The following is a 44711-nucleotide window of genomic DNA, read 5'->3' as shown; positions in this document are numbered from 1 at the left end:
GTCTGGACTTCAATCGTATAAAATCCCGACCCGACTTCGACGAGATATGTCACTACGGTGCTATTGCGTCATGAAACTGTCCGAACCATTGCAATATAAAAACCCAAAAAATGGGGGGAGATCATGGCCATTAGCGTATTTGATTTATTTCGTCGGGGGATTGGGCCATCAAGCTCACACACGGTAGGCCCCATGCGTGCTGCTCGTGATTTCGCGCTGTCACTGGGAGAAGCGCCTGTCACACGCATTAACGTTACCCTACGCGGTTCGCTTTCCGCCACGGGAAAAGGCCATGGCACCGACCGCGCTGTGGTGATGGGGTTGCTGGGCGAAGCGCCGGAAACGCTCGACCCCGACGGCATTGCCGCGCGCTTGCAAGCGCTTGAGAGCGGCGCACCCCTTGATCTCCCTAACGGTCAGGCGGTGGCGTTCTCGATGCATGAGCATATTGCCTGGGACGATACGTGTTTGGCGTTTCACCCCAATGCGTTACAGCTTGTGGCATCCAACGGCGAGCAGGAAGTGGCGCGCAATACCTACTATTCGCTGGGGGTGGGTTCTATATTGATCAGGCTCAAGCTGACGCGGGAGACATCGGGGAGGACGCTTCATTGCTTCGCTACCCGTTTGATACCGCCGCCGAGCTTCTTGGCCAGTGTCAGGCGCACGGCTTGAGTATCAGCCAATTGATGCTTGAAAACGAAAAAGCCTGGCGTGATGACGCGTCTATACACCGTGAGTTACTCACTATTTGGGATGTGATGCGCGAAAGCATCGATAACGGCCTACACGCTCGAGGCCATTTGCCCGGTGGGCTGAACGTCCGCCGCCGGGCGTATGAGCTGCATCAGCGGCTTTTTTATCCGGCTGAGAACGAGCGCTTAATCATCTCGACCTTTTCAGCCATGGACTGGGTCAACCTCTTTGCTCTGGCCGTGAATGAAGAAAACGCGGCTGGCCGACGCGTGGTCACGGCGCCCACCAATGGCGCGGCGGGGATCGTGCCAGCGGTGCTGGCGTACTACTTAAAGTTTGAGCCTGATGCTACCGATAGCGAGGTGGTGAATTTCCTGCTGACGGCGGGGGCGGTGGGTATTCTGTGCAAAAAGAATGCCTCGATCTCCGGCGCTGAAGTGGGCTGCCAGGGCGAGGTGGGGTCTGCCTGTGCGATGGCCGCGGCGGGGCTAGCCGAAGTGCTTGGCGGTACGCCCGCACAGGTAGAGAACGCTGCTGAGATTGGGTTGGAGCACAACTTAGGCCTCACCTGCGACCCGGTAGGTGGGCTTGTGCAGGTGCCGTGCATTGAGCGTAATGCGATTGCCTCGGTCAAGGCGATCAACGCCGCGCGCATGGGGCTTAACGGTGACGGCGAGCACTTTGTCTCGCTGGATAAGGTGATTCGCACCATGCGCGATACCGGTCGCGATATGCAGGATAAGTACAAAGAGACGTCAAAAGGGGGGCTTGCAGTGAATGCGATTGAATGCTGATGTATCAGTTTTGTACGCATTTGGTTTATCCCACCGGCCCGACTGGCCTACACTAGCGCTTGCTATTCCCTGAACGACTTGGAGACGATAATGAAATCACGTGCTGCCGTTGCACTAGAAGCGGGTAAGCCGCTCGAACTTACCGAGATCGAGGTGGAAGGCCCGAAAGCGGGAGAAGTTCTGGTCAAAATGGCAGCCACCAGTGTCTGTCATACTGATGCTTATACGCTCTCTGGTGCTGACCCAGAAGGCAATTTTCCTGCTGTGTTAGGCCATGAAGGCGCCGGTGTGGTGCAGGAAGTGGGTGAAGGTGTGGCCAGTGTCAAACCGGGCGATCATGTGATTCCGCTGTACACCGCCGAGTGTGGCAAGTGTAAGTTCTGTCTATCGGGCAAAACCAACCTATGTGGCGCCGTGCGTGCGACCCAAGGCAAGGGGGTGATGCCGGATGGGACCTCACGCTTTACCCTTGATGGCAAAAAGCTGCATCACTACATGGGGACTTCGACGTTTAGCGAGTACACCGTGCTGCCGGAAGTCTCGCTCGCTGTTGTCTCCAAAGAGGCGCCGATGGACAAAATCTGCCTACTTGGTTGCGGTGTCACAACCGGTATTGGCGCGGTGCTAAATACCGCAAAAGTCGAGCCGGGGGCGACCGTCGCGGTCTTTGGCTTAGGCGCGATTGGCTTGGCGGTCATCCATGGGGCGATGATGGCGAAAGCCTCGCGCATTATCGCCATTGATGTGAACCCCGATAAATTCGCACTGGCCAAACAGTTTGGCGCCACTGACTTCGTTAACCCCAAGGATTACAGCGATCCGATCCAGCAAGTGATCGTGGACCTGACCGATGGAGGCGTTGATTACTCTTTCGAGTGTATTGGTAACGTCAACGTTATGCGCTCGGCACTTGAGTGTTGCCACAAAGGGTGGGGCGAGTCGATCATCATCGGCGTGGCCGGTGCAGGTGAGGAAATTTCCACTCGTCCTTTCCAGTTGGTGACCGGGCGCGTGTGGAAAGGCTCCGCCTTTGGCGGCGTAAAAGGGCGCACCGAGCTGCCCAGCTACGTTGAGCAGTATATGAACGGTGAAATCAATATCGACGATTTCATCACCCACGATATGCCGTTTGAGCACATCAACGAAGCCTTTGACCTGCTCCATGCGGGCAAGAGCATCCGCACTGTGCTGCATTACTAAAGTTTGCTTATTGATAAGGGCGCAAAGCGCGGCGGGATAGTCCCCGGCGCGCTTGCGTGTTTTAGCACTTTTTCGAGGTATCCGCTTTTTTAATCCCGTTACCAGGAGCCTGCCGATGAGCATGAGTGAAAGGTTAGAATTGGTCTCAGCCAACCGCAGTTTTGGCGGTTGGCATAAGCGCTATCGCCACTATTCGCGGGCGCTTGATTGCGACATGATTTTTGCCGTGTATTTACCCCCGCAAGCTGAAAACGAGCGCGTACCGCTACTCTGGTGGCTTTCTGGGTTAACCTGCAACGATGAAAATTTCATGCAAAAAGCCGGTGCGCATCGTATGGCGGCAGAGCTCGGCGTGGCGATTATTTGCCCCGACACCAGCCCACGCGGCACGGAGCTTCCCGGTGAGCATGAAAGCTATGACTTAGGTTCGGGTGCTGGTTTTTATGTTAATGCCACGCAGGCGCCATGGAAGTCGCACTACCGCATGTACGATTATATCGTTGAAGAGCTCCCTTCCGTGGTGCGTCAGCACTTCCCGGTTAACGGCCGCGAATCGATCAGCGGTCATTCGATGGGGGGGCATGGCGCGTTGATTCTGGCGTTGCGCCATCCTGGGCGTTTTCGCTCGGTGTCGGCGTTTTCCCCTATCGTCAATCCCATGGAAAGCCCTTGGGGCCAAAAAGCCTTTAGCGCCTATTTAGGCGACGATATCTCGCGTTGGCGCCAGTATGATGCTTGCGAATTGGTGGCCAATGGTGCGTCGCGCCAGCGGCTATTCATTGATCAGGGTGAGGACGATCAGTTCCTTAAAGAGCAGTTGAAGCCCGAGCGGTTAGAAGACGTGTGCGAAGCGCATGATCATCCGTTAACGTTGCGTCGCCAGCCAGGCTACGATCATAGCTACTTCTTTATTGGCTCGTTCATTGACGACCACCTGCGCTACCACGCCGAGCATTTGTACAAACGCTGAGTGGATGCTCAATGGCACCGGATGAGAACAGGCGAGGAAACCCATGGTGAAACGCGCGCTGCGCCGATTGGCAAGTAGGTTATGGCGCTGGCTATGGCGTGGCGCGGTGGCGTTTGTGCTCCTGACGGTAGTACTGGTGCTGCTTTTTCGCGTGGTACCGCCACCAGGGTCGATGGTAATGGTTGAGCGTAAAGTACAAAGCTGGCTTACGCGCGAACCGATTCAGCTTAAACGTGAGTGGCGTGATTGGGATGACATGGCTTCTGTGGCTAAGCTTGCGGTGATTGCGGCAGAAGATCAGCGTTTTCCCGATCACTACGGTTTTGATCTGATAGAACTTAGACGTGCAGTGGAAGATAGGCTAGCAGGGGAGGCATTACGCGGCGCAAGCACGCTCAGCCAGCAAACGGCAAAAAATGTGTTTCTTTGGAGTGGGCGTAGCTGGGTGCGCAAGGGGTTGGAGTTTTGGTTTACGCTGCTGATCGAACTTGCCTGGGATAAACAGCGTATTCTTGAGGTATACCTTAATGTGGCCGAATGGGATGTCGGTGTTTTCGGGCTGGAAGCGGCCGCTCAGCACTATTTTGGCGTTTCTGCCAGCAGGCTGAACGAGCGCCAAGCGAGCCTTTTAGCCGCGATTCTTCCAAGCCCGCTCAATCGCAGTGCGTCAGTACCGAGTGCCCAAGTAGAGCAACGCAGCCAGTGGATTCGCCAGCAAATGCGCAACTTAGGCGGCGCGCACTACCTTGAGCGTATTGCCAAGCCTTAACTCGCCAGTGACGTATTGCGACTAATCGTAAAGCGCGTCGTCAACCTTTACTAATGCTTCAAGGCTTGGGCGTGCAAAGTAAAAACCCTGCTGCACCGAAAGACCCAGCGCTAATAGGCAGCGCGACTCTTCTCGCGTCTCCACGCCTTCGGCGACGAGTGTGACGTCTAGCGCTTCGGCAAGCGTCACGACGCTTTTCAGGATAGCTTGTCGGCGCGTGTCGGTATCACACCCCATGACCAATGTGCGATCAATCTTTAGCGTATCGGGGCGAAGATCAGTGAGCAGATCAAGATTCGCGTAGCCATTGCCAAAATCATCCAGTGAGGTGGTGAATCCCATCGCGCGGTAGCTATCGATGATGTTGCGCATGTGCGCGCGATCTTTCACCCGTTCGGTTTCGGTAATCTCAAAATTAAGCCGCTCAATAGGAAAGCCGACCCGCTTTGAGGTTTCCAGCGTGGCCTGGATACACGCTTCGGGTTCGTATACCGCATTGGGTAAAAAGTTGATTGAGAGGCGTTCTTGCATATCGAGTTCACTGGCAAGCTCAATCGCTCTAATGCGGCATTCTTGGTCAAAGCGGTACATCAAGTCATCGGTAACTTGTGACAAAATGCTGCCGGCGGACTCTCCTTTCGAACCTCGCACCAGCGCTTCGTAATAAACAATACGCCGTTTAGATACATCGACAATTGGCTGAAATGCCATCGTAAATGAAAACGGCACGGGGCGATCGCAGCGGTTGCAATGACCGTTGACCCGCGCGCATTGATGATTCGTTGAGCTGTTCATATAAGCCTTAATTTACCCATAACATCATGCTTTGGTGCTATTTTGCGCTGTTTTGACGACTAATACCACGCCAAAAATCGCAATGGCCATCCCCAAAAGTCCTAACCAGGGTAGGCGTTCGTCGAAGAGCCACCACGCCTGTAGTGCGGTAACCGGTGGTACTAAGTAAAACAGGCTAGCAACTCGCGAGGCCTCACCCTTTTTAATCAGTGCCATGAGTAACAAAATAGCCGAAATAGACAAAATCAGCACGAGCCATCCAAGCGTCAACATAAAGGTGGTCGTCCAATCGACATTACGTGTCTCAAACAGTAAAGCGCCGCTACCGAGTAGCAGCGCGGCCGCCATGTACTGAATTGCCGTACCCGGTAAAAGCGGCATGCGCGTGCAGAATCGCTTTTGGTAGAGCGTGCCGATCGAAATTCCCAACAGTGCAGCGGTGACACTAAACAGCGCCCCAAGGCCAAAACCATCAAAAAGCGACTCTGATGGATCAAGCTTACTGCCCAGTACCAAACTGATCCCGACGAGCCCTAATACCAACCCTAACCATTGCCGTTTGGTCAGTGCTTCCCCCAACAGCGGGCCGGCGCAAGCAGCGGTTAAAAGCGGCTGAAGCCCAACCAAAAGCGATGCTAATCCCGCCGGCATACCCAAATAGATGCCGTAAAAAACACCACCTAAATACGTGCCGTGAACCAAGCATCCCGTTACGGCAATATGTCCCCAAAGCTTAGGAGAGGTGGGCCAGGGCACGCGCATAACCATGACTAACGGCACAAGGAGTAGCAACGTACAAATAAAGCGAATAAACAAGAACGTAAACGGTTCTGCATAAGGAAGGCCGAACTTTGCCCCGATAAAGCCTGTGCTCCACAGCAACACAAACAGCACGGGCATCGCGGCAAGCCCCAGTTCACTTGGTGTCGCATGACGCAGCGAGTCAGCCAAACGCGTTAGAGAAGTATTGCCCATAAGGCTTCCTTTTATTGCAAATATGGATAAGTCGCGTGTTGAGGTTTATTACAAACTGTTACTTAAAAACTTGAACCTGAGCCGAACACAGTCATCATAGAGGGACGTTCGCAACGCACCTGCATAGCAACGTGTTTTTCACAATCACTTTTTTTACGACCCATTTTTCAAAACCTATTTTTCACAACCTGTTTTTCACAACCAAAGAGGTATCTATGCAACGTTTGACGGCTCTATTTTCTGCAGCGCTTCTTGCCACTGGCTTAATGGCTACAACGGCTCATGCTCAGCAATCGCAAGACTCAGCACAAGATCCCATGGCAACACAACAAGCGCCAGCGCAGGACTTCTCTGATAACGAACTCCAGCAGTTTGCTGACGCCTCGAAAGAAATCGCCGTTATTTCTCAAGAGTACACCGAGCGTCTACAAGCTGCCGAAGGTGAGCAAGAGCAGCAAGAAGTGCGCTCTGAAGCCAACGACAAAATGATCGAAATCGTGGAAGATAGCGGCCTAGACGTCGATACCTTTAATGCGATTGGTCAAACAATTCAGCAAAATCCTGAAATGATGCAGCGTGTTCAGGAAATGGCTGAGCAGTCTTGATAAAGGCTGTCCTCTGATAGACTTTCAGTCTGTCAGATTTCGCTTAAATAGCGAATCCCGCCAGCGCTTTTAGCGCGATGAAAGGCCCGGCATTATTGAAAGTGCCGGGCTTTTTGCTGTACGCGCTTTACCTTTGTCAGTAGGCCTTCCAAACTAAATAGCATGATGATAATGGTCCATTTTTAAGGAGAGCGCATGGACGTGGAACTTCTGGAAATTCGCCAGCACATGAGCCAGTTTCCGCCGTTTGACGCGTTGTCAGACGAGCTACTTGATGCCATCGCGGAAACTATCGAAGTGCGCTACTTCAAAAACGGCAGTGACATTTTGCTTCTCAACGAGCAGGTTGATGAGCTGTGTTATATCCGCAGTGGTGCCGTCGAAGTGTATCGCCGTCAAGGCGAGCTCTATAACCGGTTGGGGGAAGGCGATATTTTTGGCCACTTCAGCTTGCTACGCAGCCACCGTGTGCGTTTTCCGGCTAAAGCCATTGAAGATACGCTAATTTACTTCATTCCTGAGGCGGTATTTCAGCGTTTGTGTGAAGAAGATGAGCACTTTGCGGATTTTGTGGAGTTAGAAAGGCCGCGGCTGGAGAGTGCTGCCGAAGAACAAAAAAAATCCAATGACATGATGGTCACGCGGATTCGCAAATTGCTATCGCGCTACCCCGTTATGGTGGAAATCACCACGACCGTGCAGAAGGCCGCTCAACAAATGAGTGAAGCCCAAGCATCGGCACTTCTCGTGCTTAAGCGAGGTGGCGACGATCCGCGCTACAGCTTTAAGGATAGCGAAGGTGAGACCTGGCAGATGTACGGCATCATGACCGACAGTGACTTTCGTACGGGCGTCGTGGCAAAGGGGCTTGATCCTTCTACGCCCATTGAGCAAGTGATTACGCCGCGGTTGATCACCGTGCAATCGGATGTGTCGATATACGAAGCGATGCTGATCATGCTGCGCAATAATGTCCACCACCTACCGGTGCTCTATCGCCAGCGCCCCGTCGGGGTGGTGCATCTATCGGATATTATTCGTTACGAAACTCACAGCGGCTTGTACTTGGTTAGCAATATTTTTAACCAATCGAGTGTGGATGGATTAGCGCGTTTAGCGCCTGATGTCCGAGCGGCTTTTGTGCGGATGGTAGAGGAAGGCGCTAATTCGCAGATGGTCGGCAGTGCGCTTTCCACTATCGGTCGAAGCTTCACGCGCCGCTTGTTAGAGCTTGCTGAGGAGTCGCTCGGACCACCGCCCGTGCCGTATTGCTACATGGTCAATGGGTCGATGGCACGAAATGAACAAACCATTGTGACCGATCAGGACAACGCGCTTGTGCTTTCGGACACTTTCGACCCTGAACAGCATGATGATTATTTCTACCAACTGGCAAAATTTGTCAGCGATGGCTTAGATGCGTGTGGTTATACCTATTGCAAAGGCGATGTGATGGCGACCAATACCAAGTGGCGTCAGCCCCTGAAAGTGTGGAAGCGCTATTTCCAGGATTGGATGACCAACCCCACCCCGGAAAAGCTGCTGCATAGCTCAATTTTCTTTGACCTCGACAGCGTTTACGGTGAGGACGTGTTTATTGAGGAGTTACAAGATCTCATTGCGACCCAAGCGCCCAAATCACCGCTATTTCTCGCTGCGCTAGGTCGTAATGCGCTCAATCGTACGCCGCCGCTCGGGGTGTTCCGTACCTTTGTGATGGAAAAAGATGGCAAACACAATAATTCCATCAACCTAAAGCGCCGCGGTACTGCCCCCATGGTTGATCTCATCCGTGTTCACGCGCTTGCGTGTGGCTCCAAAGCGCAAAATTCGTTTGAACGATTGCAGGCGATCAATAATACACAGCTGCTTGCCGGCGGGGTGAGCGATAAGTTGAGCTATGCGCTTGAGTTTTTATGCCTTTCGCGTATTCGTCACCAGATGATTGATCTGCAAGAGGAGCGCAGTCCAGATAATAATATTGAGCCTGAGAATGTGGAAAGTAATGAACGCCATGGCTTAAAAGACGCCTTTCAGGTGCTGAGTAACGCGCAGAAATTTCTCAAGTTCCGTTACCCAATGCCGTCTACCCAGCAGGGACGGCGCTAATGGTTGGCATTCGTCCGAGGAGAAAAATTACGCAGGCGGATTGGCACGCCTATATGAAAGCACGCGCGAAGGCGGCGAATGATCCTGAGCTAGCACGTTTTTTTAACACCCCGCTGCCTGCCGCTGACACGCCAATCGGCGAAGTGCCGATGGTGGCGCTGGACATGGAGACAACCGGGCTGGATGAACGCCGCCATGCCATTTTAAGTGTTGGGATGGTCCCGTTTACGCTGGATCGTATCACGTTATCTGAGCGCCGCTACTGGGTGGTGAAGCCGCCAAGCCTGCGGCCGCTTTCGGCGTCTTCAGTGACCTATCACCACATTACGCATTCAGAAATCGCTCACGCGCCAGATTTGGATGAGATATTAGCGCCAATATTGGAAATGCTAGCTGGGCGGCTGGTGGTGGTGCACTTTCGCAATATCGAAAGGCCATTTTTGGATGCCGCCGTCAAAGCGAGGCGCGGTGAAGGCGTGTTATTCCCGATGATTGATACGATGTCGCTTGAAGCACGTTTGCACCGTCAGTCGCTGCTGGCTCGTTTCAGGCGCTGGGTCGGGCAGCCGCCTGTTTCCATTCGCTTAAACGCAAGCAGGGAACGTTACGGTTTGCCTGCCTATTCAGGGCATCACGCGCTGATCGATGCCCTAGCCACTGCCGAGTTGCTGCAGGCGCAGGTGGCTAGCCATTACAGCCCCACAACCCCCGTGAGCGCGCTGTGGAGTTGATTGGGGTCGTCGGGTTTGGTTAAGTAGGTGAGTAAGTCAGTGGAAGTAAGTAAGAGAAGGTGAGTAAGAGAAAGTGGGCAAGCACAAACGAAAAAAGGCGGCCCGTAGGCCGCCTTTCTCGTTCGAGCCAGCGCCAAACGGCGCCGACATGGGCGTTGCCACTACTTGGCGCGTGGCTCGCTCATCAGCCCCTTGACAATGCCGTAGCAGCCCACCAGCAGCACAAGGGTGAAGGGCAGCCCGGTGGTGAGGGCTGCCGTCTGCAAGGCAGCGAGGCCGCCACCGAGCAGCAGCGCAATGGCCAGTGCCCCCTCGATCAGCGCCCAGAAGATACGCTGTGGTTTGGGTGCGTCTACCTTGCCGCCGGCGGTGATCGAGTCGATCACCAGTGAACCGGAGTCGGACGAGGTGATGAAGAACACAATCACTAGCGTGATCCCGACGAAGGAGGTGATGGCCGTTAATGGCAACTGCTCCAGCATGACGAAGAGCTGCAGTTCCAGGGTGGCATCCTGCACTGCGGTGACCCCTTTATTGACCACCTGGTCGATGGCCGTGGTGCCAAAGGCGGTCATCCACACCACCGAGGCTATGGTTGGCACCAGCAGCACCGAGATCAAGAACTCACGCACAGTACGGCCGCGACTAACGCGGGCAATGAACATGCCGACGAAGGGCGACCAGGCAATCCACCAGGCCCAGTAGAAGGCTGTCCAGCCCTGGCTGAAGTTGGCGTCCTCGCGTCCGAACGGCATGGAGAGCGCCGGTAAGTGGGTCACGTAGCCCACTAGGCTATCGACGATGCCAGTTGCGATCATCAGCGTTGGGCCGACGATGATCACGAACAGCAGCAGTAGCGCGGCGAGCACCATGTTGAGCTGGGACAGGCGCTGCACACCCTTGTCCACACCGAGCATGATCGAGCCCAGGGCGACGAGGGTGATACCCATGATCAGGAACACCAGAGTGGTCTCGCCGGCGGGGATGCCGAACAGATACTCAAGGCCCCCGGCTGCCTGAGTGGCGCCGATACCCAGCGAAGTGGTCAGGCCAAACAGAGTGGCAAACACCGCTAGGATGTCGATACAGTGACCTGGCCAGCCCCAAATACGCTCACCCAGAATCGGGTAGAAGATGGAGCGCATGGTGAGCGGCAGACCCTTGTTGAAAGCGAAAATCGCCAGCGACAGGCCAACAATGGCGTAGGCACCCCAGGGGTGAAAGCCCCAGTGGAAGATGGTGGCGGCCATACTTAGGTCGATGGCACCCGCCTGGTCTCCTGCGGCTGCACCTAACGGAGCCCAATCGGTGCGTATGCCATCCTCGCCCATGCTGATACCGCCCATGGCAGTGCCATAGTGGCCTAGCGGTTCAGAGACGCCATAAAACATCAGGCCGATGCCCATGCCGGCGGCGAACAGCATCGAGAACCAGCCCGCATAGCCGAAATCCGGCTTGGCATCAGCCCCGCCGATGCGCACCCTGCCTAGCGGGGTAAAGATCAGCACCAGCGCCAGGAGCGCGAAGACGTTGGCACCGAGCAGGAAAAACCATCCCAGATTAGTGGTCAGAAAGCTGAACATGCTGTTGAAAATCGGTTCCATCTGGTCTTGCAAAGCCAGTGTCAGGATTACGAACAGCAAGATGACGATCGAGGAAAACAAGAAGACCTTGCCATGAAGGTCCACGTCGATCCCCAATGGGGAGGCGGTAATGTTGTCCTGACCGATCACATAATCGGTATCAATTAAGTTTACGGCGCCTTCCGGCGCTGGAATACCCTCTGACGACTTTGTGTCGCCTTCAGGTTGTTGTGTGTTTTTTTCCACGAGATATCTCCGTAGCGCGATAAGTTTACATTGCTTTTTTGGCGCTTTTTGGCGCAAAGGTCAGTTCAAAAAGCGTGCGCCGTTAAACGCAAATTGCAAAATACGCGTTAATGCGGTCTTACCAGGAAAACAGAGGCATCTGTATGGGTGGCAATCTTGCCACCGTGGGCGGGCATGACGGCGTCTAGTTTCTTGGGCAAGTGGGTGGCCATAATAATGAGGTCGGCACCAAGCTCGTCAACCGCTTTCACCAAAATATCATCAAGATCCGCCACCGGGTCTGTTGAGCCATACACTTTAGCCGTCACGGGTTGCCCGTGAACGCCATGGCGTTTTTGTGCGAATGCGTCGAGTTTTTGCTCGTACTCATCCGGGGTGCGCGCAACACTGTTGGGGGTGTTGGAGGTGACGCCAACGTAGGTGATTTTGGCATCGTAGTGCTTGGCCATATCGGCAACAACATCGAGTGATGGCTCCAGCACGTCGATGTGTGCCAAATCAATTGGCACCATAATATGCTTAAACATGCAAAACTCCTTAGCTGTTTTAGGTGATAGTCCTTTCCCTAATGCGGCCGCACCAAACGTGCGGCCGCTTAACCTTAGGCTTAACCGATTTTACGACTCGCCGTTGATCCAGCCATTGACGATATCCTGGTTATCTTCAACCCACTGCTTGGCGTTTTCGTAGGGATCTGCACCTTCTTCCTGGTTCATGAGCATGACTTCACCCATTTGCTCAGGCGTCCACTCAAAGGCGTCCAAGATGGCGTAGGCGCGAGGCATGTCGTCGCCCAAACCTTCGCGAACTATAGTATGGATCTGCTCAGCGCCGCCATAGACATTTTTCGGGTCTTCAAGGTATTTCAGATCCCAGCGGGAAAATTTCCAGTGCGGTGTCCAGCCGGTGACAACCACGTTTTCTTCGTTTCGAATGGCGCTCGCCAGAGCTGCCGTCATGGTAGCACCGCTGCCGCTGCGCAGCTGCAAGTCAAGGTCATAGGTATCCACAACCTCTTCGGTGAGGCTCATCAAGCCAGCACCGGGGTCGATACCGATGATCTCGCCATTAAAGCTATCAGCGTGATCGTTAAGATCGGCAATAGAGTCAACGTCAGCGTAAGCCGGTACGACTAGCCCAAGTTTTGTGCCGTCGAGGTTAACGCCTAAGTCTTCAACATCGCCACCAAGGCGCTCCATGTAGTCGGCGTGCGTGGTGGGTAGCCAAGCCGCGACGATCGCGTCGGCATCACTCGAGGCGAGGGCTTGGAACATCGCCGCTGCAGAAAGCGATGTTAGGTCAACGTCATAGCCTTCCTGCTCAAGGACAGCTGCAATGACGTTAGTGGAAGCTACCTCGGATGACCACTCGACATAGGCCAGGTTAATGCTGTTGTGGTCGTCTGCCTGTGCAGCGCTGCCGACAGCGAGGCCAGCACTGGCCATTAGCGCCAGCGAAGCGAAACGAACGTGTTGATTGAGTGTGTGCTTTTTCATCTAGTGGTCCTTCTTTGGGTTGATCGTCATATGCGTTACGAACTGTTAAGAACTCATTTCAAGGACTCATGCCAAGAACTTATGCCAAGAGCTCATGCTAAGAACTAACGCTAGGTAAGTAATGTAAAGGCGCCTGATTGCGCATTGCCTTTCTAGCATGGTTGTAAAAAAGCCCCTGATCAAGGGGCTGTATCAACGGGTTTTTTACATCTGCGTGCTCACGATGGCGAAAACGCGAGAGAAGAGGAGCGCTATTACTTAGCACGTGTCCGGCGTAGTGATTGCGTCAAACGGTCTAGTAGCATGGCCAAAATGACCACGGCGATACCCGCCTCAAAGCCGTCACCTGGGCGCAAGCGCTGAATAGCGCGCCAGACTTCACTGCCCAAACCATCGGCGCCGATCATCGCGGCAATAACGACCATCGAGAGTGCCAACATGATCGTTTGGTTAACCCCTGCCATCACCGTTGGTAGTGACAGCGGCAACTGAACCTTGAAGAGTTTTTGGCTACGCGTAGAGCCATAAGCGTCAGCCGCTTCAATCAACTCTACCGGCACCTGGCGAATACCCAGGGCGGTGAAGCGGATAGCCGGCGGCATGGAAAAGATCACCGTCGCAAAAATCGCCGATACCGAGCCAATGCCGAAAAAGGGAATTGCCGGGATCAAGTAAACAAACGCGGGCATGGTCTGCATAAAATCGAGAATCGGCATGACCCCACGATAAAGTCGTTGGGAGAGCGCGGCCCCAATGCCGACCGGAATCGCAATCACGATGGCGACGAGTGTGGCGATCACCACTAGCGTCAGCGTTTCGATCATTGGGTTCCAGAGCCCAAGATTCCAAATTAGGGCCAGTCCCGCTACCGCGCCGATTGCGAGGCGATATGAGGAAGCGCGCCAGCATAAGAGAGCGATAAGCGCCATTAACGCCCATTCGGGTAGCCACATCAGGCCGTCGTTTAACGCCTCAATACCGGTTTGGGTAACACGAGAAATAGCCCGGGTGACGACCGAATATTCAGTGGTGAGCCAGTTTAGGCCGCCTTCAATCCAATCGCCCAGTGGGATACGTGTGATTTCCATTATTTCTCTCCTGCGCGTGCCAGTTCGTCTAAGACGGCGCCTTTCACCACAACGCCAAGTAGCCGCTGTTCTTCATCAACCACCGCAATGGGGAAGCTTTTATCGCTAAACATCGCGAACAGGTTTTGCAGCGGTTCGTCCGGCGTTACGCGGCGAAAATCTTGGGTTAAATAATTCGCGATACCCTCGGCGCCGTCCTCGATGGCTTTGCTGGCTGCATCGACTTCCAAAAGCCCCACTAGCTTACGGTTGGTTTCGGTTACGTAGATGGAGTCCATGCTGTTATCGCGCATTTTGCGCAATGCCGTGCGTGGGCCGTCACCTTCACGCGCGGTAGAAAGTACTTTGCGCATGGCATTTTCGGCGGTAAGAATGCGCGACATGTCGACGCCTTCGATAAAGCGCCGCACGTAGTCATCAGCAGGCTTGGTGAGAATTTCCTCGGGGGTGCCGATTTGCACAATCTCGCCGTCTTTCAACAGTACGATACGGTCGCCAATGTTCAGCGCTTCGTCCAAATCGTGGGTGATGAATACCGTGGTTTTCTTCGTTCTGGCCTGCAGCTGAATGAGCTCTTCTTGCATGTCTTTACGAATGAGCGGATCGAGTGCCGAAAAGGCTTCATCCATCAGCAACACGCTGGCATCGTTAGCCAACGCACGCGCAAGCCCTACACGCTGCTGCATACCGCCCGATAGCTGATCGGGGTACGCGTCTTCCCAGCCTTCAAGCCCCACTTGCGTGAGGGAGTCTTGGGCGATTTTTTGCCGTTCGGTTTTATCGACACCTCGGATTTCTAAACCAAACTCGGCGTTTTGCCGTACCGTCCGGTGGGGGAAAAGCGCAAAGTTCTGGAATACCATCGAAAAATGACGGCGGCGACAATCGAGTAGCTCTTTCTCGCTTAACGAGGGAATATTTTCGCCATCAATGATGATCTCGCCTTCGGTGGTATCAATCAGGCGGTTGAGGCAGCGGATCAACGTGGATTTACCGGAGCCAGATAGCCCCATGATCACTAAGAGCTCGCCTTCGTACACATCAAAGTCGATGTTTGAAAGGCCGAGGGTTAGGCCGGTTTTGTCGAAAATTTCCGGGCGCTTAAGGCCTTCGTTGCGAAGCTCCAGCCCCTTTTTAGGGTTCTTGCCAAAGACTTTGCTTAAGCCGCGCACCTGAATTTTGACGTTACGTGTCTCGTCCATCGGCTATGCCTTTAATAAGTAGAAAAGTAGCCATGCCTTGGTCGATGAGTGGCCATCAAGCCGCAAATAATCGACGCTAACCTTTGAGAAGGCTAGCGTCGTATTATTAATCAACCATAAGTAAAAAGGCATGAAGTTTTGAGAAAACTATTATCGGTGATTATACATAAAAAGTGACAAACTTCCACAAAGTGCCACGTTTGTGCTGCTACTAAAGGTAACGATGCACTCTGTAACTATGCAGCATGAGGGGGAGACGTTAGCGTTTACTCGGTTTGCGCTTTTAAACGGTAGAGCGCTCCTGGGCTTTCATCCGTTAGCAGGTAAATCGCGCCTTCAGGCGATTGGCGCACATCGCGAATTCGCCCCAGTTGCCCTTTAAGTAGGACGTCTGTTTGAGTCACTTCTTGGCCCGTTAGCGACAATCGGATCAACGTTTCACTGGCAAGGCCGCCAGCGAGCAAGTCTCCTCGCCAGGCGGCGAAGTCGCTGCTCGTCACTTCGGCGAGGCCGGACGGCGCAAAACGGCCGGTAAAAACATAAACAGGGTCGACCATACCGGGGAGAGAGTCCACGCCAATCGGCTCATTGGTGGCGTAATCGTTGCCGCGGCTCACCTTGGGCCAACCATAGTTTTCCCCTGCCTGTAGGTAGTTAAGCTCATCGCCGGTGCGCGGGCCGTGCTCGGAGACCCACGGCTCGCCGTTTTCACGCACTACCATGCCTTGAATGTTGCGATTGCCCAGGGTGTAAATCTCATCAAGCGTAGTGGCGTCATCAATAAATGGATTGTTGCTAGGTACCTTGCCAGTCGCGGTTAAGCGTAGCGTGGAGCCCGCGTGGTCGTCGCGCGCCTGGGCGCGGCTTGGGTCGCGGCCGCGATCCCCAATGCTCATCAGCAGCGTGTCATCGGGTAGCCAGGCAAGGCGAGAGCCGTAATGACGGCCGGGCGATGATGCACGGTCTTGCTCAAACACAAGCTCAACCTCGGTGAGGGACTCACTTTGCCACTTGCCCCGCGAGAGCGCCGTGCGGCTTTGATTGCCGTCGGGCTTGCTCCAGGTGAAATAGACCCAATCATGCTCACCGCCTGCGCTACCAAAACGTGGATGCAGTGACACGTCCAACAGGCCTCCCTGGCCTCGTGTGCTAACGCTGGGTAATCCGGGGAGGACTTGTCTATCGCCGTTTTTTTCGACAAGGAGCAAGTTGCCGCTGCGCTCGCTGACCAGATAGCGCCCATCGGGAAAAAATGCCACCGACCACGGGTGCTCAAGGTTGCCGGCGACGCGCTCGATGTGAAACGTCAAGTGGTCGCTTTCTATCGTGGCGATCGGGTCGTTGGCATACGCTTGGGTAGTCAGCAGTGTGGCGGCGATAATCAAGCATGGAGTGATTAACGTGCGGGACAACATGGCACTCTCCTGTCAGCGATGAGTGCCCTTTAGCCTAGTTCACATCAAAAACGCTAGCAGCACCGGCAAGTAGATAAGTGCCAGCAGCGTTGAGCAAAAGACAAGACTCGCCACGTAAGCGGGTTCGCGGCCCGATTTTTGCGCAAACAGGTAGTTGAACACCGCCACCGGCATGCTCATTTGCAACACCAAAATGCTCTGTGCCATCGGCGGAAGGCCAAGCGCTTGACCAATCAGCCAGGCGACGGTCGCGGCAAGGGGAATCCGCACGAGGCTGAAGCTGATACCCGAGCGGAGGCTTTTCACTTGAATGCTAGCAAGTGATACGCCGAGAGTAATGAGCATCAGCGGTACGGTAAAACCGGACATCAAATCTACGCTGTTGGCGAGCCATAGCGGAAGTGCCGTGTCGGTGAGCAACAACGCCATGGCGATCACAATGGCGTAAACCGTGGGGGTTTTGGCTAAGGCTTTGAGAGGATTGCCTCGGCTTGCGAGAACAGTGCCAAGAGTGAACTGAAAAAGGGAGACGGTCACCATCACGGTAATACCGTAGGCAAAACCCGCGCTGCCAAACGCGTAAAGCACCACGGGCAAGCCCATATTACCGGTGTTGGGATACATCATTGGCGCTAGCAACACGCGCCAATCATGGCGTAACAGCTTGGCGACGATAAAGGTTGCGGCGGCCATGCTAATAATCACCAAGGCAGTTGCCAACATCGTGCGCCCAAAGGTGCTGGCGTCGATTTCCGCACCGCTGAGGGAGGCCAATACAAGGGCAGGTGTGCCGATGTTAAACACCAGGCGAGTGACAAAATCGACCGGGTAAGGGTGGTCTAAACGCACCCAAGTAAAACCCAGCCCAGCACCCGCGAGAACAGGTGCCATGACGGCAAAAAGTTCGGCAAACATGGCGCCTCCCAGCGCGGGCAACAGCGGGCAAGAGATGACGAGGCGAGCTATTTTGCTGATGCCCTTGTGTTGATGCAACAGTGCTGATGCAACAGTGCTGATATAATGAGGTTGGCGTAACCGCTGAGGTGCTTGGGAGGTGAAGCGGTGGTATAACCGCTTTGCTTCAAGCGAGTCGGGCAGATCGTGGTGATATCGTTAAGCGCGCAAAAGGCGAGGAGGTAGAAAGTGAATGCAAGCAAAATTCTGCAGCAATTAATGCAGCAGGCCGGTGGTAGCCAAAAAACTGGCGGTGTCGATGTGCAAGGGATGCTCAGTGGCCTGTCAAAACAGTTTGGCGGCGGTAGCCAAGCGCCGAGTGGTCATCAAAATACAGGTGATCATCAAAAATCGAGCGGATCGAGTAGCGGCTTTGATATGAAAAGCCTGCTTGGCGGCGGCGCGATGGGGCTTTTGGTGGGCTCCAAGCGTGGGCGCAAACTCGGCGGCAAGGCGCTCAAATACGGCGCGATCGCCGGCGTCGGGGTGCTGGCGTGGAAAGCGTGGCAGAGCTCTCAACAAAACTCTCAACAAAGCTCTCAGCAGAAAAACGGCCCGCAGACGCAAGACGTAAACGAAGGCGATCGAGTGGAAGTGCTCAGCGGCGAGCTGCAGGAGCGGCGCAGCCTGGAGCTTTTGCAGGCGATGATCATGGCCGCCCGCGCTGATGGTCATATCGACGAACAGGAGCAAATGCTGATTACCCAGCAAATCGACGCGCTAGGCGCCGATCAAGAGATGCACCGCTGGGTCGAACAGCAGCTTCAAGCGCCGCTGAATGCCCAGGCGCTCGCGCGGGAGGCGGATTCACCCCAGGCGGCCCGCGAAATGTACTTGGTGAGTGTGGCGGTGATCGACGAACAAAACCCCATGGAGCGCGCCTGGTTGGATCAGCTGGCCAATGCCCTTCATCTACCGACTCATATGACCGCCGAACTTGAACGCCAAGCGCGAGACGCCGGCTAATGCTAGAGACGCTTAATCTTTGGTTTGCCCTGGGCTTTGGTGCCGGGCTTTCGCCTATCGCACCAGGCACGGTCGGGTCGTTGTTGGGAGTTCCCTTGGCGTGGTGGCTATTGGGGCGGCCCCTTGCGCAGCACGCGGGCGTTACCGCGCTTTTGTTAGTGCTTGCCGTGCCGGTGTGTCACTTTGCGTCCGCGCAGTTTGCCGGCAGCGATCACGGTGGCATTGTGCTCGATGAAATCGTTGCCTTCCCGCTTGCGGTTATGGGCTTGCGGGCACTGCGCCATCCGTTGGGCATGGCGCTGGCGTTTGCGGTGTACCGCTTCTTTGATGGCTTAAAACCCCCGCCGATTCACTATGCGGAGCTTGTCAGCGGCGGCTTTGGCATTGTGTTGGATGACACGGTGGCCGCCATTGCGACGTGGCTGGTAGTGGCGTTAGGGCTTTATCTGTGGCGGCGTTATTTATTCGTTTAGTGCCCGGTTTGAAAGATGCGGGTTAGAACGTTGGGCCGCCTGCTTCCTCGCCCCATATCTCTTCTAAGCGGCCATCGCGGCCGCAACTAAAGCGATAGAACTTGTAGCGAACAGGGTTTCGCTCGTAATAGTTTTGGTGATAATCCTCGGCCTCCCAGAAGGTATCCGCAGGGACGATCTCGGTGGCAATATCGCGCTCAAAGCGTGCCTCCATTTCCGCCTTGCTCGCTTCGGCCAGTTCGCGTTGTTCGTCATTGCGGTAGAAAATCGCCGAACGGTATTGGCTGCCTACATCGCAAAACTGCCGTCCTTCGGCGAACGGGTCGATATTGCGCCAAAAAATGTCTAACAGCTGCGCGTAGCTGATCTCTTCGGGGTCATACTCGATTTTCACCGCTTCGGCGTGATCGGTGTCGCCGCCAGTGATGTCTTCGTAGGTGGGGTTTTCTAATTCGCCACCAATATAGCCTGATATGGTGGCACTGACGCCAGGCTGGCGGTCGTAGGGTGGCTCCATGCACCAAAAACAGCCGCCGGCGAAAATGGCCTGGGCTGTTGAGCCAGTGTTGGCATCGGTGTCGGCAGCAAGAGAAAAACTCATGCTACCTGCTGCCGCGGCAACCATAAGCGTTAGGGGGCGAAAACCTGTCAAAAGCGACATAAACACTCCACGCGTTGTGTGAGTCCAATAAATAACTCATCTGTAGAAAATTTAACCGCCGACAGGTTCCCATTTTTTATTCTGTTTTCACATGGAGGTTGATTTTTGTAAAAGTTGTGCGGCGTTACGCTGGCACCATCGTGCGCCGTTCTGACTCTTCGAGCACGAAAGACCCAATCAGGCCTCTTATGCTCCGCCTGCTGGGTGTTCTCAGCGCTATGGGAAACGGTAGCGGCAAATTCACGTCAAACGCGATGGCCATACCTCGTCTAGGGTGTCAAGTGCTATGTGGAGTGCAGGCTCGTTTTCGCGCCCACGCAGCCAGATAAAACTGAGCGCGCAGGGAAGGCGCACATCGTCCGCTACCGCCAGCCCGCTTTCTTGGCGCTCGGTCATGGCAAGGGCATCGCGGGCGAGGCTTAGGCCGACGCCTGCGCGCACTAAATCGAGCATGCAGGCTTCTTGATCGACCTGGGCAACCCGGTTGGGTGTAGCGCCGCTTTCACGTAGCGCGTTGTCGAGTAGCCGGTGGTGAACCGAGACCGCCGGGGTGACGATCCACGGCAGCGCCGCCAGCACTTCCCAACGCGTATCGGTCAGCTGCGACTCCCAACCGGGCGGGGCCACGACGTGGTAGTGAAAGTGGGTAAGTTCGCGAAAGGCAAGTGCTGGATGCGATGCGCCTGGGCCTTCACCGGGCGGCGCGAGGTAAAACCCGACGTCGAGTTCGCCATGTTCAACGCGCGCCAGAACGCTGCCGCTCATGCCGTGGTGGAGCTCGGTCTCCAGTTGCGGTGCGCCTTGCATCAAGCGGCGCAAAAAGGCGCCCAAACGAATAAATTCCGGATCGACGATGGTGCCAATTTTCAACTGTCCGCGCACCGTTGTGTGTAGCTGGCTGGCCGTTTGCTCAAAGGCGTGGGCACTGGCCAGGGCTTTTTCGGCGGCTGGCAATAACGCGCGACCGTCGAGGGTTAACGTAAGCCCTTGGGGGCGGCGGTGGAAAAGCGTAAGCCCTAGGCGTTGCTGAAGTTGCTTCAACTTTAGGCTGATGGCGGGCTGTGTCAGGTGCAGCTGTGCGGCTGCTCGCGAGACACTGCCCGTCCGCGCGACCGCCACAAACGCCCGCAGCATCGCATACTCTTGCATGATGCCTCTCCCGCACGTGATCTTTCGCAAGTGATATTTAGAAACATTATACCCACGTTTAGAAAGACTCAATTGCTTCGTGCTTAAAGGGCGTTACCCTAGCACTACATACAGTCTGACTTTTATTCTTCTTATAAAGGGTGCCCCATGACCAGCACGGCGAATCCAAACACCGTCCCGCATTACATCAACGGCCAAACGGCGGTAGGTGAGTCCGGTAACGCGCAGTCGGTCTCTAACCCTGCCACCGGACAAGTCACCGGCCAAGTCGCGCTGGCCTCGCCCCAGGACGTCAATACGGCCGTCGAGAGCGCGCAAGCCGCGTTTCCCGCCTGGGCGGACACCCCGCCGATCCGCCGTGCGCGGGTCATGTTCCGCTTTTTGGAGCTTTTGAACGCGCACAAGGATGAGCTTGCCGAGGCCATCACCAAAGAGCACGGCAAGGTTTTTACCGATGCGCAGGGAGAGGTGGCGCGTGGTATTGATATCGTCGAATTTGCCTGCGGAATTCCGCAGCTTTTAAAAGGTGACTACACCGATCAGGTAGGAACGGGTATCGATAACTGGACCATGCGCCAACCCCTTGGTGTCGTCGCCGGTATTACGCCGTTTAATTTCCCTGTCATGGTGCCGATGTGGATGTTCCCGGTCGCCATCGCCACCGGCAATACCTTTATCTTAAAGCCCAGCCCGCTTGATCCAAGCGCCTCGCTGTTGATCGCCGATCTGCTCAAAAAAGCCGGGCTACCCGATGGCGTATTCAACGTGGTGCAGGGCGACAAAGTGAGCGTTGAAGCGCTGATCGATCACCCTGACGTGAAGGCGTTATCGTTTGTTGGCTCCACACCGATTGCCAACCTCATTTACGAGCGTGGTGCCAAGCACGGCAAGCGGGTGCAGGCGCTGGGCGGGGCGAAAAACCACATGGTGGTGATGCCGGATGCCAACCAAGATAAGGCCGTTGATGCACTGATCGGCGCGGCTTACGGTTCAGCCGGCGAGCGCTGTATGGCGATCAGCGTCGCGGTCCTTGTTGGTGATGTGGCGGATAAAATCGTGCCGCGTCTGGCAGAACGTGCCAAAGCGCTGAAAGTAAAAGACGGTATGCAGCTTGATGCGGAAATGGGGCCGATCGTGACCCGGGAAGCGCACGAGCGGATTACCGGCTATATCAACAAAGGCGAGGAAGAAGGCGCAGAGTTGGTGGTTGATGGCCGCACATTCGATGCCTCGCAAACCGGCGAAGGCTGTGGCGAGGGTTTCTGGATGGGCGGTACGCTGTTCGACCACGTGACCTCCAAGATGACCATCTATAAAGAAGAGATCTTTGGCCCAGTCCTCGTTTGCGTGCGTGTGCCCGATGTCGCGACCGCTATTCAGCTGATCAACGACCATGAGTTTGGCAACGGCGTTAGCTGCTTTACCGAAAGCGGCAACGTGGCCCGCGAGTTTGGCCGCCGTATTCAGGTGGGCATGGTGGGCATCAACGTGCCGATTCCGGTGCCGATGGCGTGGCACGGCTTTGGCGGCTGGAAGCGCTCGTTGTTCGGCGATACGCATGCTTACGGCGAAGAGGGCGTACGCTTTTATACCAAGCAGAAGTCCATCATGCAGCGCTGGTCAGACACGATCGATGCGGGCGCTGAGTTTGCCATGCCGACGCATAAATAAGGCTGGCCGGGAGAGCATGCCATGGCGGAACACACGTTTGACTACATTATAGTTGGGGCAGGCACCGCAGGGTGTCTGCTGGCCAACCGGCTAAGCGCCGACCCGGCTAACCGGGTGCTGCTGATCGAAGCGGGTGGGCCGGATTCCTACCACTGGATTCACATTCCAGTGGGGTATCTTTACTGCATCAACAACCAGCGCACTGACTGGCGCTTTCGCACCGAGCCGGATCAAGGCCTCAATGGCCGCTCGCTTATCTACCCGCGTGGTAAGACATTAGGCGGCTGCTCCAGCATCAATGGCATGCTCTATTTGCGCGGCCAGGCACGCGATTATGATCAGTGGGCGGAGATGACCGGCGACGACGCCTGGCGTTGGGAAAACTGCTTGCCTGACTTCATGAAGCACGAAGATCATTGTCGCTTAGATACCGGCGGCGACGCTGATGAGGAGCACCGGCGTTACCATGGGCATGGCGGCGAATGGCGTATCGAAAAGCAACGCTTGAGCTGGGAGGTGCTGGACGATTTTGCCGAAGCGGCGGTTCAAGCGGGGATTCCACGTACCAAGGATTTCAATCGTGGCGATAACGAGGGTGTCGATTACTTCGAAGTCAATCAGCGCAGCGGTTGGCGTTGGAATACGTCTAAAGCGTTTTTAAGGCCCGCAAAAAAGCGCTCGAATCTCACCATTTGGCACTCAACCCACGTCAATCGGCTGCTGTTTGAGCGCGAGGCCGACACGCCGCGTTGCATAGGGGCAGCGCTTGAGCGGGACGGTGAAACACTGACTGTTAAGGCAAATAAAGAGGTGGCGCTAAGCGCAGGCGCAGTCGGCTCACCGCAGATTTTGCAACTCTCCGGCATTGGCCCAAAGGCGCTTTTGAACGAACACAGTATCGATGTGGTGGCAGACCTGCCGGGAGTAGGCGAAAACCTTCAGGATCACCTGCAAATCCGCTCGGTATATAAGGTGAAGGGTGCCAAAACGCTCAATACCATGGCCAATTCGCTGATAGGTAAAGCCAAGATTGGGCTTGAGTACGTATTAAAACGCAGCGGCCCCATGAGCATGGCACCGTCGCAACTGTGTATTTTTACCCGCAGTTCAGAGGAATATAAGCACGCCAACATCGAATACCACGTTCAGCCGCTAAGCCTGGATGCCTTCGGTCAACCGCTGCATAACTTTCCGGCAATCACCGCGAGTGTTTGTAACTTAAATCCCACCAGTCGAGGCACGGTGCGCATCAAAAGTGGCGACCCCAAGGCACCGCCCGCGATTTCGCCTAATTACCTGAGCACACCGGAAGACCGTAAAGTGGCGGCGGATTCGCTACGCGTCACGCGAAAGATTGCCAAGCAGGACGCTTTTGCCAAATATCAGCCGGAAGAGTACAAACCGGGGTTTGAATACCAAACCGACGACGAACTGACCAAACTGGCCGGCGATATCGGCACGACTATCTTTCACCCGGTGGGAACGACAAAGATGGGGGGAGACGATGACCCGATGGCAGTAGTGGATTCAAAGCTTAACGTGCGCGGCGTAAAAAGCTTGCGCGTAGTGGATGCGGGCATCATGCCGACGATCACCAGTGGCAATACCAACTCGCCCACCCTGATGATCGCCGAGAAGGCGGCGGGTTGGATGTTGGAGATGTCATCGTCCTGACATATTTACAAAATAGTGTTGACGTGCGCTGCACTTAAGCGCAAGATAAGCGCAGTAGGTTAGCAAGTCGAACGATGTCAGCAGTATCAAAACGCTTAGCGTTGAGTCTGGTGAAAGTTTCTTGTTCTGCCCACTGCAACTCGGGTATTACCCGGCTTTAAATACGCTAAATCGAGGACTTCGATCATGGCAACTGGTACTGTAAAGTGGTTCAACGACACTAAAGGCTTCGGCTTCATTTCTCCTGACGACAATGGCGACGACCTGTTCGCACATTTCTCCGAGATTCAAGCTGACGGCTTCAAAACTCTGCAAGACGGCCAGAAGGTTTCCTTCGACGTCACCCAGGGTAAAAAAGGCCTTCAGGCTTCTAACATCAAAGTTCTATAATTAGACACTCTGATGTTCGCTGTTAGCACCTAATGCTAGCATGCTAAAAAACCCCGCCAAGCGCGGGGTTTTTTGTTTCTATGCAATCAGCTATGCAACCAAATTAGCCCTTTTTATCCTTATCTCGCTTCTCGCAAATCGTATATTTATTTTTTAAATTAATATGTTTATAAAAATAACTTTTTAGAATATCTGCGAGACAGCACAATATTTGATACCAGCACTAACTTGGTGGTGCATGGTTTGCTGGTCGAGCGCTATCCAGTTTTGCTATGGGGCTGTTTGATTTGGTCTGGGTGGGTATCCTTGTCGCCGTCGCCGGGCTTATCTATTTAATCTTTCTGGGGCCGCGTCTGCTACCTTTGCGGGATGGCATGGCAAAAGCATTTGCCCAACTCCGCGAGTTCACCATTGAAATGGAAGTCGACCCTGTGGGGGTGTTTGTTGACCACGCGGTAGAAGGAGTGAGTCTGCGCCATTTGCATGAACTATTTCTGGTCGAAATTGAGTGTGCCGGTAACGCGGTTAGTGTGGGGTGGCAGGGGAGCGGTTAAAAGCAGGGGATCGGTTAGTATTGGTAGGTACCTTCGAAGCAGCCGTTGAGATTTCCGGTGGTCATGGCGGCAGCGGAAAGCTTGGGCGTCAACCCGATGCCCTATGTGGTGACGGTGATGTTTGCTGCCTCCGCAAGCTTTCTAACTCCGATTGGGTATCAAACCAACTTAATGGTTCACGGCCCAGGTGGTTACCGTATTAGCGATTTTTTGCGCGTTGGCGGTGGCTTGAACCTACTTACCGGCGCGATTGCACTAACGCTTATTCCGCTGATTTGGCCTTTTTAAGCTGGCAATGTCTCGCTGTAAGCGTTGCTTTGCGCTAGGGTATCGCTTTTATTTGTAAGGACGATATTAATGAATGAATCAGGCGAACTGATTATTGAACCGAAAAGTGGCCAACCAGCAGATGCCTGCGTTTTTATTCTTCATGGTCTAGGGGCTGACGGTCATGATTTTGAACCGCTAGTGCCAGCACTCTCACTGCCCGAAAACGCGAACGTGCGTTTCATCATGCCTCATGCGCCGCGCTTACCCGTCACCGTCAATGGCGGCATGGTCATGCCTGCATGGTATGACATTCTTTCGATGGACTTAGGGCGCCGGGTGGATGAAGCACAGCTAAAAAAGTCTGCCGAGCACATTCAAGCGCTGATGGAAGAGCAGATTGATCAAGGCATCGATAGCCGTCGGATTATCATGGCCGGCTTTTCGCAGGGCGGCGCTGTTGCCTATCATGCGGCCCTTTCTTTTCCACAACCGCTAGGCGGACTTTTGGCGATGTCGACTTACTTTGCCACCGCGGACAGCATCGAGCTCGCCGAGGCGAATCGCGCTATTCCCATTGAGGTGCATCACGGCAATTTTGACCCCGTCGTGCCGGAAACACTTGGGCGCGCGGGGGTTGATAAGGTTAAAGCGCTTGGCTACCCGGTCAATTATCGCCAGTATGCCATGGCGCACGCGCTTTGCCCTCAGCAAGTGCAAGATATCGGTAAATGGTTAAGCGAACGCTTGGCACCGTAGGCCTCGCCCAAGGTCGTCTCGACAGCGTCGAAGTGGTCGGGCAAACTGCCTTAAGATTTTGTTTGCCTTAAGGAAATGCGATGAGTCACTCCCCCTTTGTTAACCTTCCTGATGCTCAGGGCTACTTTGGTCGCTTTGGCGGGCAGCATATCCCGCCTGAGCTTAAGGCGGTAATGGACGATATCGACGCTGCCTATGAGGAGATTCGCCATCGCGAGGACTTTCAGCAGGCGCTAGCTGAGCTTTTAGCCGACTACGTCGGTCGGCCCAGTCCGATTTTTCATGCCCGGCGCCTTTCTGCGCAGCTTGGCGGCGCGCAGATTCACCTTAAGCGTGAAGACTTGAACCACACCGGTGCCCACAAAATCAATCACTGCTTGGGCGAGGCGCTACTGGCCAAGTTCATGGGCAAGACCAAGGTGATTGCCGAGACCGGTGCTGGTCAGCACGGTGTGGCCCTGGCGACCGCCTGTGCGCTGGTAGGGATTCCTTGCGAGATCCATATGGGGCAAGTGGACATCGAGAAAGAACATCCCAATGTTACCAAGATGAAGATTCTTGGCTGTAAGCTCGTTCCCGTCACGCGAGGTACGGCAACGCTCAAGGATGCAGTGGACAGCGCCTTTGAAGAGTACCTTAAGGATCCGCAGCAGTTCATCTATGCCATTGGCTCGGTGGTGGGGCCGCACCCATTTCCCAAAATGGTGCGTGATTTTCAGTCGGTGATTGGGCGTGAGTCGCGCAGCCAGTTCCTTGAACGCCATGGCTGCCTTCCTGATCATGTCACTGCATGCGTAGGCGGTGGCTCCAACGCTATTGGTATGTTCACTGCTTTCCTGAATGACGAAAGCGTTCACCTGGTGGGCGTTGAGCCGGCGGGCGAAGGGCTCGACACCCAACGCCACTCCGCCACACTGACGCTGGGTAAGCCTGGTGAGATCCACGGCATGGCGTGCTACGTGCTAGAAGACGAGGCCGGAAATGCCATGCCCGTACATTCGATTGCCTCGGGGCTTGATTACCCCGGCGTAGGGCCGCAGCACAGTTATCTTAAGGACGTGGGGCGGGTCGACTACCAAAGTACGACCGACAGTGAATGCTTGGACGCTTTTCTCACACTTTCGCGGGTCGAAGGCATCATTCCTGCGCTGGAGAGTGCTCATGCCGTGGCATGGGCTGTGCGCGAGGCACCGAAACTGCCAAAAGATCAGCATATTCTGGTGAACCTATCCGGGCGAGGTGATAAAGACGCCGATTACGTTGCTAATTACCTCGGGCTGTAACGAAATCTACCAAGGCGGATGGTAAATAGGGGCTAGCCTCGCTATCCGTCTTCCGCTATCATAGCCGCGCTTTACGGGCCCATAGCTCAGTTGGTTAGAGCAGGGGACTCATAATCCCTTGGTCGTGTGTTCGAGTCACACTGGGCCCACCATCTTTCCCTTGGAATATCCCTTCTTTACCAATCTCACTGGTTTTTTTCTCGCCTTTTCCGCTTCATATCGCGGTGGTAACGCTCTCCTTTGCTTTTAGTATCACTTGCCTTAACAACGAGTGCGTCTTTTTAGGCGTGGTATGCATCCTTGTGTCAATCCTTGGGGCTCGTATCGCAAGCCGATTCGCACTAGAGTAAAACAATACTGACTAAAAGGTGTGCGATGATTGCTGAACATGAAATGCCGTATCTGAAGCGCTGTGTGGTGTTGGCAGAGGAGGCGCTGGATGCGGGTGACGAGCCATTTGGTAGCGTGTTGGTGAGCTGCGACGGTAAGGTGTTAGCGGAGGATCGTAATCGTATTGCGGATGGGGATGCGACTCGGCATCCTGAGTTTGCGTTGGCGCGTTGGGCGGCGCAAAACATGACGCTTCGGGCGCGTGCTGAAGCAACCGTTTATACTTCTGGTGAGCACTGCCCAATGTGTGCGGCGGCGCATGGTTGGGTAGGGCTTGGACGGATCGTCTATGTCAGTTCGTCCGCGCAGCTAAGCAAATGGTTAGAGGAGTTTGGAGTGGCGCCGCCGCCGGTGGCAACGCTGCCGATTGAGCAAGTGGTGCCGGGGCTTGTGGTGGAAGGGCCAGTGACAGTCCTGGTGGAGACGATGAAAGTGCTTCACCAGCGCTGCCATCAAGGGGCTGAATGAGCCTCCTAATCTAGCTGAGTCACCAGAACCGGCGCGACACCACGCTTAATCATGCCCAGTTGACGCGCGGCGCGTTTGGAAAGGTCAATAATCCGGCCTTGCACGTAAGGGCCGCGGTCGTTGATGATCACGTCGACTGCCTGTCCTGTGTCAGGTCGGGTGACCCGTACTTTCGTGCCGAAGGGTAAGCTTGGATGAGCCGCCGTTAAGGCTTGCTGGTTAAAGGGTTCGCCGCTAGCGGTGGTCGCGCCTTGAAAGTGGTCGCTGTAGTAAGAGGCTTTGCCTTTCTGGATGACATCATCTGCATAAGCGGTATTGAGACCACCGATTAGCAGAATGATAAAACACAGTAACGGGGTGAAGCGTAATGGGGTGAAGCATTGGAAATCTACCATGGAGATACCTCATGGTGTTTCTTGCGTTGAGCACATGTATCGATTAGATGCCATGCTGGACTGTAAATGATAACGGCTAGAAAAACGCTGGGCAAGAAATATCAATTTCGGCGATTTTAGCAGCAGAATTGCCTAAACTAAGTTTTCATCAATTGATGAGGCGAATGCCAAGGAGTTTTTCATGCATGAATTGGATCACTATATTTATCCGCACCGGGTACTGCATTGGTTAGTGGCTTTGGGCGTTTTACTTTCATTGGCAAGCGGACTGACGCTTGGCTTTTTGGGTTTTGAGCGCACGATGGCGCTAATGGGGCAAAATCTCACGAACGCGCTTTATACAGCACATAAAACACTGGGTATCGTGCTTCTGTTGTTGATGACATTGCGTATTGTGACGCGGCTAGCATTTGTTGTGCCGGATCACGACCCGCCCTTAAACGCCTTTGAGCGTATCGTCAGTACGAGCGTGCATCATCTGCTCTATTTAGCCCTAGTGGTAATGCCCATACTTGGCGCGTTGGCGACGGCGACGGGTGGATTTCCCGTGCAGTTTTTTCAGTGGACGCTGCCAAATGTGGTCGGTGAAAACAAAGCGCTTTCAGAGACGTTGTTTCTTTGGCATGAGCGCATTGGCTGGTTGCTTATCGTGCTGATTGCCCTTCACGTGAGCGGCGCGTTGTATCACTGGTGGATTAAGCGCGATAACGTGATGAAGCGCATGAGCTTGTTTGAGTGAACGGCAAGCTTACTGACGTAAAAAGTAAGCGGTTGTTTTCTCGATTACTTTCTCGATATCGCGTGCGCTAATATCGCGGTGAATCACTAGGCGCGTTTTGCCGTCAGCATAGAGCGGATCAAGTAAAATATCGTGTTCTTTAAGCCAGGCGGTTAAAGACGCGGCGTGGGCAGTGGGGAAGCGCACGAACACCATATTAGTCGCGATATAGGCAAGCTCGACACCAGGTAGGGTGCTCAGAGCGTTGGCGAGCTGTTCGGCGCGACGGTGGTCGTCGGCAAGCGAATCGACGTGGTGCTCTAAAGCGTATTGGCAGGCTGCCGCGATGATGCCCGATTGACGCATCCCGCCGCCCACTACTTTTCGCCAGCGACGTGCACGGTCAATCAATGCTTGAGAGCCGACCAAAACCGAACCAACGGGGGCACCAAGCCCTTTAGAAAAACACAGCGATACGCTATCAAAAGGCAGACAGAGGGTTTTTAGCGGCGTATTGCTGGCAACAGCGGCATTAAATAACCGGGCGCCGTCAAGGTGGGTAGCAAGGCCGTATTCGCGAGCGAGATCGGTTGCCTGGGTCACATAGCCGGCAGGCAGCACTTTGCCGCCAATGGTATTTTCTAGTGCCAGCAGACAAGTGCGGGCAAAATGGAAATCGTCAGCCTTTACGGCGGCACGTATTTTCTCCAGTGGTAGGCTGCCATCTGCGGCGTTCTCGATCGGCTGAGGCTGGATGCTGCCTAATACGGCAGCACCTCCGCCTTCATAACGATAAGTATGCGCGGATTGGCCAACGATGTACTCATCGCCACGTTCACAATGCGCCATCAATGCCACTAAATTACTTTGGGTGCCGCTAGGAAACAGTAGCGCAGCGTCTTTACCGGTTTTTTCGGCAATGCGTTGCTGAAACGTATTGACGGTTGGGTCATCGCCCCACACATCATCACCCACCGGTGCCGCACGCATCGCGGCATACATTTCTGCCGTGGGTCGCGTTACCGTATCACTGCGTAGATCAATCATTGCGGCTCCTAGCGGCTGCACCATGAACACAACAGCATACAACTAGAGCTCATGGTGCGAAAAGCGCTTCCCTAATGCTAGCGAATAAAGGCGGCGATCGCTTCGAAGGCGGTACGTTGTTGCTCTGCGCGCTTGGCCCAAACATCAAGAACGTCGATTGACATAGCGTAGTCTCCTCAAGAATTGGCATTTAACGGTGACGGGGTTTCACTTTTGCGTTATGCACACCCTGTGCTTAAAACGAGCGTAAGAGAGGGTGAGATCAAATATTAATCGCTTTGGGATGAGTCTGCTAGCACTAATCGGCTAGCACCAAAAGTTAGTAAAGTGCTTGCGGCGTGTAAGTGATAGTTTACGAAATGCTTGGATAGCGCTTACTTATTTGAATGAAAAGGTTTTTCACAAACAATAAAAAGCCGGACGTTTGCCCGGCTTAGTGACTTGCTTGCATCTAAAGTCGTAGGCTATTTATCGCAGTAAACGTTAAAAGCCTCGACAAAATCGCGCTGCCATTGCGCTTGGCGTAACCAAGCACGCAGTACTTCGCAATCGTACAGGGGATAATAAGTCATGGTTGGCATTCCTCCTTTGGGATTGCCTTACTAGTGTAGCTGATTTTTGTTGCAATGCAGCATGGTATTATTTCACTTACTCACCTCTTGCCATGCAAGCGTGTCATATAGGAATAAAAACGCCCTCAATGTTGAGGGCGTTACCTTGCGATTTACCTGTGGGTTCATTGGTCTCGCTGGTTTACTCGATTTGCGGTAGCAGTGACTCGATACTGCCTTTGGCATCACCGTAGAACATCCGGGTGTTTTCCTTGAAGAACAGCGGATTTTCGATGCCTGAGTAGCCAGTGCCTTGGCCGCGTTTGCATACGAACACCTGCTTGGCTTCCCACACTTTCAATACCGGCATGCCAGCGATGGGACTATTGGGGTCGTCTTCCGCCGCCGGGTTGACGATATCGTTGGAGCCGATAACGATGACCACATCGGTGGACGCTAAATCGTCGTTGATTTCGTCCATTTCCAGCACGATATCGTAGGGCACTTTGGCTTCGGCGAGGAGCACGTTCATGTGCCCGGGCAAACGACCCGCTACCGGGTGAATGCCAAAACGCACATTCTTGCCGGCGCTGCGCAGTTTGCGCGTTAGCTCGCTGACCGCATTTTGCGCTTGCGCTACTGCCATGCCGTAGCCCGGCACGATTACCACGCTGTCAGCATCGTTAAGCGCACTGGCGACGCCACCCGCGTCAATCGCGATTTGTTCGCCCTCTATTTCAGCGGCAGGCCCACTGGTGCCACCGAATCCGCCGAGGATGACGCTGACGAAGTTGCGGTTCATCGCCTTACACATGATGTAAGAGAGAATCGCCCCCGAGGAGCCGACCAGCGCACCGGTCACGATCAGCAAATCATTGGAGAGCGTGAAGCCGATGGCCGCCGCCGCCCAGCCTGAATAGCTGTTGAGCATTGACACCACTACCGGCATATCGGCGCCACCGATGCCCATGATCAAGTGCCAGCCGATGAAGAACGCAAGGGCTGCCAATATCAGCAGCGTCCAGAAGCCCGCGCCGTTGAGGTAAACAATGGCAAGAACCAGACTTAGCACCGCCGCGGCGGCATTCAGCATGTGCCCGCCGGGCAGCTGCTTGGCCTTACCGTCTACTTTGCCGGCTAGCTTGCCGAAGGCGACCACCGACCCGGTAAAGGTCAAGGCCCCGATGAAGATGGCAAACACGACCTCGATCTGCAGTACGGTCAGCTCGTCAGGTGCCTTGGTCGCCACAAGAGCGGCAAACGCTGAGAACTGCTCGGTGGCGCCTTCCACCGCTTGAACGGCCAACACTCGGCGACGTTCGAGGTCTGCGTTCCAGGCCACGAATACCGCAGCCAGGCCGACAAAGCTGTGCAGTGCGGCAACGAGTTGCGGCATTTCGGTCATGTCGACCTTTTTCGCCACATAAACACCAATGACTGAGCCGATCACGATCATTGGGATCATCAGCCAGTAAGCGCCAATTCCTGGGCCGAAGGCGGTGAAAAAGACCGCCACCGCCATGCCGACAATGCCGTACCACACTGCCCGTTTGGCTTTTTCCTGATTACTCAATCCCCCCAGGGAGAGGATGAAAAGTACACTTGCCGCGATCGCCGCGGCAGACACGAATCCTTGACTTAGCATGGGTTGTCTCCGCGGTTTAAGATTTCTGGAACATGGCAAGCATGCGACGGGTGACCAAGAAGCCACCGACAATATTGATGGTGGCAATGAGCACTGAAATGGCCGCCATTATTGTCACAATCGCACTACCCGAGCCGATCTGTAGCACCGCCCCTAGGATAATGATGCCCGAAATGGCATTGGTCACTGCCATCAAAGGGGTATGCAGCGAATGGCTGACGTTCCAGATCACCTGGAAGCCGACAAAGCAGGCGAGTACGAAGACAATGAAATGCTGCATAAAGGAGGCTGGCGCGATCTGCCCCAGCACCAGCATCAGTACCCCGCCCACGCCAAGTAACGTGGCCTGACGTTTGGTTTGCGCCTTAAAAGTGGCAAGCTCAGCGGCTTTTCGCTCTTCAGGCGTGGGTTCTTTCTCTTTGGGCTTGGGCTTCGCTGCCGCGATGGCCTTTACCTTGGGCGGCGGTGGCGGGAAGGTGATGTCGCCCTGATGCGTCACCGTGGCGCCGCGAATCACATCGTCTTCCATGTCGTGCACGATCTGGCCATCTTTTTCTGGCGTGAGATCCGTGAGCATGTGACGGATGTTATTGGCGTAAAGCAGAGAGGCCTGCGTTGCCATGCGTGAAGGGAAATCGGTGTAGCCGATAACGATCACGCCGTTATCGCTTACCACGCGCTCATCAGGCTTGGTTAAATCGCAGTTGCCACCTTTTTCCGCGGCCAAATCGATAATCACCGAACCCGGCTTCATCGCCTCGACCATATCTTCAAGCCACAGCTTGGGCGCGGGTTTGCCCGGAATTAGGGCGGTGGTAATGACGATATCGACATCGGGGGCTTGCTCGCGAAAGCACGCAAGCTGCTTTTCGCGAAACTCAGGGCTAGACGGGGCGGCGTAACCACCGGTTTCCGCGCCGTCTTGGTTCTCGTCAAAATCGAGAAACAGAAATTCAGCGCCCATGGATTCAATTTGTTCCGCCACTTCAGGGCGTACATCAAAGGCGCGTACCACCGCACCAAGGCTGGTGGCCGTACCGATGGCGGCAAGCCCGGCAACACCGGCGCCGATAACGAGCACTTTTGCCGGGGGGACTTTACCGGCAGCCGTGACTTGACCGGTAAAGAAGCGCCCGAAATTGTTACCGGCTTCAATCACCGAACGGTAACCGGCGATGTTGGCCATGGAAGAGAGCGCGTCCATTTTCTGAGCGCGGGAAATACGCGGCACCATGTCCATCGCCACCACTGTGGCGCCTTGGGCCTTGCACTTCTCTAAAAGCGCCTCGTTCTGGGCCGGCCAGAAAAAGCTGATTAACGTCTGGCCTTCGCGCAAATGCTGCGTTTCGTCATCGCTAGGCTCGCGGACTTTGATTACCGTATCGACGGCTTGCCAAAGTGACTCGGCGCCTTCAACAACACTGACGCCGGCGTCACGATAGGCATGGTCATCAAAGCCTGCCAGAGCCCCGGCCCCGGCTTCGATAAAGCAGTCATGCCCGAGTTTTTGCAATTGGAGCGCGCTTTCCGGGGTCAGCGCAACACGCGCTTCGCCCTTGGCAAGCTCTTTGGGTGCACCAATCTTCACGTTGGATCTCCCTAATTAGTGGTTATTGATGTTGCGTTAATGTCTTATTAGCTATACCTGAGTCTTGGGCTGTACACAACGGGAAAAATACGCATTCAACCGCCGAGAACCCACGCAGCGGCGCCTTATTGATAGCCTTTGGCTTGCAAATGGAACAGCGTGGCGTAGCGCCCATTTTGCGCCAAAAGCGCCTCGTGAGTGCCGTGTTCGATGATGTGGCCCTGGTCAATCACTACAATATCCTCGGCGCTTCTTACTGTTGAGAAGCGATGAGAGATCAAGATGGTCATTTTGTCGCGGCTATGTTCGCGAAAGCGGGCAAAGACCTCGGCTTCGGCGGCAGCGTCCATGGCGGCGGTGGGTTCATCGAGCACAAGAATATCGGCGTTTTCGCGCATATAGGCGCGAGAGAGGGCGATTTTTTGCCACTGGCCACCGGAAAGCTCCTGCCCGTTTTTGAACCAGCGCCCGAGTTGGGTACGGTAACCTTTTGGCATACGGTGAATAAAATCGTCGGCCATACCTTGGTGGGCCGCAGATTGCCAGCGCTGCTCGTCGTCAAAAGCATGCATGTCGCCAACGCCTAGATTTTCTCCCACTTGCAGTTGGTAGCGAACAAAGTCTTGGAAAATTACGCCGATTCGCTGGCGAAGGGTCTCGGCATCCCAGTCACGAAGGTCGCTGCCGTCGAGCAAAATACGCCCTTGCGTCGGTTGGTAAAGCCGCGTTAAAAGCTTGATCAAAGTGGTTTTACCTGAGCCGTTTTCTCCCACCAGGGCCAGGCTTTGCCCTGGCTTAAGGTGCAGCGAAATGTTGTGCAGAACCTCTTCTCCACCAGGGTAGGCGAAACTTACGCCTTCAAAGCGTAAGCCGTCACCGGGCACTTCGCCTTGCGTTAACGTGCCGTGTTCTACGTCGGTGGGCTGTTCCAGGTATTCGTATAAATTCGACAGGTAAAGGTTGTCTTCGTACATGCCGCTGATGGCGGTAAGGCTTGCCGACAGCGCGGCTTGTCCTTGCTTGAAGACCATCAAATACATGGTCATCTGCCCCAACGTTAGCGCCCCGGTGATGGTTTCCACCACCACCCAGCCGTAGGCGGCGTAAAAGGTGAGCGTGCCGAGTAGCCCAAGAATAAAGCCCCAGCTTTCACGGCGCAGCGTGAGCAGGCGCTCTTCGCTAAATAGGCGCGTAAAAATATCGCGGTACCGCTGCAAAAAAAGCGACTCTAAGCCGAATAGTTTGACCTCTTTGATGCTGTCCTCGCGGGCGAGCACGGTTTCGAGGTACATCTGCATGCGTGTTTGCGGTGAGCGCCAACGAAATAACCGAAACGCGTCGCCAGAAAATTTGGCTTCAGAGATAAACACCGGCAGCGCGCCCGCGACGAGAATCAGCAGCGCCCAGGGCGAAAATTGCACCAAGAGCACGCCAAAGCTCGTCAGTGAAATGGCATTTTGTAACAGACTAAAAGTTTTGTTCACCAACCCCAGCGGGCGCGTGGACGCTTCTCGGCGCGCGCGGGTGAGCTTGTCGTAAAGTTCAGAATCTTCAAACTGACCAAGCGAGAGCGTGCCGGCCTTTTCCAGAATCATGACGTTGACTTTCTGCCCCAGTAGCGCGCGCAGCAGCGACTGCTGCGCCGAGAGGCCGCGCTGGGCCAGTGCAATCAGCGCGATGATGCCGCCTTCCAGTGCGACCCAGCCAAGCACCGGTGTAATCGTGTCCCATAAATCGGGCTCTTCTGCGGTCCGGTAAGTCTCCATCGCGCTCACCACGCCGTCGACGATCAACTGCCCGACCCACGTCGCCACGGCAGGGAGTACGCCCGCCACCAGGGTACACAGTGCTAAGCCCAGCATCATCGCGGGGGAGGTTTGCCATACGAGCGAAAGCGCCCGGCGGCTATAGCGGAATACGCCGAAAAAACTGCTTAGCGGATTGGCGGGGGGTGGATAAGGAGCGGTAGGGGACATAAAAAGAAGACAGTGGCCTAGAAGTCGAGAAAGAAAGCGCTATCATGCGCGACTTGAATGCGAACTGCCAGGCGTAAGCCCGGGCGAGAGGGGCGTTAAGCTGGGCGCACGTATGTAGTAAATGGGTTCACGGTTAAAAATTTTTATCACAACGAGGCCTTTATGGAGCACGGGGATCACTCAGCGAACGCCGATCATTCGGTTGACAGAGACAGTGAGGTAAAAGCGCAAACGCTGTGTTGGGTGCGCGATTTTATCGTGGCGCATACCATTTGCCCGTTTGCCCAGCGTGAAGTCGAACGCGAGAGTGTGCGCATAGAGGTCGTGCGCTCGAAGAAGTTAGCGGTAGCGCTTGAAGAGCTAATGGCGGAAATTGCCTGGCTCGACGAGCACGAGCAGACCGAAACCTCGCTACTGGTATTTCCCACGCTGTTTCGCGACTTTGAGCATTACTTGGATTTTGTCGACCTTGCGGAGTCGCTGTTGGTGGAGCAGGGGTATGAAGGCGTGTATCAGCTCGCTACCTTTCACCCGGATTATTGCTTTGCCGATGCCGTGCCAGAAGATGCCGCGAATTACACTAACCGCTCGCCTTACCCCATGCTGCATCTGCTGCGCGAGGCGAGCCTAGAAAAAGCCATCGCTGCCTATGGCGATACCGAGCAAATCCCCGCGCGTAATATCGCCTACCTAGAGGCGATGGGGAGCGAGGCGGCAGAAGCGATTTTGGCGCGCTGCATGCGGGAAGAGAGCAGTGAGTAGGCTTATGCCAAAGGCATTGCCAGGGTGCTACGCCTAACGCGCGACCTCCGCGACAATTTCATAGCTGCGCAGGCGGTCGGCGTGATCATAAAAGTCGCTATTGATCATTAGTTCGTCCGCGCCCGTGCGGGCCTGGATGTCTTCCAGCCCGGCTTTTACGGTCTCGGGCCCACCAATGATTGCCGCGCCGAGAAATTGCTCCACTTGCGCACGCTCCATGCGCGTCCAATCCAGCTGCTCGACCGGCGGCAGCGATTGCGTGCGCTGACCACGGATCAAGTTCAAAAACTTCTGCTGCGCGGTGGTGGCCAAATAGTGGGCCATGGCATCGTTTTCAGCGGCCATCACCGGTAGCCCAACCATCGCGTAGGGGCGATCTAGGTGTTCGGAGGGGCGGAAATTGTCGCGGTAAAGGCGCAGCGCTTCAAACAGATAACCAGGGGCAAACTGCGCGGCAAAGGCAAACGGCAACCCTAAGTGTGCGGCGAGCTGGGCGCTATAACCGCTGGAGCCCAGAAGCCAAATAGGGACGTGAGTCTCTTGTCCGGGAATGGCTTTCACACGTTGATTGGGCTCAGGCGTACCCAGATAACGGCGCAGCTCTGCCAGTTGGTCGGGGAAGTCATCCCCGCCGCTGTCGAGACGGCGGCGCAGCGCGCGCATGGTCATGCCGTCAGAGCCGGGCGCGCGCCCAAGGCCAAGATCAATCCGTCCCGGATAGAGCGTTTCCAACGTGCCGAACTGCTCGGCGATTACGAGCGGGGCGTGATTGGGCAACATGATGCCACCGCTGCCTACACGCAGCGTAGAGGTGTTGCCAGCAATGTGACCGATTAATACCGAAGTGGCGGCGCTGGCAATGCCTTCAATGTTGTGGTGTTCGGCCAGCCAAAAGCGTGTGAAGCCCAGTTGTTCGGTCTGCTGGGCGAGCGAAACACTATTGGCAAAGGTTTCAGCGGCACTGCCGCCTTGGCGAATCGGGGCGAGGTCCAAAACGGAGAGCGTTGTGGAGGCGAGTTGACTCATGTGGCACCTTATAATCGTCGGCCGTGGATACGGTGTGTAGATAATATGTCGTGGTGAAAGAGGCGTCGTGTGGAGGAAACGTTAGCATGCTTATAACGACGTTATGCGGCCATTGTCATTGGATTACAAGGCGTTCAAGTGGTGGCTAATGAGATGAGCTGAGAAAGTCATAAAAACGACTTATTTTGATCCTAGACAAAGGACTACATTGATCCCTGGCAAAGGGTGTGTAATCGTCGCTACGCGAATGGTTTCATGCGCGCCAACCGTTTGGTAGCGATAACACTCACAAGGCAATATGCCCATCACATTGGTGATGACAATGGGCAAGGCTTTTCAACGTTTAACTAGGTGGTACAACAAGAATGGCTGATCAACAGGGCTCACGGTTTAATATTAGTTTGCAGACCAAAATTGTCTTTCTGGTGCTTGTTCCCATGCTGGTGCTGGCGGTGGTGTTATCCGTGCTTGAGACGCGTGGCTCCGCCGAGCGAATTCAGGAAACCCTCGACGAACAACGCGAGCTGCTCGTCGAAGAGCGCGAAAATACCGTGCGCTATCTGGTCGAATCGGCGCGTAATGCGGTATCGCATTTGGTCGATAACCCCGCGCTGAGCGAGAGGCAAGCGCAAGCGCGGGCTCAAGAGATTCTGCAAAACTTCCGCTTTGGCGATGAAAACTATGTGTTCGCTTTTGAGTTTGACGGTACCGCCATTGCTTTAGCCGCGGCGCCTGATCGCATTGGCACGAATATGTCAGGCACGACCGATAGCGAAGGCAATGCGTTTGTTGACGACCTGATCGATCGTGCTCGCAATCGTAACGACAGTTTTTACGACTATCAGTGGATCAACCCTGCCAATGGTGAAACAGAGGCCAAGCATTCGATGGCAATTTCTATTCCCGAGTGGGACTGGATGATTGGCACCGGTATCTATTTAAGCGATATCGACGCAGGGCTAGCCGAAGTGGAATCCTTGGCATGGGCAGAGTTTCGCCAAGGACTGGTGATCAAAGGCATCGTGACGCTGCTGATTCTAGTCGGGGTGGGGTTTATTGCCACTTACTTGGTACACCGCGCGCTGCGCCCGGTTCGCCGTGCCGCCACAGCGATGCACGGCGTGGCCACCGGCGAAGCTGACTTAACCCAGCGTCTCGCCGTCGAGTCCAACGACGAAGTAGGGAACTTGGCACGTCAGTTCAATGCGTTTGTCGAGCGTATGCAGCTCACGCTACAAGACGTTCACCGCACGTCGCGTTCGGTGCTTCAAGCCTCGCAGGATATTGACAGCGGCACCAATGAGCTTGCCACGCGTACTGAGCAATCGGCGGCTAATTTGCAGCAGACCTCCTCGTCGATGGAGGAAATTACCTCGACCGTGCAACACACCACCCAGTCGGCAGAGCAAGCCTCGCAGCTTTCACAAAGCGCGGTGGATGTAGCGCGCCGTGGCAGCGATGCCATGCAGCGGGTGGAAACCACCATGGGCACGATTAATGATTCCGCCACGAAAATTGGCGATATCATTACCATGATCGATTCGATCGCCTTTCAAACCAACATTCTGGCGCTTAATGCGTCTGTTGAGGCGGCGCGCGCCGGTGAGCACGGGCGTGGGTTTGCCGTGGTGGCGGAAGAGGTACGCAAACTGGCAAGCCGCTCAAGCGAGGCTTCAAGCGAAATCCGCGAGCTGATTGATGGCTCCATGAAGAATACTCGCGAGGGCACGGAGCTGGTGCGTGAAGCGGGCTCTACCATGCAGGAGATCATGGAAAGCGTGACGCGGGTAACCGATGTGATCGCCGAAATTAGCGCAGGTGCCCGTGAGCAGAGCGCAGGCATCGGTGAAATCAATACCGCTGTCGCGGAAATGGATTCAATGACCCAGCAAAACTCCTCCATGGTGCAAGAAAGCTCATCGGCCGCGCAGAGCCTGCGTGAAGGTGCCGAGCACTTGTCGCACCTGCTGGATGCGTTTGTGCTGGGCGAATCCTCTTATGCGCCGGCGCTTGAGCGCCCCTCTAACACTTTACCCGCAAGCAACGCGTCACAACGTCAGAAACCGTCGTGTGCACCAGCCAAATCGACGTCGGCTGATCACGATGATTGGGAAGAGTTTTAACCGCAGCGTTTACGCGCTAAATACTGACCGCCGCCTGGTTCGCCAGGCGGCGGTTTTTTATCGCTGCGCTAGCTGACTTTCGGTGCCACAGTTTAAAAACGTCGACGTGGCTAACCATTCCTCGTCGGGGTAATAGGCAAACACGTACTGCTCTTCTTTGAGGCTGTTAATCAGCGGGTAGGTGACATCGGCGCGCACGGCGGGGCAGCCTTGGCTCCGCCCCAACCGGCCGGTTTGGTCAATAAAATCCTCGCTCACGTAATCGGCGCCGTGGATCACAATGGCGCGATCAAAGGCTAAATCGTTGACCTCGGGCTCAAGGCCATCCAACCGTAGCGAGTAGCCGTTGCGGCCGTAGTAGCTGTTCATGGTACGAAATAGCCCTAAGCTCGTTTGGTGGCTATTGGGCGTATTGGAGAAGGTTTCGGCGAGGGCATCGCCAGAGCCCTGACCATGGGAGACCAGTTCTTCAAAGAGCAGTTCGTTTTGGTGAAGGTCAAACACCCACATACGCGGTTCACTAGAAGGCAGCGAGTAATCAATGACCGCAAGGCGCTCGGCACTCGGATCGGCGCAAGAGAGGGCTTCTGCTGCCATGTGTAAGGCTTCAGGCGTCGCTTGAGGGGCCAGTTGTTTGAGCTGATGATGCAGCGCAGAGGGCGCTAAAAGGGGAGTGGAGGCAACGTTGAAAAAGAAAGTCGCTGCTTGAAGTGGTAACGTCACTAAACTGATAGGCAAGCTGATAAGTAATGCTGACGCTTTCACACGAAGCACCATAGTTGTCATCCTGATTTAAAATAAAGGGGCAAGCAGTCAAAAGGCGGCACAGCCGCTAAGGCCGCTATCGTAACGCAAGGAGAGGGTAATGCACGAGACGCAGCGGCAATCGCAATCAACGATAACGAAATGTATTGGCATGCTGGCAGCGTGTGGGGTGCTTACGTTTATGGTGAATGCACCGGCCAGCGCGCAGCAAACATTACCCGTAAGTACTCAAAGCGCGCTAATAGCGCTGCCCAATACGCAAAATCCAGCGGAGGCCGAGAAAAGGTTGCCGCTGGCTGAGTTTTATCATCACGTAGGCCAAAAGCTCGTTTGGCAGGATTCAGCGAGGGTCGATGCCCTTGTGGACGCACTACAAGGCTTAGCCGATGATGGCCTTACGCCATCTCACTACGGTGTTGGGGAGTTAAAAGCCGACTTTCAGCAAAGCCATAGCCAAGACGCCGCGGCCCAGGCTGTGTTTGATTTGGGTGCTACGCGCGCGCTGTTAAAAGCGTTGGACCATGTGCAAAACGGCAAGCTGAATCCCCATGACGTGGTACCCGGATGGGATGGCCCTTCACGATTAAAAACGCTGCCCGTTGCCGGTATTGCCCAGGCAGTGATGCAGGGCGACATTGAACAAGCTTTTGCTCGGGCGCGGCCACAGCGGCCTTACTATTCCCCGTTGCGTCAGGCGTTGTCGGCATACCGTGACTTGGCTGCCCAAGGTAGTGTGCCTTCCTTTCCCCCGCGTGAGAAAGCATTACGCCCTGGCGAGCGCGATGATGACGTCGTGGCGCTGCGCCGGCGTCTTACGTATTGGGGGGAGCCGGGACTTCTTGTCGGTAACCCAGAGGCCTACCCGCAGGTGCGAATTGAAGAGCTGGATTTACGCGAGTTTGACGCTGAGCTTGAAGCCGCGGTAAAACGCTTTCAGCGTCGTCATCTCTTAGAAACCGATGGCGTGGTAGGGCGTAAAACGCGCCAAGCGTTGAATACGTCGATTAAGACACGGGTAGAACAGTTACGCGTTAACCTCGAAAGGGGCCGCTGGGTTGCCCCATGGCTTGCGCGCGAACCGCACGTGTGGGTTGATATTGCCGGTTACCGTATGGAGTATGTGCGTCCGAACGGGGAGCGTTGGTCTTCGCACATTGTGGTGGGTTCATCGCGCCGCGAAACGCCGGTGATTCACTCGGAGATTACCCGTCTCACGGTGAATCCGTCTTGGACGTTGCCACCAACGATTGTGCGCGAGGATATCCTGCCCAAAGTGCGGCAAAACCCCGATTACTTGGCCGAGCAAGGCATTACCGTGATCAATTATAGCGGTGAGGTGGTGGATGCCAGTGAGATTGATTGGGCATCGCCCGGTAATATTATGCTGCGCCAGCCCTCCGGGTCTTCTAACCCGCTTGGTGATGTTGTAATGCGTTTCCCCAATAATGCCATGGTTTATTTGCACGACACACCCGCTAAAGGACTTTTTGGGCGCGATCGACGTGCGTTGAGCTCAGGGTGCGTGCGCGTAGAAGGAGCGCGCGAACTGGCGCGGATGCTGTTGCAGGATACTGGCAGCCGCTATCAACTGAACGCTTTGATCAATACATCGCGTAGCGATATTAACGTCAATCTTCCACGCCATATTCCGTTAGCGCTGCACTATCTGACCACTTGGCCCGATGATGAGGGTGACGTTACATTTCGAGAAGATATTTACCGGCGTGATGACCGCATACTGAGTGCGCTGAATCAGCGCTAGCGTTAAAAACAGAAAAGCCGCTTATTCCTTTAAGCGGCTTTTCTAATGGTGCTAGTTTTTGCGTTGCTCAGCGTGAAGTGCTGACGTTCAGTCTTGGCTTTCGGTCGTATCCTCTGTGTAAGAGGCAACGCTTACAGTGCCGCTTTCTTCGTTCTCCAGCGCCGCTAGCATTGGTTCTGCCTGGCGTTGAAACGCAATCAACGTATCGCCACTTAGGCTTGTGTTTTCAGGGAGATCGACTTTCATCGCGTTAACCGGTGCGCTATTCACGTGTACTTCATAGTGTAAATGCGGCCCGGTACTGCGCCCAGAGTTACCGGAGAAGGCAATACGTTCCCCCATTTCCACCCGCTGACCGCGGCTCACCAAGGGCTTTGACAAGTGCAAATAGCGTGTGCGATAGCCGTTGTCGTGGCGAATCACTACGTAGCGACCTGCTGCGTAGTGATTCGCCACACGCTCTACGCGACCGTTGGCGGGGGACGTGATGGGCGTGCCAATCGGCATAGCGAAATCAGTGCCGTTATGCGGGCTAATACGCCCGGTAACCGGGTGCTTGCGGCGAGGGTTGAAGTTGGAGCTTAAACGGTAGCGGCCATCAAAGGGATAGCGCGAAAAAGCTGGATCTAAGCTTTGGCCTTCAGCGGTGTAAAACTTGTCGTCGGTGGCATTACGCACGACGGTCAAATTCATGCGCTCGCCCTCATAGCGCACAGCGAGCACGCGTGAGTCGAGGGTTTCCCCTTCAATCATGTCCGACTCAACCAATACCTGGAATTTGTCGTCTCGGCGGCTATCGCGGCGAAAGTCGAGTTTTTTCTCTAGTAGGCGAGTGAGTTCCGTGACCGCGGCGCTATTCAAACCCGTGGCTTGGGCTGAGCGGGCGAAACTGCCGCTAATGCTGCCTGCGTAAAGGCGCTGAACAGGCTCACCCTGGCGCTCAATAGTGGTAACGGCGTATTGCTCGTCCGCCCGTTCAATCAGCACTCCATCGCGGGTGTTTTTCATCATACGCAGCGATAACAGCTGATTATCTTTATCCAACTGATAGTCAAAGCTATGCCCGGCGCGCCAGTGGGTTAGAAGGCGAGCGTTGGGAAGTTTATCGAGAAGCGTCAATACCTCGCTGTAGCCTAAGCCGAACTTGTTTTGCGCTAGTACGGCGAAGGTTTCGCCGGGTTCTACGATATGGGTTTGCCACTTGGGAACGTAAGGTTCCTCTGCGGCAAGCTCTAGGTCAAAGTAGGAAATGTCATCGAAAAGCGTGATGCCATAATCTTCATATGAGGTGGCATCGGCGATATTAGCGTCTGTGCTGGTGTCGGCGTCGAGCATGCCACTGCTTAGCGTCCCAACGACCAACGCGATATGCAGCGCTCCATCATCGATGACGGGGCTATCAAGCGTGGAGGACTTGGGGGCGCTTGATGAAATATCAGGGGTAGTTGAAACATCAGGGGTAGTTGCGGTGCTTGCCGAGGCGCTATCGACCATGTCGAGGTCGATCACTTCCATCGCTTGGAGGTTGCTGAGCGGAATATGGTGGCGAGTTGCATCTAATGCGCGAGACGCTTTGCCAATTGCATTGGCCATGGCCGTGCGCTCTTCCTGAAGGGAAGGAACGCCGGGAGACGAGTGACTAGGAAGTGGGACAAAAACGCTCTCAACGGGCGTTTGGGTTACATTATGACTTTGATACGTTGTCACTAACTTTTGTGTGCCCAGCACCGTGACCATTGTCGCCACGGGTAATAACAATAACTTGTGCGTGCGGGGCAGCGAATGAAGGATTCGCAACATGGGTAAATAGACCGCCAAAAGTAATTAATAAAAATGTAACTAAAAAAGTACTAGTGACAGAACCTTAACCCATGAAGCAAGAGGTGCATAGACTGTACACGCATACACAAAGTGCTCGCGCCGCTCCTGGTGGCGCGATTTTGCAACACATTATCATTTTCAAACGCTGTTTGTTAACACAACGTACCCAATTATTGACTCAATGCCACAAAAAATGCGT

Annotated in this window: 37 protein-coding genes, 1 tRNA gene and 2 pseudogenes; 21 read left to right on the top strand and 19 right to left on the bottom strand. The window is 54.8% G+C overall.

Going from position 1 to position 44711, the window contains the following annotated elements; genetic code table 11:
* The first annotated feature begins 123 nt into the window (after window positions 1-123).
* The 4 genes and pseudogenes from QC823_RS09115 (at window position 124) to mtgA (ending at window position 4429) form a co-directional block, all read left to right on the top strand.
* Window positions 124-1490: pseudogene (locus QC823_RS09115) on the top strand (L-serine ammonia-lyase).
* 90 nt (window positions 1491-1580) lie between these two features.
* Entirely contained in the window at window positions 1581-2690 is a 1110-nt protein-coding gene (locus tag QC823_RS09110) for an S-(hydroxymethyl)glutathione dehydrogenase/class III alcohol dehydrogenase (protein WP_309656028.1), read from the top strand.
* 115 nt (window positions 2691-2805) lie between these two features.
* Window positions 2806-3660, top strand: coding sequence for an S-formylglutathione hydrolase (fghA, locus tag QC823_RS09105; RefSeq protein ID WP_309656027.1), 855 nt, complete (start codon window positions 2806-2808; stop codon window positions 3658-3660).
* A 43-nt stretch (window positions 3661-3703) separates the two neighbouring features.
* Window positions 3704-4429 carry a monofunctional biosynthetic peptidoglycan transglycosylase gene (gene mtgA / locus QC823_RS09100; protein ID WP_309656026.1) on the top strand — a complete coding sequence of 242 codons (726 nt, stop codon included), beginning with the start codon at window positions 3704-3706 and terminating at the stop codon, window positions 4427-4429.
* 21 nt (window positions 4430-4450) lie between these two features.
* Here mtgA and QC823_RS09095 read toward each other — a convergent pair whose 3' ends face one another.
* Both QC823_RS09095 and QC823_RS09090 read right to left on the bottom strand, forming a co-directional pair.
* Window positions 4451-5224: an EAL domain-containing protein gene (locus QC823_RS09095; RefSeq protein WP_479715092.1), complete on the bottom strand. Its 774-nt coding sequence runs from the start codon at window positions 5222-5224 to the stop codon at window positions 4451-4453.
* A 24-nt stretch (window positions 5225-5248) separates the two neighbouring features.
* Entirely contained in the window at window positions 5249-6199 is a 951-nt protein-coding gene (locus QC823_RS09090) for a DMT family transporter (RefSeq protein ID WP_422823628.1), read from the bottom strand.
* A 215-nt stretch (window positions 6200-6414) separates the two neighbouring features.
* Between QC823_RS09090 and QC823_RS09085 the strand changes: the two genes are divergently transcribed.
* The 3 genes from QC823_RS09085 to QC823_RS09075 all read left to right on the top strand — a co-directional run bounded on the left by QC823_RS09085 (window position 6415) and on the right by QC823_RS09075 (window position 9644).
* Window positions 6415-6804, top strand: a complete 390-nt coding sequence (locus QC823_RS09085; RefSeq protein ID WP_309656025.1) for a DUF4168 domain-containing protein — start codon at window positions 6415-6417, stop codon at window positions 6802-6804.
* Between the two features lie 195 nt (window positions 6805-6999).
* The gene (locus tag QC823_RS09080) at window positions 7000-8913 is read left to right on the top strand and encodes a DUF294 nucleotidyltransferase-like domain-containing protein (RefSeq protein ID WP_309656024.1); all 1914 of its coding nucleotides are present in this window, start codon (window positions 7000-7002) and stop codon (window positions 8911-8913) included.
* A complete protein-coding gene (locus QC823_RS09075; protein ID WP_309656023.1) occupies window positions 8913-9644 on the top strand; it encodes a 3'-5' exonuclease in 732 nt (243 codons plus the stop codon). The genes QC823_RS09080 and QC823_RS09075 overlap by 1 nt, the downstream gene beginning before the upstream one ends.
* A gap of 161 nt (window positions 9645-9805) precedes the next feature.
* Here the strand turns inward: QC823_RS09075 and QC823_RS09070 are convergent, their stop codons facing one another.
* The 7 genes from QC823_RS09070 to QC823_RS09040 form a co-directional block, all read right to left on the bottom strand.
* A complete protein-coding gene (locus tag QC823_RS09070; protein WP_309656022.1) occupies window positions 9806-11473 on the bottom strand; it encodes a BCCT family transporter in 1668 nt (555 codons plus the stop codon).
* Between the two features lie 107 nt (window positions 11474-11580).
* A complete protein-coding gene (locus QC823_RS09065) occupies window positions 11581-12000 on the bottom strand; it encodes a universal stress protein (RefSeq protein ID WP_309656021.1) in 420 nt (139 codons plus the stop codon).
* Window positions 12001-12090: 90 nt separating this feature from the next.
* Window positions 12091-12969: a glycine betaine ABC transporter substrate-binding protein gene (locus QC823_RS09060; RefSeq protein ID WP_309656020.1), complete on the bottom strand. Its 879-nt coding sequence runs from the start codon at window positions 12967-12969 to the stop codon at window positions 12091-12093.
* Between the two features lie 254 nt (window positions 12970-13223).
* A complete protein-coding gene (locus QC823_RS09055; protein ID WP_309656019.1) occupies window positions 13224-14057 on the bottom strand; it encodes an ABC transporter permease in 834 nt (277 codons plus the stop codon).
* Window positions 14057-15259 carry a quaternary amine ABC transporter ATP-binding protein gene (locus QC823_RS09050; RefSeq protein WP_309656018.1) on the bottom strand — a complete coding sequence of 401 codons (1203 nt, stop codon included), beginning with the start codon at window positions 15257-15259 and terminating at the stop codon, window positions 14057-14059. The genes QC823_RS09055 and QC823_RS09050 overlap by 1 nt, the downstream gene beginning before the upstream one ends.
* A 266-nt stretch (window positions 15260-15525) precedes the next feature.
* Complete coding sequence (locus tag QC823_RS09045; protein ID WP_309656017.1) at window positions 15526-16674, bottom strand: PQQ-dependent sugar dehydrogenase; 1149 nt, start codon at window positions 16672-16674, stop codon at window positions 15526-15528.
* A 39-nt stretch (window positions 16675-16713) separates the two neighbouring features.
* On the bottom strand, window positions 16714-17589 hold the full coding sequence (locus tag QC823_RS09040; RefSeq protein WP_309656016.1) for an AEC family transporter: 876 nt from the start codon (window positions 17587-17589) through the stop codon (window positions 16714-16716).
* Between the two features lie 228 nt (window positions 17590-17817).
* On the opposite strand from QC823_RS09040, the gene QC823_RS09035 reads away from it, so the two are divergent.
* On the top strand, window positions 17818-18594 hold the full coding sequence (locus tag QC823_RS09035; protein WP_309656015.1) for a tellurite resistance TerB family protein: 777 nt from the start codon (window positions 17818-17820) through the stop codon (window positions 18592-18594).
* Window positions 18594-19067: a phosphatidylglycerophosphatase A family protein gene (locus QC823_RS09030; protein WP_309656014.1), complete on the top strand. Its 474-nt coding sequence runs from the start codon at window positions 18594-18596 to the stop codon at window positions 19065-19067. Before QC823_RS09035 ends, QC823_RS09030 begins: the two co-directional genes overlap by 1 nt.
* Window positions 19068-19089: 22 nt before the next feature.
* Here QC823_RS09030 and msrA read toward each other — a convergent pair whose 3' ends face one another.
* Entirely contained in the window at window positions 19090-19728 is a 639-nt protein-coding gene (gene msrA, locus QC823_RS09025; protein ID WP_309656013.1) for a peptide-methionine (S)-S-oxide reductase MsrA, read from the bottom strand.
* A 240-nt stretch (window positions 19729-19968) separates the two neighbouring features.
* Window positions 19969-20877 (bottom strand): LysR family transcriptional regulator, encoded by a 909-nt coding sequence (locus QC823_RS09020; RefSeq protein WP_309656012.1) that lies wholly within the window; start codon window positions 20875-20877, stop codon window positions 19969-19971.
* Window positions 20878-21024: 147 nt separating this feature from the next.
* Between QC823_RS09020 and QC823_RS09015 the strand changes: the two genes are divergently transcribed.
* The 8 genes and pseudogenes from QC823_RS09015 to QC823_RS08980 all read left to right on the top strand — a co-directional run bounded on the left by QC823_RS09015 (window position 21025) and on the right by QC823_RS08980 (window position 28333).
* On the top strand, window positions 21025-22548 hold the full coding sequence (locus tag QC823_RS09015; protein ID WP_309656011.1) for a CoA-acylating methylmalonate-semialdehyde dehydrogenase: 1524 nt from the start codon (window positions 21025-21027) through the stop codon (window positions 22546-22548).
* A gap of 21 nt (window positions 22549-22569) precedes the next feature.
* Complete coding sequence (locus tag QC823_RS09010; RefSeq protein ID WP_309656010.1) at window positions 22570-24222, top strand: GMC family oxidoreductase; 1653 nt, start codon at window positions 22570-22572, stop codon at window positions 24220-24222.
* 186 nt (window positions 24223-24408) lie between these two features.
* Entirely contained in the window at window positions 24409-24612 is a 204-nt protein-coding gene (locus QC823_RS09005; protein ID WP_009101184.1) for a cold-shock protein, read from the top strand.
* A 204-nt stretch (window positions 24613-24816) separates the two neighbouring features.
* Window positions 24817-25454, top strand: a pseudogene (locus QC823_RS09000) (SLC13 family permease); the annotation flags it as partial.
* Between the two features lie 69 nt (window positions 25455-25523).
* Window positions 25524-26192 carry an alpha/beta hydrolase gene (locus tag QC823_RS08995; protein ID WP_309656009.1) on the top strand — a complete coding sequence of 223 codons (669 nt, stop codon included), beginning with the start codon at window positions 25524-25526 and terminating at the stop codon, window positions 26190-26192.
* A gap of 80 nt (window positions 26193-26272) precedes the next feature.
* Complete coding sequence (trpB, locus tag QC823_RS08990) at window positions 26273-27475, top strand: tryptophan synthase subunit beta (RefSeq protein ID WP_309656008.1); 1203 nt, start codon at window positions 26273-26275, stop codon at window positions 27473-27475.
* Between the two features lie 75 nt (window positions 27476-27550).
* Window positions 27551-27627 (top strand) — tRNA-Ile (locus QC823_RS08985).
* Between the two features lie 223 nt (window positions 27628-27850).
* On the top strand, window positions 27851-28333 hold the full coding sequence (locus QC823_RS08980) for a nucleoside deaminase (RefSeq protein WP_309656007.1): 483 nt from the start codon (window positions 27851-27853) through the stop codon (window positions 28331-28333).
* Between the two features lie 5 nt (window positions 28334-28338).
* Here QC823_RS08980 and QC823_RS08975 read toward each other — a convergent pair whose 3' ends face one another.
* Window positions 28339-28728 carry a septal ring lytic transglycosylase RlpA family protein gene (locus tag QC823_RS08975; protein WP_309656006.1) on the bottom strand — a complete coding sequence of 130 codons (390 nt, stop codon included), beginning with the start codon at window positions 28726-28728 and terminating at the stop codon, window positions 28339-28341.
* Window positions 28729-28909: 181 nt separating this feature from the next.
* Here QC823_RS08975 and QC823_RS08970 point away from each other — a divergent pair, with 181 nt between their 5' ends.
* Window positions 28910-29467 (top strand): cytochrome b, encoded by a 558-nt coding sequence (locus QC823_RS08970; protein WP_309656005.1) that lies wholly within the window; start codon window positions 28910-28912, stop codon window positions 29465-29467.
* 9 nt (window positions 29468-29476) lie between these two features.
* Here QC823_RS08970 and ltaE read toward each other — a convergent pair whose 3' ends face one another.
* The 4 genes from ltaE to QC823_RS08950 form a co-directional block, all read right to left on the bottom strand.
* Window positions 29477-30493: a low-specificity L-threonine aldolase gene (ltaE, locus tag QC823_RS08965; RefSeq protein WP_309656004.1), complete on the bottom strand. Its 1017-nt coding sequence runs from the start codon at window positions 30491-30493 to the stop codon at window positions 29477-29479.
* A gap of 753 nt (window positions 30494-31246) precedes the next feature.
* Complete coding sequence (locus QC823_RS08960) at window positions 31247-32689, bottom strand: NAD(P)(+) transhydrogenase (Re/Si-specific) subunit beta (RefSeq protein WP_309656003.1); 1443 nt, start codon at window positions 32687-32689, stop codon at window positions 31247-31249.
* 16 nt (window positions 32690-32705) lie between these two features.
* A complete protein-coding gene (locus tag QC823_RS08955; protein WP_309656002.1) occupies window positions 32706-34277 on the bottom strand; it encodes a Re/Si-specific NAD(P)(+) transhydrogenase subunit alpha in 1572 nt (523 codons plus the stop codon).
* Between the two features lie 125 nt (window positions 34278-34402).
* A complete protein-coding gene (locus QC823_RS08950; RefSeq protein ID WP_309656001.1) occupies window positions 34403-36253 on the bottom strand; it encodes an ABC transporter ATP-binding protein in 1851 nt (616 codons plus the stop codon).
* Between the two features lie 162 nt (window positions 36254-36415).
* Between QC823_RS08950 and QC823_RS08945 the strand changes: the two genes are divergently transcribed.
* Window positions 36416-37015 carry a DUF1415 domain-containing protein gene (locus tag QC823_RS08945; RefSeq protein ID WP_309656000.1) on the top strand — a complete coding sequence of 200 codons (600 nt, stop codon included), beginning with the start codon at window positions 36416-36418 and terminating at the stop codon, window positions 37013-37015.
* Window positions 37016-37048: 33 nt separating this feature from the next.
* Here QC823_RS08945 and QC823_RS08940 read toward each other — a convergent pair whose 3' ends face one another.
* A complete protein-coding gene (locus QC823_RS08940; RefSeq protein ID WP_309655999.1) occupies window positions 37049-38041 on the bottom strand; it encodes an LLM class flavin-dependent oxidoreductase in 993 nt (330 codons plus the stop codon).
* 365 nt (window positions 38042-38406) lie between these two features.
* Between QC823_RS08940 and QC823_RS08935 the strand changes: the two genes are divergently transcribed.
* Complete coding sequence (locus QC823_RS08935) at window positions 38407-40164, top strand: methyl-accepting chemotaxis protein (RefSeq protein WP_309655998.1); 1758 nt, start codon at window positions 38407-38409, stop codon at window positions 40162-40164.
* A 57-nt stretch (window positions 40165-40221) separates the two neighbouring features.
* Here QC823_RS08935 and QC823_RS08930 read toward each other — a convergent pair whose 3' ends face one another.
* Window positions 40222-40941, bottom strand: coding sequence for a murein L,D-transpeptidase catalytic domain family protein (locus tag QC823_RS08930; RefSeq protein ID WP_309655997.1), 720 nt, complete (start codon window positions 40939-40941; stop codon window positions 40222-40224).
* Between the two features lie 88 nt (window positions 40942-41029).
* Between QC823_RS08930 and QC823_RS08925 the strand changes: the two genes are divergently transcribed.
* Window positions 41030-42691 carry a L,D-transpeptidase family protein gene (locus tag QC823_RS08925; protein ID WP_309655996.1) on the top strand — a complete coding sequence of 554 codons (1662 nt, stop codon included), beginning with the start codon at window positions 41030-41032 and terminating at the stop codon, window positions 42689-42691.
* A gap of 87 nt (window positions 42692-42778) precedes the next feature.
* On the opposite strand, the gene QC823_RS08920 is transcribed toward QC823_RS08925, so the two are convergent.
* Window positions 42779-44491, bottom strand: a complete 1713-nt coding sequence (locus QC823_RS08920) for a peptidoglycan DD-metalloendopeptidase family protein (RefSeq protein WP_309655995.1) — start codon at window positions 44489-44491, stop codon at window positions 42779-42781.
* Between the last annotated feature and the right edge of the window lie 220 nt (window positions 44492-44711).

It is taken from the genome of Vreelandella vilamensis, from assembly GCF_031451755.1.
GTDB classification, from domain to species: Bacteria; Pseudomonadota; Gammaproteobacteria; order Pseudomonadales; family Halomonadaceae; genus Vreelandella; species Vreelandella vilamensis.
The sequence above is the reverse complement of the archived record's forward strand: the minus strand, read 5'-3'. Positions and strand labels throughout refer to the sequence as shown.

Coding starts and splice junctions, on each gene's coding strand:
- QC823_RS09085 (WP_309656025.1), top strand. CDS start 6,415: ATGCAACGTTTGACGGCTCTATTTTCTGCAGCGCTTCTTGCCACTGGC.
- QC823_RS09030 (WP_309656014.1), top strand. CDS start 18,594: ATGCTAGAGACGCTTAATCTTTGGTTTGCCCTGGGCTTTGGTGCCGGG.
- QC823_RS09065 (WP_309656021.1), bottom strand. CDS start 12,000: ATGTTTAAGCATATTATGGTGCCAATTGATTTGGCACACATCGACGTG.
- QC823_RS09090 (WP_422823628.1), bottom strand. CDS start 6,199: ATGGGCAATACTTCTCTAACGCGTTTGGCTGACTCGCTGCGTCATGCG.
- QC823_RS08925 (WP_309655996.1), top strand. CDS start 41,030: ATGCACGAGACGCAGCGGCAATCGCAATCAACGATAACGAAATGTATT.
- QC823_RS09015 (WP_309656011.1), top strand. CDS start 21,025: ATGACCAGCACGGCGAATCCAAACACCGTCCCGCATTACATCAACGGC.
- QC823_RS08930 (WP_309655997.1), bottom strand. CDS start 40,941: ATGGTGCTTCGTGTGAAAGCGTCAGCATTACTTATCAGCTTGCCTATC.
- QC823_RS08945 (WP_309656000.1), top strand. CDS start 36,416: ATGGAGCACGGGGATCACTCAGCGAACGCCGATCATTCGGTTGACAGA.
- QC823_RS08940 (WP_309655999.1), bottom strand. CDS start 38,041: ATGAGTCAACTCGCCTCCACAACGCTCTCCGTTTTGGACCTCGCCCCG.
- QC823_RS09005 (WP_009101184.1), top strand. CDS start 24,409: ATGGCAACTGGTACTGTAAAGTGGTTCAACGACACTAAAGGCTTCGGC.
- QC823_RS09050 (WP_309656018.1), bottom strand. CDS start 15,259: ATGGACGAGACACGTAACGTCAAAATTCAGGTGCGCGGCTTAAGCAAA.
- QC823_RS09055 (WP_309656019.1), bottom strand. CDS start 14,057: ATGGAAATCACACGTATCCCACTGGGCGATTGGATTGAAGGCGGCCTA.
- mtgA (WP_309656026.1), top strand. CDS start 3,704: ATGGTGAAACGCGCGCTGCGCCGATTGGCAAGTAGGTTATGGCGCTGG.
- QC823_RS09020 (WP_309656012.1), bottom strand. CDS start 20,877: ATGCAAGAGTATGCGATGCTGCGGGCGTTTGTGGCGGTCGCGCGGACG.
- QC823_RS08920 (WP_309655995.1), bottom strand. CDS start 44,491: ATGTTGCGAATCCTTCATTCGCTGCCCCGCACGCACAAGTTATTGTTA.
- QC823_RS09010 (WP_309656010.1), top strand. CDS start 22,570: ATGGCGGAACACACGTTTGACTACATTATAGTTGGGGCAGGCACCGCA.
- QC823_RS08995 (WP_309656009.1), top strand. CDS start 25,524: ATGAATGAATCAGGCGAACTGATTATTGAACCGAAAAGTGGCCAACCA.
- QC823_RS08970 (WP_309656005.1), top strand. CDS start 28,910: ATGCATGAATTGGATCACTATATTTATCCGCACCGGGTACTGCATTGG.
- QC823_RS08950 (WP_309656001.1), bottom strand. CDS start 36,253: ATGTCCCCTACCGCTCCTTATCCACCCCCCGCCAATCCGCTAAGCAGT.
- QC823_RS08960 (WP_309656003.1), bottom strand. CDS start 32,689: ATGCTAAGTCAAGGATTCGTGTCTGCCGCGGCGATCGCGGCAAGTGTA.
- QC823_RS09095 (WP_479715092.1), bottom strand. CDS start 5,224: ATGAACAGCTCAACGAATCATCAATGCGCGCGGGTCAACGGTCATTGC.
- QC823_RS09045 (WP_309656017.1), bottom strand. CDS start 16,674: ATGTTGTCCCGCACGTTAATCACTCCATGCTTGATTATCGCCGCCACA.
- fghA (WP_309656027.1), top strand. CDS start 2,806: ATGAGCATGAGTGAAAGGTTAGAATTGGTCTCAGCCAACCGCAGTTTT.
- QC823_RS09075 (WP_309656023.1), top strand. CDS start 8,913: ATGGTTGGCATTCGTCCGAGGAGAAAAATTACGCAGGCGGATTGGCAC.
- ltaE (WP_309656004.1), bottom strand. CDS start 30,493: ATGATTGATCTACGCAGTGATACGGTAACGCGACCCACGGCAGAAATG.
- QC823_RS08975 (WP_309656006.1), bottom strand. CDS start 28,728: ATGGTAGATTTCCAATGCTTCACCCCATTACGCTTCACCCCGTTACTG.
- QC823_RS09110 (WP_309656028.1), top strand. CDS start 1,581: ATGAAATCACGTGCTGCCGTTGCACTAGAAGCGGGTAAGCCGCTCGAA.
- QC823_RS08935 (WP_309655998.1), top strand. CDS start 38,407: ATGGCTGATCAACAGGGCTCACGGTTTAATATTAGTTTGCAGACCAAA.
- QC823_RS09040 (WP_309656016.1), bottom strand. CDS start 17,589: ATGTTTGCCGAACTTTTTGCCGTCATGGCACCTGTTCTCGCGGGTGCT.
- trpB (WP_309656008.1), top strand. CDS start 26,273: ATGAGTCACTCCCCCTTTGTTAACCTTCCTGATGCTCAGGGCTACTTT.
- QC823_RS09060 (WP_309656020.1), bottom strand. CDS start 12,969: ATGAAAAAGCACACACTCAATCAACACGTTCGTTTCGCTTCGCTGGCG.
- msrA (WP_309656013.1), bottom strand. CDS start 19,728: ATGTCGCTTTTGACAGGTTTTCGCCCCCTAACGCTTATGGTTGCCGCG.
- QC823_RS09080 (WP_309656024.1), top strand. CDS start 7,000: ATGGACGTGGAACTTCTGGAAATTCGCCAGCACATGAGCCAGTTTCCG.
- QC823_RS08980 (WP_309656007.1), top strand. CDS start 27,851: ATGATTGCTGAACATGAAATGCCGTATCTGAAGCGCTGTGTGGTGTTG.